Here is a 52,870-nt window from a genome sequence, read left to right as displayed (position 1 = left end):
GCGTATCAATCTTCAAATTTTTTGGCTCCGAGCAAGCTCGTCAGCCAAATAAAAAACAGCTAGACCAATTATGATCTAACTGCTTATGTAAACTGCCATCAACTTAATTTGACGAACAGCCAATTTTCTTTGCTATTCCGGACTAAATAATGGTTTTATTTTTTATATAAGAAGCAAATAGCCTCTCTTTAGATATAGTCGATAAACTATTATCTAAAGAGAGGCTATTTTTATCTGAAATCATTTTAAATAAATAATAAATGACGTTATCCAGTCGGGAGTGGCAGCTTTGTGGATGCTCAGTACTGAAATTTCATTTAGCGATTTATCGCTTAATGAAAGACCAATCTTTAAGACAATTCCCGGTTCTGGAATTGGCTTAAAGTTGCGTCCAGTACGTTCCAGCATCCACAAAGCAGAACGGACGACGACATCCAGCACTAACCCCACTCTCTTAATATATAAGTTGAATTATAAACATTAATATCAATTTTTCGTTAAGATAGATAGTACTAATTATCAAAAGGAGTTCAAAAAATGGAATTTGAAGATACTGTTAATCAAAGACACTCAATTCGTAATTACAGTGACAAGAAAGTCGATCCTGACATCATTCGTAAAATTGTCGAGATTGCTCAAAAGTCACCTTCTTGGGTCGATTCTCAACCTACTAAAGTTTATGTTGCAAAAGGCAAGGCTTTAGACAACATCAGAACAGCTTATCAAAAAAATGATCAAGCAAAGATCAAATCACAGCCTGACCTTCCAGTTATGCACCGTGAAGATTGGAATGAACGCACTCAAGAAAATATGCAGCAATGGAGACACGAAATCGTCCATCACTTTGATGACTTCGATCAAGCACACACTCAAATGACTGGTGCAAGCGTCAATCTTTATCATGCACCCGTTATTCTTTTCATCACCATCCCCAAAAATTCATCGCAATGGTCGATTTTTGACGCCGGATTATTCAGCCAAACTTTGATGTTAGCTGCTAAAAATGAAGGCCTTGATACGATTCCTAATTACACCAGCGTGCGTTTCCCTGATGTAGTCAGAAAAGAAATTTCCATTCCAGATGATGAAACGCTCGTCGTCGGTGTTGCCTTAGGATATGCGAGTGACCAAACTATCAATAGCTTTGAATCATCCCGTAAACCAGTCGCTGACATTTTGAAATCAGATAATTAATCTTAATTTATTTTAGCAAGTTGTGTTGTTCTAGATATTGATGAGCAATCACGCTTGCTTTTTTGTGTTTAACTGTAACTTGATAATTCATCTTTTGCATATCTTCAGTCGAAATCTTATTCGACAACTTGTTCAAACTCTTAACGATTTCAGGATGCTTCTTGGCAAAGGATTCCTTCATCAAAGGTGCACCTTGATAAGGTGGGAAGAAATGCTGGTCATCTTTTAAGACTACCAAATGATATTGTTGAACTTGTGGATCAGTCGTATAACCATCGACCAAGTTGACCCGTCCGTCAGCAATTGCCTTGTAGCGCAAAGTTGGCTCCATTGTCGAAATCTTAGCAAAGTCCAAGTTATACTTCTTCTTCAAACCTAAATAACCATCTTGTTGATTAGAGAAATCAGGGTCAAAAGCAGCATGAACTTTATCATTGACGCTCTCCAAATCACTTAATTTAGTAACGTGATATTTCTTAGAGAATGCTTTTGTAACAGCCAAATCATAACCATTTTCATACTTCATTGGCGTTAAGTATTTCAAACCATGTTGCTTTGAAATTTGATTTTCAGCGACATGGTAAAGTTTCGTGGCATTCTTTGGCGTCTTCTTATCATATTTAACCAACGACTCCAAAATCGTTCCGGTAAATTCTGGATAAATATCAATTTGGTCCCGTTGCAAAGCTTTAAATAGGAAACTCGTCCCACCAAAATTAGGTTTGAGCTTAATTTCAGCGTTAGGATTATCTTCTTTGATTAAATCCTTATACATATTCATTAAAATCTCTGGTTCACTACCCAATTTACCAGCAATCGTTAGTGAAACTGTTTCTGGTTGAGCAGCTTGATAGACCTTGGCACCACCAAAGCCTAACAACAATAGTAAAACGACAAGACCACTATAATAAATCCGCTTAGTCTTGGCACCGATGAACTTCAGTAAAGCACTGAAGACAAAGGCCAAGATAGCTGATAAGACACCACCAATAACTAAGTAAGAATTATTGTTCTGTTGAATACCTAACATGATGTAATTACCTAGACCACCAGCACCGATAAAGGCAGCTAATGTGGCTGTACCAATAATCATAACTAACGAAATTCTGATACCAGAAATAATCATCGGTAAAGCTAGTGGAAATTCTAGTCGCTGCAATCTCTTCCACTTTGACAAACCAAAAGCGACCGCTGCTTCTTCAAGATTAGGATCAATATTAGTCAAACCGGAATAAGTATTTTGATACAGTGGCATAATTCCGTAAAGAGTCAAAGTGATGACTGCAGGCACTGTTCCGATACCAACTAAGGGAATCAAAAGTCCTAATAGAGCCAAACTAGGAATCGTTTGAATAATTCCCGTTACTTGTAGCATCACTTCACCAGTTCGGCGGTGATTTCTCAAAACGATTGCTAACGGAATCGCAATTACCATCGCAATCAATAACGAAATAAACGAAATACCGATATGTTGATAGAGAGATTTCAAAATTTCTGAGTGTTGACTGGCAATCGTTTGCATTAACATCCCCATAATTTACTCCCCCTCAATCTCGAAATATTTTAATAATTGCTGATTAGAAATTTCATAACCCTTTTGTTGATATTGGAAAGCAAATTTAGGTGTCGTTTGCAGCTTTTGAATCAACTCACTGAATTCGGAAATTTCTGGCAGACTGTCTTGATAATCGATTTTTGATAGTAGTCCTGAATCTATCAAGAAGTTGAGATTCCACCAGTGTGGAGTTCCCGCACCAAAGAAACTCTTAACGAACTTGTTAGCTGGATGTTGCATAATCTCGTTAGGAGTTCCAACTTGTTGTACTAAGCCATGATTCAAAACGGCGATACGCTGTCCCATCTTCAAAGCCTCTTGCATATCGTGAGTCACAAAAACGATTGTAGTATGGAATTGTTGATGCAATTTCAAAACCAGTTCTTGAGATTTATTACGCAAAACTGGATCAAGAGCACTGAATGATTCATCCATTAAAACTGTTTTAGGTCTTGTGGCTAAAGCTCGTACGATGGATACACGTTGCTGCTGTCCACCGGATAATTCATTAGGCATTCTTTTAGCGTATTCTTTAGGATCCAGTTCAACCGATTCAAGCAGTTCAGCTGCTCTTTGATGGCGTTCTTTTTTGCTAACGCCTTTTTGCTCTAATTGAATGGCAATATTATCTTCAACGTTTAAATTAGGAAACAAACTGCTGTCTTGCAAAACATAGCCCATGCTCAAGCGTAATTTTTGGACATCATGATCTTTGATTCGTTTGTCATCCAAATAAACATTGCCACTTGTTGGCACGGTCAATTGGTTCAACATTCTCAGCAAAGTCGTTTTTCCACTACCACTGGGACCGACTAAGACGAAGAGTTCATTGTCATGAATCTCTAAATTAATTTTGTCCAAGACGACATTGTCCCCGTACTTCATGCCAACGTCTTTATAAGTAATCAATTTCTTCCACCCTCTCTTTTAAGCGACTAAGTAAGGTTAAACCATAGTTGCTTTTTGCTCCAGACAAAAAATTAAGTATTTACTGGGTAATACTTTAATTACTGAAGTTTTTATAATTAGCTTCTCATTAAAAATAAAAACGATTACCACATATCCGCAGCTGCAAACACGCAATGATCGTTTTTAACTAACTATTTAAATTTTAATTTTAACCTTGTCCATCTTTAAAGGCAGGATACAAGGTCATCCCGCCATCGATGAATAAAGTGATACCTGTAACATAACTAGATTCAGAAGATGCTAGCCAAGCAGCACCGGCCGCAACTTCTTCTGGTTTACCGATTCGATTCATTGGCACCATTGAAACTGTCTGATCATATTGTTCTTTGTCCGCAAACTTTTTAGCATTGATTGGCGTATTGATGGCTCCTGGTCCAATTCCATTAACTCTAATACCATCTTTGGCATATTCCATGGCAATGGTCTTAGTAAACATTTTCACGCCACCTTTAGCAGTTGTATAACTGGCAAAGGTAGGCCAAGGAATTTGTTCATGAACTGATGACATATTGATGATATTGCCTTGTTTATTGTGTTTTTCAAAGTAAGCTATCGCTGTCTTGCAACCTAAGAAGACACCTGTCTGATCGACTGAAATAACTTTTTGCCAATCATCAAGCGACAATTCATGAGTTGGCGACTTGATCTCCATGCCAGCATTATTGACCCAGACATCGAGGTCGCCGAAATTGTCGACAGCCGCATCGATCAAAGCTTGATTGCCTTCTTCAGTTGAAACGTTAGCTTGGATAGTAACTGCCTTGCCACCGTTTTTTTCAACGATTTCAGCAGCTTTCTTAGCTCCATCTTCATCGCTATGATAATTAACAACGACCGACATATGTTCCTTGCCGAAACGCTCGGATATAGCAGTTCCGATACCTTTAGAACCGCCAGTGACAACTGCCACCTTGTTCTCTAAATCTTTGTACATAAATTAAGCCCTCCAATGTGAAAACTCATAAATCAAGATTCAGGTATAGAAATATAAATATACCGCTTACTCAAGTTTATATTTATCTTGGAAAAACTCAAAGAATATGCCCTTAACTCAACATGAAATCGCTCGCAATCTTCAAAGCTTCTTGACGGGAATTGCCCAAAGTAAACCCGTGATCAGCATCATCCAATAAGTGCAAATCACTTTGAGGAAGGCTCTTCTTGTAACGTTTTGATGCAATATTGTTCACCACTGTATCCTTCAAGCCGTGAATCAAACAAACTGGACCGCTGTATTGACTAGCGACTTCATAAATTGGCAAAGTTTGCGCTGTCCGCAAGTAAAAGCCTCCTAAAGTTAATCCCTTCTTGATTGGCAAAGTATCAGGAATATTGTTGGGGTCATAAGTGTAACCTTGAGTATCACCCTTTAAGGCATCATCTTTTAAAGTAGCAGCTGGAGCCAACAAGGCTAATTTATCGACCTTATCGTGATAATAACCGGCAATCATGCTAGCGACCACGCCACCTTGAGAATGTCCCAAAAGATAGAGCTTTTTAACGCCCTTGATACTTCTGGCATAATCTAAAATTGCCTTGCCATCAGCGATTTCATTGAGTACCGTCATATTTTCGAATTTGCCATCGCTTTGTCCGTGGCCATTGAAATCAAATCTCAATGTTGCCAAACCTTTATCCTCAAAAGTTTTTGCCAGTTGGTACAACAGCTGATCTGGTGTCACGCCTCGATTAGAAGTGAAACCATGCATCAAAACTACCAAATTAAACTCATCTTTTGCTGGTTTTTCTAACGTCCCTCTTAAAGTCAATCCATCACGTTTAATTTCAACATCCATTTTTTAACCTCTTTATTTCAATTTTTTGATTATGATTATTCTAATACTAATCTGTCGTCGGGAAAAAGAAGAAGTTTGTTGACAAATTCCATTTATTTAGTTAGTGTACTAACTAAATAGGAGGCATCAATTTTGAACACCGGCTATCTTTTAATGCAGGTTGCAAAAGACTTGCGCTACGAACTCAATCAAGCACTAATAAAATCAGATTTAACGATTCAACAGTGGGCTGTCTTGGAACAAATATCTTTGTTAACTAAAACTACGCAAAACACCGCTAATTTAATTTCTAAAAATTTGGATATGGATAAACCTACCATCTCAGGTATCAGTAAACGCTTGGTGGTTAAGGAATTGATTCAAAAAGTTCCCAATCCCGCTGATAAACGTTCGCAATTACTGACCTTGACTGAAAATGGGCAAACTGCTTTAAAGCTAGGACAAAAAATTAGTGATCAAGTCCTACAAAAGCACCTCGAAACGTTAACTGCCACTGAACAGCAACAATTACAATCGACTCTCAAAAAAATAAATGGAGATTTTTAAAATGGAAAAATTCTTAATCATCGGTGCCACGGGAAATATTGGCTTTCCTTTAGTTCAATATCTCAATCAAAATTCAGACGTTAACTTAGTCGTTGGGGCTCATAATGTAACTAAAACTCAAGCGACTTTTAATAATTACCGCAATCTTGAAGTAAAGCACTTTGATTTTTTAGACCCAAATACCTTTAATGATAGTTTTTCGGGCGTGTCCAAAGTTTTTTTCGTTCGTCCACCGCAGTTAGCCAATCCAAAAGTTGATATGTTGCCTTTTTTGAAATTTGCTAAGAACCAAAGGATTCAACAAATCATCTTCGTTTCTTTGATTGGCGTGGAGAAAAATCCGATGACGCCACACCATAAAATCGAAAAGATGATTGAAGAATTGAACTTGCCTCACACTTTTATTCGACCCAGCTTTTTTATGCAAAATTTGAATACGACCCATCAATTCGACATTCAAAAACATCATGACCTCTTTATTCCGGCTGGAAATGCCAAAACGAGTTTTATCGACACCCGCGATATTGGTGAAGTAGCTGCTATTTCTTTACTTGATTCAAAATATCTTGGTCAAAAGCTCAATATCACGGGTCCCATGGCTTTAACTTATTCTGAGATTGCTCAGATCATGTCCGAAATTTTGCCCTTTAAAGTCACCTACAGCAAACCTAGTTTATTGAAATTCCGGAAAACGATGCTTCATCGTGGTCTAAAAAAGGATTATGTCAACGTAATGGTGATGCTTTATTTGATTACGCAATTAGGAAATGCCAAAACTGTTACCAAGACTGCCGAAAAAGTTTTGGGCCGCAAACCGCACAGTATTCAAACTTATATCAAGGATTATCAAAATGATTTTGAGTAATCAAAAACGTTGTCATGCCATATAAAATGTTTTAAATTTAATATATAAGATAGTAATTGGAGGGATGTTTTGATGTCTGAAAAGTTTGATTTTGATGTCTTATATATTGGAGCTGGTCACGCAACGTTTGACGGTGCTGCGCCTTTAGCTGAAACTGGCGTTTCTGTTGGCGTTATTGAAAGCGGTTTAGTAGGTGGCACCTGCCCTAACCGTGGCTGCAACGCTAAAATTGCCCTAGACGAACCAGTCAAAATGACTCGTGAAGCACAACGGATGCAAGGAATCGTCAAAGGAAATATCTCAATTGACTGGCCTAAAAATATCGACCACAAACAAGAAATCATCGATGTTTTGCCAGATGGCTTAACAGCTCGACTGGAAAATGCTGGTGCCAAAATTATTAAAGGTCACGCTCAATTCAAAGATAATCACACGGTTGTCGTTGACGATAAGAAAGAAGTTACAGCTGAAAAAATCGTTATCGCTACTGGTTTAAGACCTCACCGTTTGGATATCGAGGGCACAGAACTCGGTCATGATAGCGAAGACTTCTTAAATCTCAGAGATTTGCCAGAAAAATTGACGATTATCGGTTCTGGTTATATTGGAATGGAATTTGCCACAATGGCTAACGAGGCCGGTGCTGATGTCACTATCATGTTGCATAGCAACAAAGTGTTAAGAAAATTTTATCAGCCTTACGTTCAAAAAGTCGTTGACGACCTCAAAAGCCGTGGCGTGACATTTATTGAAAATGCTGACGTACAAAAATTTGCCAAGAATGGCGATAATTTCACCATTACTTACCAAGACGGCAAAACTTTGGAAACTGGCTGGATTCTTGATGCAACTGGCCGGATTCCTAACTTAGAAAATCTTGGACTCGAAAATGTTGGCGTTAAATACGACAAGACTGGTGTTTTCGTCAATGATTATTTGCAAACTAATATCGACAATATTTACGCTGCTGGTGATGTTGTTTCAAACGACTTGCCAAAGGTCACTCCAGCTGCCTACTTCGAATCTAAATATTTGATGTCATTATTCTCTGGACAAACTAAAGATCCTATCAAATACCCTGTCATCCCTTCAGTCGTCTTCACATCCCCAAGAATCGCTCAAGCTGGTATGTCAGTTGATGAAGGAAAAGAAAAGAACTACGATATCAGCACTAATGATTTAGCCAACTATTGGTACTACATCGTCGACAAAGAACCTATTGCCGAGAGTAAACAGATTCACGATAAAGATGGCCACTTAGTTGGTGTTACCGAAATCAGCGACCAAGCAGAAGATGCTGTCAATGCTTTGTTGCCTGCTATTGAATTCAAATTCAATCGTGAACAAGTCGGCCGTTTAATTGGAATCTTCCCAACTATCGGTTACGCTGCTTGGCACAGAGCTTAAATTTTAATTAGATACAAAAATAGCGTTGACCTCATTTGAGATCAGCGCTTTTTTATTCCATTAAATTAAACTTCTTCTTCAACAGCTTCTGATTCTTCATTCTTAGCAGAAACACGTTGCATCTTTCCCAATACTCCACGAGCGATTGGTCCAACAATCAATAGTTGCAAAGGTAATGCAACAATCAAATTAAAGATCCAAGTGTGACCGTAAGTAGCCAGAATGTGACCGTTCGATAATTCGCCTTCAACAGCGATTCCGAAAAATGACATCAAAGTAACCATACCAAGAACCATCAAAACTGAAATAGTGATACCGATTAAAACGGTCTTTTTCTTCATATATTCATTGATAATGTATTTGAAAGCTAATCCCTTAGCAATTGGTCCAACGATCAATAGATCTAAGATAATAGCAACTATAAGGCCTAATGGATAACCCTTTAAAATTGCTACAACTAATGCACCAAAGCCCCCAGCGAGTCCTTGTGACATGGCAACATTATATCCGGTCATTACAAGCACCATCAATCCGGCCATAATGGCAGTGAATACAACTTCTTCTTTTAAATTACGTGGCATATTTATCCTCCTATGTTTAGTGACAGAGTTTAAATATATCACGTTAAAATTATTTTCATAAGTTACAGTTTGATTACATTTTTAAAAAAGCGCTTGCATTTTAAATAATCTAGTGACAATTCGTTTCTATAAAAAATATTTATTGAATTATCTTTGACAAACAACTGTCACGCACCCAAAATAATAGAGACATCAAAATAATAGAAAACGTAGGTAAATTTATGGATAAGCAAACAAAGTTTGTTAAATTATCAAATATTGGTTTGGACGGTTTAGAACTATACAAAAAAGCAGAAACAGGATATTTGGATAATATTTGTTATTTATATACTAGTAAAAATAGCAGCAGTACATTTGTAGCCATGAACTCCACTCAAAAAGTTTTAGACTTTTACAAATTCCACACTTCAATGGACAAAGACGACATCATGAAGAAAATCATCGAACTCTTTAAAGACGACGAAGCCACTGACTTCAAGAAAGTCTTCGAAAGCGTCAAAGAATTCACGTTAACTGACAATGTCGTTGTTGAATTGCCTTTTGACAATGGTATTTTCAAAATCTAAATTAATCCGAATTGGTGATAGCATTCTTTCGTTGTTCAATCTTTAAGAATTGTTTTTGAGCAACATCAAATAAAGTTTGTTCATCATCAGTAGCTTTTAAAGTACCTAACGTGTAAAGTGCGTCTAAATTAGCAACTTCAAAAAAGCTACGTAGATTTTTCAATCTTCTGGCTTGATCGTCGGTGTTTTCAACCCATCCCCGTTCAGCCATCTCTTTATATGGAAACTTTTGTGCTAGTTTAGCTTCACTTTCATCACTTAATTCACGTCGCACTTGGGCTAAACGTTCTTGATAACGTAACTCAAGTTCACTCCAAATCCTAGCAGGTACACCCAAAACACTCTCAAGTCTTTGGGCAACATCAAAAGTTAGTTCCACTTTGCCTGTAATTAAGTGACTGATATGTTTTTCACTCATGTCCATTCTAACGGCAAATTCTTTTTGAGACATCTGACGATTATTCAATTGTTCTTTGATTGTGAACCCTGGTGGGACCGCGATTGTTTGATTGCTATGTGGAATCATCAATTTTACCTCCAACTTGCTAATGATAATCAGTTATTTCAATAATTTGAACTACTTGTAATCCCAGTTTTGATTTAACAAAAATAAGGCGATATGGCTGAATTAAATCCATTGCATACTGACCCTTTCTACTTCCATGCAGTGGATGGCATCTGCCAATAGATAATTGAACTAATTGTTCTACCGTTTCAAAGGACCAAATCTCAGATATTCTTTGTTCAATTTTTATTGCCATGTCTAATCCAAATTTCCGGATTGCAATATCATTATGTAAACATTCACGTTCAATTTTATTATTTTTAAATGTAATTCTCATATCGTCCTCTGGAAATTTACCTTTGAGGTAAATTTATTTTATCATTTTTAACAAACTTAGACTATATTTTTGATCTTCGCTATAAAAAAATACGCAAAAAAGCTGGTGATAATTTAATTTTATTATCACCAGCTTTTTCAATCATTAAAAAATAAAAAGTCTAATATTATTATGGAAACTAAAATTTTCTAATTCTTATTAATCCTAACATTAACGTTATTTCCCATATTCTTAATCACATTTCGATAATTGCTGGAATCAAATTTTCCAATAATATGAATTCCTTCATAGTAATCTTCTGTGCCCCAGTAAAAGACGATTCTTTGTTGTGGCGACCAATAACCAATTGTACCCTTGGTTCCTTCATGTCCACTTGGCATTCCTTTAGTAGGCAAAGAATGATTCAAGTCAGCAACTTTTTCAGGCATATCGGCGTAATCTCTAAAGCTCAAAGTTTTGGGCAACTCTTTGGCAAAGGCTTTTGCAGCACTAGAATTATTCAAATGTGCCTTTAATCTAGTTCCATTAATAGATATTGTTATTTTAGTCTGATTGTCTTTTTGAGCTGTTGTAACTTTACTCGTCCGTTTATTAGTGCTTTGAACCGTATTATAATTATCCGTTTCATTTTGCGAACAGCCAGCTAATAACGTAATAGCCATGATAGTTAATAATAATCTTTGGAATACTTTCATATTTCACCCTCTAGTTTTGTTTGGTTACATACTAGTGACAAAATCAATCCATGTCTAATACTTATATACTATCGAAAAGTATAATCATAAATTATACAAAAATACTGATGATAATCAAAAATAGATTACCATCAGTATTTTAAAAACTTATTTATTAATCATTAGCGTGAACGTCAAAAGCACCTAATAATTGATCTTTAACACCAGGAGCATCAGGATCGTGCATTCCCTTACCATTACGGTCAAGAGCACGAATAGCGTCCATTTCGTCAGATGTTAACTCGAAGTCAAAGATTTCCTTATTTGACTTGATACGAGCTTCATGAACTGACTTAGGGAAGACGATTACACCTTCTTGATGTTCGAAGCGCAAGATGATTTGGCCGACATCCTTGCCGTATTTCTTAGCCATATCATTAAGGATTGGTTCATTAAACAATTCCTTATCGCCTTGGCCAAGTGGACCCCAAGCTTCAAGTGTTACATGAGCTTTAGCCATAGTCTTACGCAAATCTTTTTGTTGGAAATATGGATTGAATTGAACTTGGTTGACACTAGGCATTGTCGCAAACTTTGGAACAAATTCATTCCAGATTTTAACTGTCATATTGGAAACACCGATTGAGCGAATCTTGCCGGCCTTTTTAGCTTCTTCCATAGCTTTCCATGCTTCATCAACTTTGCCATATGGTTGGTGAATCAAGTAAAGGTCAATATAATCTAAACCTAGTTTATTAAGTGAAGTATCGATGGCCTTCTTAGCATCTTCATAGGCGAAGTCCTGTAACCACATCTTAGAAGTTACCCAAATTTGGTCACGAGGAATACCGCTATCTTTGATAGCCTTACCAACTTCTTGCTCGTTGAAGTAAGCAACTGCTGTATCAATGTGACGGTAGCCTAACTTCAAAGCATCAGCAACTGCTTTATAAGTTGAACCGTCGGCTGGAATCTTGAAAACTCCAAAACCGAATGATGGAATTTCAGTACCATCGTTTAATTTAAATGTTGGAATATTTGTCTCTGCCATATTTCTCTCCTTTTCACTTTTTGTACATCTTAATAATATAACTAAATTAGATATATAAAAATTACTAAATGAGTATGGTAGTATTCGTCATTCGTATACTACAATGAAGCTAAAAGATTTCGTCAAGTGGAGGTTAAAATGTCACAAGATTATTTAACAGCTCCAAACAAAACAATTACCAGCACATCTGGAATCACCTTTACCTATCGAGAATTGGGAAATGATAAAGATATTCCATTAGTTTTTTTCAACTTCATGGCTGGAACTTTGGACACTTGGGATTCCCGTTTGATCAACCGTCTTGCTACAAAAAGACACCTGATAATTTTTGACAACACTGGCGTTGGTAATTCCAGTGGCAAAGTTCCGACTTCAATCAGACAAATGGCACTCGATGCTTTAACGTTTATTCGAGCTTTGAATTTAAAACAAATCGACGTCCTCGGCTTTTCCATGGGCGGTATGGTAGTTCAAGAATTATTGGAACTCGACTCGACTATCGTCAGAAAAATCATTTTAGCTGGCACTGGTCCTCGTGGCGGAGTTGGTGTTTCCATTGCTGAAAAAATTAATAACCCTAAATTTTTAAAATCGTTATCACACATAAACAATATCAGGTCATATTTATTTTTCACTAAGATACCTAATGAAAAAATGATGACCAAAACTTACTTGAAACAAATTAAAACTAGAAAATTCAATCGTGATAAAAATGCCACCCCAGCGGTTTATTTGAGACAGTTAAAAGCTATCAATGCTTGGGCTAAAGCCAAACCCAATGATTTATCAATAATTACAAAACCAACGTTAATTGTCGACGGCGCCAATGACATTATGGTTCCGACCATAAATTCATATGAATTAAATCGAAGAATTCCTAATAGTACTCTAATAATCTATTCCGATGCTGGACATGGCAGTCTTTTCCAACATTTCAAACGATTCTCCACTTCAGTAATCCAATTTCTCGAGGAATAAAAGAAGCACCCATTATTATGAGTGCTTCTTTTTTCTAGCTTCGTCTAATGAAATAACATTATTATCTTTTTTTCTTAATTCAAATTCTTTTTCAGCTTCTGCTAGCATCTTAGGTTCACCGGCAATCAAAAATCGTTTATAACTTTCGGCCTTCTTTTCTTTGAGCCAACCTTTTTGAGCAACGAAATCGAATAATCCTGAAAGTGCCGGAACTATTTTTTTATAATCATCTTCCGCTAAATCTAAATTCTCAACAAATTCCATCTGCATAATTTCAGTCACGGCTTTTCTAGTCCAAGACTTAGGAGTTTTGCGATAAATATTGTAGCCAAATTCTGTTAAAGCTGACATAATCAAATCCAAAAAATCGGCTGTCACACCTTCTGGACGTTTTTTCCACTCTGGACTTTGAACATAAGTTTCGACCCATTTATCAGCGTAACTAGCAATGTTATCAGCAATATGTTGACTCCATCTAGGAAGATTCGGATTATTATGATCTGGTTTAGCCATTTGTGCTTCTGGGAATTTGCCGTTAAGACCAATTTTTACTTCCAAGACATTTAAAAGTTGTTTTAATTTTTTAGATGAGACAGAAATTTTTTTATTCGCTGCTAAATAATTCAAAACAGCTTTAATAATATCGTAAATCGTTGTGACCATTCTAAAAGACTTAACATCGCCTTCATCCAATTCATCGACCATCGACATAATCAAACTGACGATAAACTCTTCATCCCATTTAGTGTAATCGCCAAAATCAGAATTATCTGTCACTGCACTGATCATCTTGATGCCTCTAACAATCATTTCTCGAGAATAGTCATGAAGTTGTTTACACTCAGAACTTTCCAGAAATTCTGGAATTATATCTTCTAATTTTCTAGTATCAGCCATTTTTCTCCTAAAAACTTTTCTTTCCCAAATTATACAATAATGATTTTAAACGACAAAAAAACAGCAATGATAATGTTACTTTCATTGCTGTGATTTCTATTCTCTTACTAAAACTATTTAATTTTTCCACCAAAGACAGGATAAGCACTGGCATCGCCATAGTCCATCTTATCTTGTTTAGCCAAAGTTGCCATATCTTCATCAGAAATTTCAAAGTCGATATCGGCATTTGACTTCATGTGGTCGGGGTTAGCTGTCTTAGGCAAGACAACGACATTCAATTGCCAATCGAAGCGAATGCACAATTGAGGAACGCTGACATTATACTTAGCAGCCATCTTCTTGATAACATCATTGTTCATAGCAGCACCGTGAGCAATTGGTGAGAAGGCTTCGACCACGATATCGTTATCTTGTGAATACTTGATAAGATCTAGTGGCGTATCGCCAATGTGGATTTGGATTTGGTTAACAGCAGGCTTAGTATCGCTGTTCTTAATCAAATTGTCCAAGTCTTCTTTTTGGAAACTTGAAACTCCGATAGTCTTTAATTTACCAGCTTTAACAGCATCTTCCATGGCACGCCAAGCTTCCAAATTACCTTCAAAGTGACGGTCGTTACCTTGGTTAACTTCGTTCCATGGTTGGGGATTGTGAATAATCATCATATCCAAGTAATCTAAGTCCATCTTTTTCAAAGTTTCATCGATGGATTTCTTAGCGTCATCGTAATTTTTGAGTTCAGCGGCAACTTTTGAATTAACAAAAATCTCATCACGTGAAACATTGGTATTTTTAATACCTTCACCAACACCACGTTCATTACCATATGCTTGGGCTGTATCAATGTGACGATAGCCAATGGCCACAGCATTTTCAACTGCATCTGCGACCTTGTCATCAGGTATTTCCCAAACTCCTAAAGCTAATCTAGGAATCTTGATTCCATTGTTCATTGTGTAAGTTTCATCAAATACTGACATAAATTGCCCTCCATTATTTGTAATCATATTCATTATAAATTTTATTAAACTTCTTGTCCCGTAGGACGAATTACCATTTCATTAACAGCCATATTCTTGGGCGTATCGATAACATTCTACACTTCATCAGCTTTTGTCACATCAGCTGCACTGTTGCGGCTCCGATACCACTGGAAGCTCCCATAATTACCACTACTTTGTCGTTTACACTCATTTAGTTTTTCTCCTTGATCGTTTTGATAACACTAGCTGGAACTCCACCGACAATGGTGTTAGCAGGGACATTGCGTGTTACCACAGCACCGGCTGCGACAACAGCATTTTCACCAATGACCGTCCCCGGTGTAATCGTAACGTTAGCGCCTAGCCAAGCATTGTCGTGAATATAAACTGGTTTCAGTTCCAAATGCCGACGTTTGCTAGGTTGAACTTGGTGATTGACGGAAGCAATCGTGGCATTAGGTCCAATCAAAACTTTATCGCCAATGTAAATTCCACCTAGATCAACGAACATTGAACAACTGCTGATATAAACTTTTTTACCAATATGTAAATTTCGACCAAAATCGGTCCGAAATGGCAAACGAATTTCCGTTGTTGAATCAATTTTTTCATTCGTTATCTTTTCAACGGCCTGACGAATCTCGTTTGGTTCGTGAGCACCGGTATTTAATTCTTGAACTAGCTTTTGATTGATCTGGTTGATTTTTTCAACTTGATCATAAGCTTCTGTTCCTAAATTCATTTTTTTAGTCATCAGTTCACCTCGTTTCCTAACTGATTGACTCAAGTATACAAACTGACTAATATAATGTTAAATACTTATTAATAATCAATTACTATAACTTTTAATTATCAATCGAGGCAAACCTATGGATATCAGAGTTCTTCGTTATTTCGTTACTATCGCACGTGAACAAAACATGTCAAAAGCTGCACGGATGTTGCACGTTTCACAACCGGCACTTTCCAAACAAATCTCAGAACTCGAGGCCGAATTAGGAATCAAGCTGTTTGAACGTAAGCATCGCCACATTCAACTGACTCAAGAGGGATATTATTTGTTAGAACGAGCTGAAGAAATCATTGGTTTAGTCAACAAAACGACCTACAACTTGCAAAAACAAGACGTAGTTAGTGGAACCTTAGATATTGGTGCGGGCGAAAGTATCGCCATCAAGTATGTTATGGAAGCTGTTAAAAATATTTTACACAAGTATCCCGAGGTTCATATCAATCTCCACAGTGGTGACGGCGAGGAAATCCTCTCTGAACTAGACAGTGGCGTCTTGGAATTTGGCGTTATCATGGGACATCGCGATTTAAGCAATTACAATACTTTAGTCTTACCTGCTAAAAACCGTTGGGGTGTAATCATGCGTGAAGATGAACAGCTGGCTCATCAAAAAAGCATTCAACCTAGCGACTTATTGGGGAGAACTTTGATAACGTCACGCCAAGCTAAAGAACACCAATTGCTCAATCAATGGAGCAATGGATTGTATGAACAATTCAATTTTGTCGGCAGTTATAATCTGATATTTAACGCTGCCCTCTTGGTCAAAACTGGCGCTTGCATGGCTTTGACTTATGATGATTTGATTGATTCGCCTTCCAATACGGGCTTAGTTTTTCGACCCTTGGAACCAGAATTGACTGACCCTAACACGCTTATTTGGAGTAAAGACCGTCATTTGCCTAATGTTGGAAAATTATTTTTAGATGATTTACAGACTACTATTAAAAAGAACACTCCATAAATTTCGCGTGAATTCATAAAGTGTTCTTTTTCTATCTTATTTTCTAAAATTTACTTATCACTGACAATAATCAATGATTTGATAGCTGTCCGCTTATCCATAGCTTCATAAGCATCTTGAATTTGATCAAGCGTAAATCTCTTAGTGAAGACTTTTCCAGGGTTAATTTTGCCACTCAAAACAACATCTAACAAAATATTCTTATCATCGGTTGTAACTGAAGCAATTCCACCACGAAGTCCAATATTCTTCCAGAACAAATTATTAGTATTCATTTCTGGTTTTTGAGGAACGCCGACACGACCAACGATGGCACCAGGACGGCCGACTTTAACAGACGTATCGACTGATTGTTCAGTCCAGACACATTCAAGAACCGCATCAGCACCATTGCCATCTGTTAACTTCATAACTTTTTCAACTGCCTCATCGCCACGTTCAGGGATAATGTCAGTTGCTCCAAATTCTTTAGCCAATTTTTGTCTATCTTCATGACGACTCATCGCAATGATACGTTTTGCACCACGTAATTTAGCAGAAATAACGCCAGATAGTCCAACAGCACCATCACCCATGACAACAACTGTATCGCCATCTTTAACTTCAGCACTAGCTGCAGCATGGTAACCAGTAGCCATAACATCAGCCAAAGCTAAGAAATTGTTGAGCATCTCATCTGAATAATCTTCTGGTTGACCAGGAATCTTAACTAGAGCCCAGTTGGCATTGATGAATCTCAAGTATTCACCTTGATAACCACCGTTGCCACCAGCTTCTTTATTCATACAATCTCCGTCAAAACCAGCTAGACAAGCAGCACAGTGACCGCAACCATGAGTAAATGGAGCAATTACAAAGTCGCCAACTTTAACGTCTTTAACATCTGTTCCAACTTCTTGAACGATTCCGATAGCTTCGTGACCAACAGTTGAGCCTTTTTCACGTTTAGAAATTCCACGGTACCACCACAAGTCTGATCCACAGACACAGGCACGAACAATCTTAATGATTGCATCAGTTGGTTGTTGAATCTTAGGCATATCATAATCTCTGACTTCTACTTTTCCTGGTTCTACAAATGTTGCTGCTTTCAAAGTCTGAACTCTCCTAATTGATTATTTTAAATTTGCTAAGCTTGAACCAAAGATTTGTTCGATTGTTGTTGGATCACGGTGATCAAAAAATTGACTTTCGTGTTTATCTAATGAGGACATAACTTTCATGTCGTCATCTGACAATTCAAAATCAAAAACATTGATGTTTTCTTCCATACGGTTCTTGTGAACTGACTTAGGAATAACTACGATGCCGCGTTGTAACAACCATCTTAAGATAACTTGACCATTTGACTTATCATATTTTTTGGCAATTTTAGCAATCGTTTCATTAGTAAAGATGTCATGTTTACCTTCAGCGAATGGTGCCCATGCTTCAACTTGAATATCTTCGCCTTGATTGAACTTAACTTCATTATTTTGTTGATACCAAGGACTGACCTCAATTTGATTGAGAACTGGTTTAACTTCATTTGATAATTCAAGGTTCTTAACTTGGTCAGCGTAAAAGTTAGAAACTCCAATAGCGCGAATTTTACCAGCTTTATAAGCTTCACTCATTGCACGCCAAGCTCCAGCAACATCCCCATAAGGTTGGTGCATCAAGTACAAATCAAGATAATCGGTATCTAATTTTTCAAGAGAAGTATCAATGGCTTTTTTAGCACGTTCATAATTAGCATCTGAGACCCAAAGTTTTGATGTTAAAAAAATATCTTTTCTATCAATGCCGCTTTTTTTGATAGCACGACCAACAGCCTCTTCATTTTGATAGGCTGCCGCAGTATCGATCAATCTGTAGCCTGAATCGATAGCATCAACTACTGCTTGTTCACATTGTTTCAAATCGGTAACTTGGAAAACACCAAATCCTAATTGTGGCATTTCGATGCCATTATTTAATTTAACTGTTTGCATATTTTTGCCTCCGTTTTTCTCTTTAACAATGTTTATACTATCCTGATTGTCTTTGCTTGAAAATTACTAAATAGGAATGGTAGTATGCGTTTATCGAATACTAAGAGGTGATTTCTTTGATCGATAACTATTTGCTTGAAGAACTAGTCGCATTTAAAAAGTATGGCACACTGGCGGCGACTGCTGAACACCTGATGGTAACTCAACCGACTGTTACACGTGGAATGCAAAAGCTGGAGGATGAATTAGGCGTACAAATATTCAATCGTCAGCCCAATCGAATATCCTTAACTAAAACAGGTGAACTAGCTGCCACTGAAGCTCAAGGGGTATTAAAAGCCAACCAACAATTCTACGACAATATAAGGAATTTTGATTTGGGACATCGAGTTATTAAAGTTGCCTCTGCCGTCCCTGGACCTTTAATTTTATTCGATACGATGAAAGATTTAGCCAAAAATGTTAAAGTCGACAAAACCCTTTTTTCAACTGACAATGTGACACAAAGCTTGATTGAAAATAACTATTCCATAATTATCACCAACCAAGAGTTCCAAACACCCGCTGTAGAATCACTTTATATTGGAACTGAAAAATTATCAGTTAATTTGGATAAATTCATGGCGTTAGCTAGTTTGAATTCAGTTACCTTCAAACAATTAAAAGGACTTAGCTTTATCGTTTTAACTGACATCGGAGTTTGGAAAGATATTATCCAACAAGAGATTCCTGATGCTAAATTTCTTTATCAAGCTCAAAGGGCTGCCTTTTCAGAAATCACCCAATATTCAAATTTCCCTTATTTCACTACCAATATATCTAAAGTCGACCGTTCGTTAATTGAAAATGACGATCGGATCAAAGTTCCTATCAGTGATAAGGATGCTTCAATGGATTTATATGTCACCTACCTTAAAGAAAAGAAATCACAACTGAATCCCTTGATCAAAGAAATTCATAACACTTGGAATAAATTACAATAAAAAAGGAAATCATGACGATTTAAAACGTCTGATTTCCTTTTTGAATTAATATACCGGTCTATCTTTACCTTGCGTATTGGGATCAGCGATTCCGACTGAATCGTTCGCCAAATATTTTGAATCGGAGATAATTTTAACGATAACATCAGCCATACTTTGACGTGAACCAGATACTCCAACATATTCTTCATCTTTATGAGTAATCGAATACTTAACCTCATCACGATCATTTAGCCAGGGGAAGCGAAGTGTCGTATAAGTTAAACCTGATTCTGACAGAATCTTATCCGCATTAATGGCCGCTGGCAAGCCACTTTTGACCATACTATAATTCCAACGACCGAATTCACCAGGTACTTCATTGTAGATACCAAGTAAATTGGTTGCTACAATCCGTGAAACCTTATTTGCCCGTATCGCCTTAACGACATTATTAGTAATAATATTGTCAGAAGTGTGATCGACCATTGAAATATAAACTAAATCTTGGCCTTTCATAGCGGAATTGACGTCATTAAAATTAGTGACATCCCCATCGACAATCGTGACGTTCTCATTATTTTTCAGTGAATCCAAACGACTGCTGTTGCGCAAAAACAAGGTTAATTTCACATCTGCCTGCTCTTGCAAAATCCTGCTCTCCACGATTCTGGCGACTTGACCATTAGCGCCTAAAACTAAAACTCTCTTCATATTATTTCCTTCTAACTGACTTGATGAATCCAGTATAATCTCACCTCTCAGTTTAAAAAATTACTTGTTAGTTATGCTAGCATACGTGTCACACATACTTATTCCAAAAAAATCCACCGATTCAATTACTTGAACCAGTGGATTTTCTTATTTAAATTTTAGTCTTATTCAAAGCTAACTCCCTGAACAACTTTGATCCACTCATTATTGCCAACGTGATAATAAATATTACCAGCGTCGTCTTGAGCACGATAATCTGCCTTCCATGAAGTATTCTTGGCTAATGAATAATCTGAAATTAATTGACCATTTTGATTGTAGAGACTGTAATACGAACTGCTTGCATCCAAGTTAACGATTCCGTCAACCTTTGTCAGATTCGATAAAGCATCGATTGAACCAGTCTGCTTGAAGTAAACATCGTTAACGTTGACCCATTCTCCGGTGGCAACACGATATTGTTCAACGCCTTCGTGATTTGTCCGGTACCAATCGGTTATCCAAGCCGTGTTCTTAGCTAGACCGCGATTAGTGATTTGGTCATTTTCGTGATTGTTTAATGCATAATTGTCTTGAGTTGTCTTGGTTGTAACAACTCCGTTGATTCTTGTGTACGTCCAATCACCTGAAGAAGCATCTTTAAAGATAACATCGTTGGCATTGACCCATTCACCGGTGGCAACACGATATTGTTCGACGCCTTCGTGATTTGTCCGATACCAATCGGTTACCCAGGCGGTGTCTTCAGCTAAACCACGATTACCAATTTGGTCGTTTTCATGATTGTCCAATGCATAATTATCTTGGGTTGTCTTGGTTGTAACAACACCAGCTACTGGAGTATAAGTCCAATCATCGTCACCAGTGTTTGGTTCACCAAGGATAACATCTTCAGCGTCAATCCATTCTCCTGTTGCGACACGATATTGTGTGACACCTTCTTTGTTAGTCCGATACATATCAACTTTCCAAGAAGTGTTCTCAGCCAATTTCCGATTTGAAATTGAATCATTATCATCATTATTTAAAGTGTAATATGGTTGATTGCTCTTAGTTGTAATTACTCCAGACATATCTAAATAAGTCCAATCATCATTAACATTAGAACCAGATCCGCCAGTAGACTCTGATTCTACAACAATAGGTTGTGCAAGGGTGACCATCACACCATAGTTAATCAAATAGTCAGTACCTTCGTCACCATCAAATTCGTAATAACTTGATGGATCATTCTTGAGTACTGGATTAATCTTTAGAAAAAAAGTAATACTTCTATAATAGGTGCCCGGCGTACCTTTAATAGTTGAACCTAATGATTTTTCACTATTATTATTGATAGCATCTGAAGCATTAGCAAAATACTCGTCACCAACTGTGGTCTGTTCACCATAAATAATTGAATTGTTGCCGTCAGTAATACTACTATCAATCGTTAAATCATTGTCACCCATATCAATTGAGCTAACAGAATCGCCCTTCTTGCCATAAACAGTGGTAATTTGTTCATTTACTGGTGCTACGACACTAATTTTTTGGAGATACATTGGAGTATTATCATTAAGGAGTTTAACAAATTTATCATCATTATCAAAATTATAATCTGGTTGATTATGTGCTAATTCAAATCCAATTATACGATAATATATCTCACCAAATTTTGTATTATTATAGCCTACCGGTAAACTTATATCAGGATTACCTTCTGCATCTGCTGGAAAATACAATATATCACTACCGCTTGAACCCAAATCACTCGAATTAATAAGTCGTGCTGAACCATCTAAAGGTTCTTGGTTCGATTGTGAAATTAATTTAAAGCCACTGATATCTTTACTTATATCTGAAAACTTTGTTCCAGGATAAACTTTCAAATCAGGCACTGTTGCTTTAACACTATCTTCAACTGTAATCTCTTGAACAAAAGTAATCGTATTATTTTCTTCATCTTTAATATAATTGGATATAGTACTTACACTTGGTTCAAACACATAATTATTAACATCATCATTTTTATCCACTTTAAAAGTTATAGTTCGATAATAAAGAACACCGGATTTAAAAGTATCACTTGATAAATGTGGATTTTCACCCGTTAAGGCATCTTGTAGATTATTATAAATATTTACTCCAATAGTACTGCTGATTGTATAATATGGCTTATTATTCTCGTCAGTTAATTGAGCTACTCCATTTAAAAGGATCCAATCAGTACTATCAGCAACCATGGTGTATCCCTTCTGAGCTACTACTGGAGCAATATTAACTCTAATCTTAATGGGAGAGATATTAACTTTTTGAATATAAGTTACAGTATTATTTTTTCTATCCAATTTATAAGATGAACTATCGTTCCCAAATGTATGAGTATCAATTGCACCATCCGTTAAATAAAATTCAATTGTCCGTAAGTAATTACCTGCTTTTATAAAGTTACCGTTTTCATCTAGTACATTCTGTGTAGCTTGTTCAGAATCATTATCCCAAACTTTAGAATTCAAATCAGAAACATATTCTGAATCATTATTATACTTTTCAGAATCATATTCATAATAATTCGTGCCAAAACTTATGCCAAAATAATCACCCTTGCTATTATCTACCAAGGAAGACCCATTAGCGTCTTTCAAAGTATTATCATTTTCTGTTCCATTATCACCAGTAGCTTCATTTGAATTTGATGAAGAATTAAGAGACAGCGTAGGGGTTTCGATATTCTTGTCAACTGAACCCTTTACATCAACTTCTTGCATAAAGGTGACGGTATTTTCAGTTTCATCGATTGGTTCTTGTGAAAAATCTAAGTCAGATACATTAGGCAAGGTAAAAGTTACTTTTCGATAATAAATACCAGACTTATTAAATTTCGAATCATTTTCAACATCTGTATCTTCTATTTTTCCAGATGAATCAGTGTAATATTTATGACCATAGGTAGTTTGAATTATACCTAAATCATTACCAGAACTTTCAATTAAAGAAGCTCCATTACTTGCACCATCAGAAGAATCGCCAACATTTACAGATTGCTTTTCCATTTCAGGACTAACATAATATGGAACGCTTACTTGACGAACTACTGTCAGCCAACCATTATTGACTACGAAATCAGTTCCTTCAACAGCTTTCTTACTATTTACACCATCTGTTATTTTTGTATCGTATGTGGGAACACTTCTCTTAGTATTAGTATCTTCTCCTCCAGAAATCATAGCTGAGAGAGCTGTATCACTGCCCTCAGCAATTTTTTTTAAATTATATGACACTGTTTGATAATAGGTTCCTGATTTAGCAATCTTGCCGTCTGAATCAATCGCTTTAGTATCACCTTGATTTGAAGCAGTGGGACTAATTCCCTCCTGTTTTACATAATTAATTGCATCATCCTTACTATCAAACAAGCTCTTACCATAAGCTGGCAATACGCCTTTATTACCATCCTTATTAGCGTCATCGGTAATTGAAAGAGAGTCACCATTGCGAGAACTACTATCAACTGGATTTCCAACATGGTTTGAACTATTTTTTTGCGTAATATCAAATTTATTTTGGCTAATAGTAAAAGTAATATCGGTCAAGTCTGAATCTAATCGTGTTAGCGTTGATGGATTATAGCGTGACTCTTTAGGGTCGGTAGATAACTGGACAGTAAGATGTAGAGGAAACGGTATCGTACCATTAGTAAAGCTAGTAATTGCATTATCATAATCAGTTACATCTCTTAATTGAACTTGATCTCCATTAGCATCCGTAATTTTAATATCAGCAAGGACATCATGGAAATAATAATTCGTATCATTATATTCAGTAACAAATTCCTTTTCAAAAGGATTTATACTTTGCTCACTTTTTAAAAGTTTAACAAAACTATCGTCTTGAAAATCTTTAAATTCTGCAGGATTTTGAGGGTCAAAATAAGAATAGTGATTATATTTCTCGTATTCGTCTTTATTTCCTCCTAAAATATCCAACATGGTTTGGCTAGAAATATACTGATTAACAAATTGGTTTTTAAAAGCAGTAAAATACGCTTGCGTAAAATTATCATCAGAGTTAATAACGACACCGTCATTAATTTCACCATAAAGCTTATTAGGATCATAGGTCGTTGCTGTGGCCTGTATTTGTGTAGGATTATTTATCATAGGGACAATTACAGGCGCACCAGCGACCAAAAGAGCCACTGCAACTGCACTCCCTATATATTTTGTTTTCTTATTCATAAATTGTCCCCTCCCCCATTATTAATCATTTTAAGTTTAACACCTTTATAAATATATTTTTATTCAATTTATCAATAATACTAATAAAATGTTGAAGTATTTTTTACAAAAAAAGATAGTTTAATATCCATTTTCAGGAAATTAAACTATCTTAATTTTTTAATTCAATTTATCTTTAAAATCTCTCACAAGATAACTTATTTTACATATTCCAAATAAACAATTTCATTAACTTTCTTGACTGAATTTAAACTCAATTCTTTAAACTTTACTGCATCAGAAAATAGTGGAATACCTTTACCCAAAACAACGGGTACCACTCCAATATGATAAATATCAATTAAATCAGCGTTGACTAATGGAGCAATGACATTACTGCCACCAATTATCCAGATATCACGCTTTGAGGATTCTTCTTTGAGGTTTTGAATAACTTCAGCCACTTTCCCATTAATAAAATGGATATTATCGGCATCGTCTAAGGGATGAGTTGTCATGACATAGTTTTCATAATCGGCATAGGGATAATTATTTGGGGACATATCATTAACGATTTGATTATAGGTGTGACGTCCCATCACAACTGTATCAACGCGTTTGGCAAATTTTTCATATTCTTTGTCAGCAGAATCGCCATTGGTGAAATCTGAATTCCACAAGAAGTCGATATTACCGCCGGCGTCTGCAATATAACCGTCTAATGTTTGAGTAACGAATAAGATAACTTTACGTGTCATTTGTCTATCCCCCATTTCGTTTCGCCTAATTATATAACCATTAATATTGAAACAGCTACTATAAATCTTCCAACATCCCTATTAATGTACAGAAAGTATTTTATTAATAGTTATTAATTATTAGTGAAGTGAATCGTTGGTGAAATACCCAGATCATCTGCTTGGTATTGAATGTACTTCTTAACCTTTGCTTGATTATCCTGATTATCTTCTTTGAGTCTGATTAAGACAATTGTTTTATCGCTGCCATTTTTTTCAACTAATTGTCCAATATAAATTTTATCTATTATATCAGGATATTTTTTATTCAATCGTTGCTTGAGTTTTAATAAAGTCTTATCGCTGGTATCCGAGGCATCGCTTGAAATACTGCTGGAACTTTCCTGACTGACATACTTCTTAAAGGCACTGACACTTAAATAATTACCCTTTGATATTTGTTGTAATTGTAATTTGTAATCGCCTAATTTATATTCAGGTAGTTTTTTATCCAAAGCTTTTATTTCTGAATTTTTAATATCGCTACCGATTACTGTCAATTTGATTTTTTTACCTGAAATTTCTTTATTAACGACGTAAACTTCCGGTAATTCATTATCTACAAAACTAGTAACTTGTGCCTCATTATATGTTTCTTTAACCAAGTTTGAAGCAGACACCAAACTAGGAATGGCAATAATAACGACAGCAGCAATGATAAACAGCTGATTTTTCCAAGGAATTGCCACTTTTTTCTTTCTAAAATTAAAGATAAGTGTTCCTAACATTGTTGCTAGAGCAATAAAGAAGGTATTGATCAAGAACAAGTAGCCGGCGCTCAGCACAATAGTCCACTTAAACTGGCTCATCCCATATCCGACAGTTGCTAGTGGTGGTATCAAAGCGGTTGCAATCGCTACTCCGGGCAAAATGTTTCCAGGATCTTTTTTGGCTGAACCGATAATTCCGGCAACACCACCAAAGAAGGCCACTAGAACATCCCAAATTGCCGGTTGCGTCCGCGCTATGATTTGACTGCTGGCGTCTTTAATTGGCGACAACGAAAAGTAAATTGCGGAGGCTATCAAAGCCACGACGACTTCTATTAAATAAACAGTAAAGGCCTTTTCAATCAACTTTGAATCACGAATGCCGAAACCATAGCCCATACCAATGATTGGATCAATAATGGGTGAAATCAACATAGCTCCAATAATAACAGCAACCGAATCCATGTTTAACCCAACGCTGGCAATGATCGTAGCACAAAATAGGACCGCAAAGTTGAGCCAAGTAAGATTTAAACCCTGCCGGACGTTTCGGTCAATAATATCAGATTTTAATAATTCCTCACTATCATTATCCATCGTATAACTCTCCTAAATACTAGTTAGTTATATTTTACAACTTAACTAGATTATTTATTAGTTAAGAGCCTTTAATGTGGGCAACAAAAAAGCTCTGCAAGTATTTAAAATTGCAGAGTTAGTATCATTCTTTAGTTTCATCGTTTATATTGCTATTTTGGTCAAAACGTGGTTAGCAATCTTGGCATTCATATTATCTAGCTGGATAGTGAACTCCATTTCTTTGTTCAACCCATTCATTGGTTGCTACACGATAATATGTATTGCCCTCATAATCTTTAGCTGTTTTATCGACTTTCCAATCAGTATTTTCAGCTAAAGCACGATTATTAATTCTACGACCATTCTCATTAAAGAGCGTGTAATTTTGGTTTGTATCATCTAAGTGAAGAATTCCCCTGTTCATTTGAATATCATGCAAAAACAGTGGAATTGGATAATGAACTCCGTCAACTTGCTTGACCCATTCATTAGTCCCTACACGATAATACGTATTGCCCTTATTATCATTCGCTATTTCATCTACTGCCCAATAAGTGTTCCTATCTAATGCACGATTATTAATTTCATTACCATTATTATCATAAAGTCTATAATCAGAGCTAGTTTTGTCAACGTACAAAACACCATCATCATTTTTAACATCAGTGATGGAAGACTCTAAAGTAACGTAATTTGCATTGATCCATTCACCATCAGCAATATGATATTGCTTATTACCATACTGATCAACACGTACCTTATCAACCTTTAAACTAGTATTTGCGTCAATCATAGGATTATTAATGACCTGGTCATCATCATTGTTCAATGTATATTTTGGCTGGTCATTTTTGGTTCTTACAACATCATTAACGTCAGATGTCTTCCAATTAGATGCAGTACTTGAATTGGAGCTAGAATCTGGCAATACTGTTACCTTTTGATAATAAGTAACAGTATTAGCATCATAATCTACTTTTGCATTTTGACCAAAGTCATAATTATAAACCGAATATCCATCATTTAATGTATATTTCAACTCTCGATAATAACTTCCGGGATTATCCAAGGCGTCAGTAACTTTTTTAGCATCCGCATTACTAAGCGGATTACTGTCATAATAATCACTTTGCGTTGGAGCAGCAGCTATTTCATCATTAACATTTTTCAATACATCTTTAGAAACGTCTAATTTTTTATTTTTGTCACTACTATCAACATTTATTGAAACTGGGGTGATTGGATCCGATGGCGTATCAGAACCAGTAACCACGATTTTACGAACAGTCGTAAGTGTCTCAGCATTCTTATTAAATACATAATCTGTTCCCTCAGTCGCAGGTGAACCATTAATCGTCGTATCATATAACAATATTTGTGTATCGGTCAGTGGATCGTGGCCATTCTTGGAAAACATATATCCAATAGCCTGATCCCCATTGAGTTGATAAGAATTGGTATCATTGCCATTTTCATCTTTAACTTTATCGCCAGTATTAGAATAACCATCCGACAATTTATAAGATACCACTTGGTAATAAGTACCAGGCTTTTCAATAGTGGCGTCTGTTCCATCACTATTTATTTTCAATTCATTACTATTGATATTACCCTTACTCAAATTGGTAGGGTCAAAATTATTACTTTTAGCATAACTGATAGCATCTTTCTGTGTTGTAAATATGCCTCCATAATGAGGTGTTTCCATCTTATCCAAGTAATTATTCACAATATCACTGTCATTTGAATAATTATCCGTAACAGCTAATTTATCATTTTTAGTAATGGTGGAAAGTTTGTCTCCAACATGAATTGAATTTGGATTCTTATCTTCAGTTATATCCATCGTACTAGGATTAATTGTGAATGATTTTGTTAAATATTTTGCATCAACATTCTTCAAATCTGGAGCATTTTCACTTCCATCTGATGCAACCACATGCATTGTAACTCTCAATGGAAATGAAATACTACCACTTTGCAGTCCACTAACATCAATATTATTCTTATTTTCTCCATCCAATTGATAAATAAATTTCTCAATATCATTTTCACTATCTAATGTAGCAGGCGTCCACTTACCATTTTTTTGATATTCAATAGACATATACGCAAAAACATCATTGTTATAATATTGCTTTTGGTTACTAGAATCCTTAAAATAGGTTCTACCTGTGCCATTTTTTTCTACAATATTACTGTCTTTTAAAGCAGATACTCCGACATCATTCTGCATATCATAAATATGTTGTGGTTTAGTTTTACTAAAGTATGGATATCCAGCTCCAGTTGTGCCACCAAATGCATGATCTGTATTATTTGCTATATCTTGAAGTACAGTGGTTAAACTTTTAGTACTAGCTACATAACGATTATCAAATTGATCCATGAATTTAGAAATCATATATTCAGATGAACCTGGAACGTTAGGATCTGAATCCATGTTTGATTTATCATCAGCATCCAATCTTTGTTGCGTTTGACTATCAGCCGCTTGAACACTAATAGCACCAGTATCAGAAGTAACAATGGGAACTGCAACTGGTGCAATTGCTAAAAGCGTTAAAGCTATTGCACTACTAAAATATTTAAAATTTCTTTTCATGACTGGTTCCCCCTTCAGTCATCTTCAGCATAACACTTAATAATTTTTTACATCACATTTTATACTTTACACATTCAAAAGATATAAATTAATTAATAACATCAATTTCATAATCTGCGTATAAAAATAAGGCCTAGAGAATTTCTAGGTCTTATTTTCCATTTATAATTCTATTCTTTAGTTACATCATTAACGCTAACGAACATATTAGTAGCAACACGATAGTACAAAGCATTGTTAGAACCGAGATAAGCAAGCCGATCGACTTTCCAAGCTGTGTTCTTAGCAAAGGCCCGGTTAGTAATCTGTTTATCTTCACTGTTTCTAATAGAAGTTAATTTATTTTTAGTATCAACAGTAAGTTTCTCTGGTTCATATACATAAACTGTACCAGCTTTGACCCATTCGTTATTGCCAACACGATAATATCTTTCGCCATTATTTTCAAGATATGCATTGCTCTTCCAGTCAGTAGCTGGACTCAAAGCATGGTTAGTAATCTTGGAAAATGTAGAACCATCTAATTTATAAAGCGTGACGTCACCCTTGTCAACATAGGTTGATACTAATTGTGACTTATCAGTAACTTTTGACTTTGAAGTAGTCGCATTATTTGAGCCTGATGAGGCGACATTTTTAGTATAGGTAATAGGATTATCCTTACTATTATCTTCGACTGTCATTGTTCCATCGCTAGCAACATCAACCGTCAGATTCTTTTTATCAGGTGTATAGCCGGCAACTTCAGGGACCGTAATTGAGACTGTATTAACTTTTCCTGATTCCATACTCATGTTACCTTGAACTTCTACTGACTTTTCACCTAAATTTGTCTGTAACGTTACCATCTTTGTAACTTCTACATTATCCCAATTGAGGTCTTTATTATCACTTGTATAATTCATTGTAACTTCAAGAGGTGATTTAGAAAATTTTGCTGCATCTTGAATAGCAATGTAAGTATCCTCTTTTTTCAAAGCAAAGAACTCAAAACTAATAATATCTGAGAGACTAGGATTTTTTTCACTAGTGTCGATTCCAGTACCACTTATACTGAATGCACTAGTGACAGTTCCCAGCTTAGTCTTTATTTCATCATCCAGTTTAATTTTATCACCGAATTCGCTTTCAGGTGATTTAGGATTTTTCAAGGTTACTTCGCCATCCATTAAATCAACCATTGGTTCCTTAAACTCTGCAGTGGAATATAGCTTCCCATCAACAGTATAATTTTCAGTAATATCAACGTATTCTCTTGGGACCGAAACTTGCAAATTATTAAAATCAATTTTATCTAAAGATTCTGGACCCGTAACAGCAAAACCATCGCTTTCTAAACCACTGAAATCATAACCAACAAATTCATCCACAGAATCAACATCAAGTCCCGTTAATATTTGATTCACGGGTGTGTTTGCGACAAGCCCTTTAATATGATAAGTCTCTGTATATATTAATTTTTTTGATGTGGCATAAAAAAAATTGATATGTGTAAAATATCCCAAAGTTACTTCAACATATGCATTATCGTCTGTCGTCACCAAATCTCCGGATTTATCTTTTTTTAATGTAATGGCATCTTCATTGGAAGAAACATTATCATTAGAACTTTTATCTGTTTCCGGTTTAACAATTGTAAGATAAAACGTATTACCGTCACTATCATTCAAGGTTTGTTGGCTTTTAAAATCCACAACAATTTCATCACCAGTTTTTAAGTTATCTAATTGACTCAACTGGTTTTGAGAAAGAGTATCCGAGTCAAAAGATGTGACAATTTTACCACCATAAACTCCAGGTAATTCCAATTTATTAGTAGTTTTATCAAAAGTGATTTTTGTAGACAAATTATCATCTGAATCACTTTCGGTAGCTGCTTGAACATTAAGACGACTGAATCCTAAGACAAGAATAAAACTAATCATTGCCATCAAAAAAATCACAAATATTCGTTTAAAATTAAATAAAAGTTTATTTCCCCTCATATCATTCACTCCTATCTTCTTATAAAAATAGAAATATCTGCTTCAGCATTCTATTGTATATCCATTTTGTATAAACATGTATAGAAAAAAGTCTTATAAATAACCATTTTATATAATTTTATTTTGTGCAGGATGATTTTTTATATTCAGTCATGATTCATTTTTGAATTAATTTTATAAATATCAATTTTTGGCACCAAAAAAATAGCTCCTGGTAATCAAAGTACAATTACCAGGAGCTATTTACCTTAATATTAGAAAGCTGACCATGTTATGTCCAGTTCCCTACTTTTTATTTATAATTCTATTCTTTAGTTACATCGTTAACGCTAACGAACATATTAGTAGCTACACGATAATAAGGTGTGTCATTTGAACCAAGATAAGCAATCCGATCAACCTTCCAAGCTGTGTTCTTAGCTAAGGCCCGGTTAGTAATTTGTTTATCTTCACTATTTCTAATAGAAGTTTCTTGGTTCTTCGTATCAACAGTTATGCTGTCTGGTTCATAAACATAAACTGTATCAGCTTTAACCCATTCGTTATTGGCAACACGATAATATGTCTCGCCATCAATTTCAACGTATGCATTGCTCTTCCAATCAGATGCTGGACTCAAAGCACGGTTAGTAACTTTGGAAAAAGCATTATCCTCTAATTTATAAAGTGTGACGTCACCCTTGTCAACATTGATTGATACCAATTGTGACTTATCAACAATATTTGAATCTGAGGAACCTGATTGTGTAACTGAATTGCCTGATGTATCGGTACCAGTTGAACTTGATGAAGTATCATCCTTGGTATAAGTAATAGGATTATCATCGCTATTATCTTCAACTGTCATACTTCCGTCATTAGCAATATCAACTTTAACAGTACTTTTATCTGGTGTATATCCAGAAACTTCTGGAACATCAACACTTACTGTTGAATTTGTATCTCCTCTAACTGTAACGGTTTTATCGCCTTTGTTAGTCTTTAAGGTTACTTCGCTAACGGCTTCTGGAGTCCATGTGGCATCGTCATTGCTTGTAAGATAGTAAAGATAGACATCTACTTGACCAGTTCCATTAGCAAAACCTTCCATTCCTATTGAATCTGATTTCATCTTATCAAGAATATAACTGCTAAATATATGAGAAAGACTATAATTCGTATCGGAATCAGGTATTTCTAATCTACCATTAATTCCATGACTATTAGTAGTTTCAACAGAAAGAACTTCATGAAAAGTTAAATCGGTTAAATTAGTATCATTCTCTGGATTTTTAACGTCATCCACATCAGAAGATAATTTAGATTCATCTTCCAAGGTCGACACTGAAACATCATGTCTAGCTATTGAATACATTTTTTCATTAACATAAACATACTCTACAAGGGTTATCGGTGACAAACTATCTGAATCTGTATCATCAGTCGTAGCAGCTTGAACATTGAGCCAACTAAATCCTAAAACAAAAGTCAAGCCCATTACGGCCATCAAAATTATTAATAATATCTGTCTAAAATTTAATAAAAGCCTATTTCTCCTCAATTTCATCACTCCTATCCTTCTGTAATAAAAATAGAGATACGCTTTTAACGACTTCATTATATAAACGTTTTAATTATTTTTATAAGTAAAAGGGCTTGAAAAAGTCATTTTTTAATAGTTTATTTTATAAAGGATGATTATAATTTTTGAAAAGAAAATGTTTGTTTTATGATTTATTTGAATGTTATTGATAAAAATCTTAATCTAAAATTCAATCCTTAATTAATGTATTGAATTCAGGATAATGTTATAAAAGCTACAATATCAATGTTAAAGTAACCTTAAGATGCTACTAAATAATCTAAAAAAATATATAAATTTAACATAAAAAAAGGCAAAACCCAATTAAGGATTTTGCCTTTTATTCGAAAATATTTTAATAATTGATCATCTTAGTTCCAGCGTTGTCTCCATAGACAATCTCTTGAACATTCTTGGCAATTTCAGCGATTCTTGGAAAACCACTCAAATTGCTTTGGTTATGACCATTAGTCATGATTACCAGAATATATCTTTGTCCATTTGGCAAGGTCACGATTCCGGCATCATTATTAGTATCATCTAAGAATCCGACTTTATCTTGAACGGTCGTTCCAGATTTTGCCTCTTGGGCTCCAGTTGGAATACCTGTCCGATAGATTTGTTTACCCATTAAATTCAAGATTTTACTACGGTCGCTACTATTTTGGAAAGCACCGGTTCCTTCTTCCAGATCTTCTAACAGTAGTTGCAGACTGTAACTTGTCGTTTGTGCAGCCTGGCCTTCTGTAAAGACCGATGGATACCAACCCTGACTCTTAACGAATTTACTGATGGTATCAGCTCCATACTTATTAATCTGCTCTTCAGAAAAATCATTCTCACTGTTTACTATCATTCTGTTAAAACTGTCGGTATTTTGCGTGTTCCAACTAAATTTCCCTTTCAATTTTTGATTCATTAGAAAGGCGGTCAAATATAATTTATAAGTGCTGGCAGCTGTTCTGACTGTATGTGCGTCAGATTCCACTTGCAAATCACCCTTTTGATAAAGTTGATCGGTTTTGGAATTGCTGCTATTCTCAGCACCTAAATTGTAAAAACTAACACTGGCTGTGCCATCTTCAGTCACACTGTTCAAATAGCTAGTCAGATTATGCTTGATGATCTTTTGTTTTTTCTTAATAGCTTGCTCTGTTTTGCTCTGCTTTTTCGAATTACTGTCACTATCCGCTAAAGCATATGAATTGTTAAAGTAATAACCCAATCCAACCATTACTAGACAAACTAATACAAATATCCTCAAATATCTTCTGGTTCTTCTTTTTTGAACTCTTATGAGATTACCTCATTCCAATAATTAATTAAGTAATCTCATTATACGAGCATTTCAATTAACAAACTTATACATTTCCATTACATATTTTCTAAAATTCGACTTTTTGTCATTTCTATGCAATAAACAAGTCTAAACATGTATTGGTAGGTTCTTAAATCAACTATTCTTAATAACCAAACCGCCCATAACATCGGCACAATCTTCACAAGCATCTAAAACTCTCTCAAATCCGCCATAGATTTTTTGCCATCTAATGACAGTAAGTGGATCATTTTCTTCCTCGCAAAAAAGTGTCCGCAAGTGTTTGGTATATAATTCGTCACCTAATGATTCAATTCTGTTGGTATTATCGATATTTTTGACCAACATTTTGGAATTTTTAAAATGTGAAAACTCGGCAACTGATTGTTGAACCGCTTCAACTGCTTCATTAATCAAATTCATAAATTTATCAGTATCTGGACGCAGCTCTTGAATATTTAAATAGTAGAATTCGTAAGTTAATCCATTGATTCCATCGATAATATTATCAAGTTTATCAACTAATTGGACGATATCTTCACGATCAATTGGCGTGATAAAAGCCACATAGAGTTCATTCATAGTCTTTTTAACATCTTCATCGCCATCTGACTCGATTTTATTGATCATTTCGCAATCCTGAGAAAACTTAGCCGGATCATAATTATTGATAATCTCAGTCAAAATTCCGCTAGCCTTTAGAGCATCATCAGCCAAATGTTGCATCGCTTTAAAAAAATCATACTTCTTTTTTCGAATCATCTTAATTCCCCCTAGAAAATGACTATGAATAATTTTGCCATTAGATAAGCTATTAGTCCGCAACCGGGAAACGTTAAAACCCAAGCCAATACCATATCACGCACGATGCTCCAGTCGACTGACGAAACTCGTTTTGCTGCACCGGCTCCCATTATTGCCGTTGTTTTGGTATGAGTTGTGGAAACAGGAATCCCAAATAAGGAGCAAAAGAATAATGTGATGGCCGCACCTAAATCAGCTGAGAAGCCTTGATATTTTTCCAACTTAGCCATATCCATCCCGACTGACTTGATGATTTTTCTACCACCAATCGAGGTTCCAATTCCCATTGTGACTGAACACAAAACCATGACCCAGATGGGAATGTCGAAGCCATTGCCAGTTTTATCAACTAAATTATTGTAATAAAGCGTCAACATGAAAACTCCCATAAATTTTTGGCCATCTTGAGCTCCATGTAAAAAGGCCATCGCCATAGCGCTAAAGGCTTGACCAACGGTGAATAATTTATTGGCAAAAATTCGATTGATTCCTTGAAAGATAAAAATTATCAACTTAGTAATTAAATAACCAGCACCTAATCCGAAAACTGTGGAAACCAGTAATCCAATCAAGACTTTCCACCACTCGGAAGCATTGACGGCATCTAAACCACCCAAAGCCATGGCCGCACCGGTCAACCCAGCAATTAAAGCATGCGATTCACTAGTAGGAATCCCGAACCACCAAGCCAAAACAGCCCAACTGACAATTGCAAATAATGAAGCTGCTAGAGCAATTTGACTAGAATTCCCTGCACCGTCAAAACTGACGATATTACTAATAGTCTCCGCAACTTGCGCATTAAAAAACGTCATGACTAAAGCACCAAAAAAGTTCATTACTACAGCCATCCCAATAGCAACATTTGGTCTTAATACTCGAGTAGAAACTGCCGTAGCAATGGCATTAGGCGCATCAGTCCAACCGTTTACGAAGATAACTCCCATAACAAGCACGATGGTTACAATTAAGGCAATATTCAAAATATTACACACCTTTGACTAAGATTTTTGATAAATTATTCACTATCTAATTTAATGATAGCGCATTCATCGATTGCTGTCTTTAGAAAATTTGCTTGTAATCTCAAAAAATATTATCTGATAGCAAAAAAATAAGTTCCATTGCCATCTTGATAAACACCGACACCAACTGTTGTTACATCACTCGACATAACATTAGTGTAGTGACTTGGAGTAAAGTTTTCAGCTCTGAACGAATCCATAATTTTTGAAGCAATTTCTGAGGCTGTACCAGTATAACCTTCAGCAATGTTCTCTTCTTCTGTGCCACCACCACTTGGGAAGGCTGTAAAGCACGTCTGGCCATTAGGTCTCACGTGATCGAACTTAGTTGAAAGTTCCTTAGCACGAATTTCAGCAGTATTTGTCAAAGCTGAATTCTGTGTCAAAGCAGCGATTCCTTTAGTAGCACGTTCATCGTTGATAGATTGGAAAATTGCAGCTTCAACGGCACTTACATCAGGGGTTTGACTTTGATTTTGATCAGTTTGATCAGCGTTCTTATTGTTTGTAATACCAATGAATTTGTTTTCAATATTTTGTGGTTCGATAGATTTATTAACACTCATATTATTAGAACTGATCCATTGATTTGGTGCAACTTCATAATAAGTTGTCCCAGTGTTATCTCTAATAGCACGAGTTACTTGCCACTGTGATCCATTTGCTAGATTTCTAGCTGCTGGCATTTCACCTTTAGTAGTTGTGTAATAAATTGGTGCGTCACCATTAACAATAGTACCAACTGCATTACCATTAGTATTTGTTGCACCATTATTCAAAGTAGAGTCAGATGCTTTTAAATATTCATTAGTAGCAACTTGATAATACTTTGCTCCATTAATGGTAATAATCTCTCCAACAGCCCAAGGACTATTAGGAGAAAGTGCTCTATTAGTAATCAACTTCCCTTGATTAGTATAAAGTCTAGCAGTTGTTCCTGAATTAACAGTTGCAACCGTGGCAGCATCCGCCTTTGTTTGATTCAAACTCAAAGCCCCTGTTGCGGCCATTGCCAAAGCAGCAATAACTACTGCCGATCTTCTTGCAGAAAATTTCATGATATGCTCTCCTTAAATATATATATTTGATTAAAAAAATTAATCACGTCTATTAAATAATTGAAGCTACTTAAAATAATCAGCCATAAATGATTATGTAAACTGTTACAACATAATCTTCATTTAAAGTAAATCCCCTATTTTTATCTGGTTGAAATAAAAATTGTTTCTAAAATAATTCCGATAATCACTACAACGCCAGTCTATAACAAGTGAATCCTTAATTCAATAATATTATTAGTTATTTTATTAAGTGATTTACTGATTTTCAATAGCTGGCATCTTGCCTACAACATCTTGAATCATTTGTTTTTGGTCATTTGTTGAATAGTACTGTGATTCCAAATCAGACAAACTGACAGTATGTTCAATTTCTTCAGCATCTGCTGTAGAGTCAGCATTAGCCATATCTTTAGTAAAGTAATGAACTGTATCTCCATCAATCGTAAAACCAACATTAGATGTTGATGTTCCCGTACCAATCCAATATTTACCATTGGCAGTATAAACGCCTAAGTCTACTTCCTTAGTTAAATCAACACCGTTTCTAGCTTTTTCATAAACTAAAGCTCCAATAATCTTAGGATCACTGATTGTAGCCTGCTTTTGATTGTTGGAATTTTCTGAACTGGAATTTTCTGAACTAGGCTTGTAGTTTCCAGCTACGATAGAATCAAAGCTATCCTTGACTTTCGTATTCTTAGTTTCCAACAAATTAGGCGTACCATCACGACTTTGATCTACCAAAACAACTGGCTGGTTATTGTGAAAAGTAAAGAAGTAAGTAATGTGATTAGGTAGTGGTGGAACCGTTCCATTGTAATTATAAATAGCGACGACATTATAAGAATTGTCGCCTTTGCCATCCTTACTCCAAGCAATCGAAGCTTTTGAACCCTCAACATTGACCCTTGGCAAATCATCAGGATATACCATGCCTGGTGAAGTCTTTAAAGAATTTTTACCATCATATTTTACATATGACTGATTCATAGTTGGTGCCCATTGATCGATAAATTCATTCAATTGTTTATCTTTTCGAGAATTCCAAACTAACGTTGTTGATTGTTTATTTGATGTAGATGTAGTTTTCTTCTTAGTACTCTTAGGCTTTGACTTCTTATGTTTAACAGAGCTAGTCGTCTTGGAACTAGAACCAGAATTAGAACTACTATTCACAATTCTTTGATTTCCACATCCTGTTAGAAATAAAAATCCAACTAAAGTTAAAGTTGCCAGTCTCAAACTCCATTTCATATTAGTCACCCTCGTTTTGTTCATCATTTTGATAATTTAGTTGTAATCTCTTAACTTCATTTAAACCAGCATGAATCATAACAAATACGGTTACCCAGGTAATAATTGCTAAAACAATATATCTTACATTGGTAAAGCTATCAAACAAACTCCAATCCCAAAGCATGTGAATTATCATTACCAATCCAAAGAAACGTAAAAATCTCATATCCCAGAATGAGTTGCTAGTAAGCTTTCCAGTCCCTTTTGCAATAACTAATGCCGCTGTCGCAATTGCACACCATTCAGTGTGATCAGAAATTGATAATAATGTTCTTTGAAGAGCAGTTTCCATGGATACTAATTGATATCCATCCACCATATATTGAATATTTTCAAAAGCGGAAAAGCCTGTTCCAACAGCCGCTCCAATTAATAATCCATTTAAAATTCTATTAACATTTAATTTTCTAACAAAGTAAGCCGCCACTAATACTTTGGCAGTCTCTTCAATAAATCCAATTAATAATACACTAAAAAAACTTAAAGAATTATCGTTAGGAAGAACGTGATATCCAATTATTGAAACAATCAATGACAATATTCCGCCAATTAACATGATTTTCCCAACACGATAAAAACTAATATTTTTATAAACATTAGTTTCAAAAAATAATACTAAAGCTGACATAGGGACGGCAATAGCAATAACTACCAACATTGCAATTTGATCACCCATTCTATTTCCAGTATTTAAAGTCGTGAGCACCGACAATAAAATTCCCGCCAATAAAATCGTTACCAAAATTCTCGAGAACAACCAAGGTTGAACTTTATCATTAGAAATCTCTTGTAGTGATGGCGTTGTTTTCTCAGTTCCAGCACTAAAAATTTCTTCAGCTTCTTTTTCAGTATGTGGTTTAAAAACTTGACCAAAGAATTCTTTCCAACTGACCTTGACTGAGCCTTGTCCGCCAGTCCAACTGTTTAAATGCGAAGTCGCTGAATCAATGATTGATTGATGTGGAATTTCTTGTGCTGCTTGACTATCGTCAGTTTCAATCCCCTCATCAGTAATTGTTACTAAAGGTTGACCGCATTTCGTACAAAATTTTGAATCAGCCTTATTTTTTGTCCCACAATTAGTGCAAAATATAAAATCTTCTTTATCTTCCAAGTTTGAGTCCCCTCTTTTTAAAACAATCCAAATCCAAGAATACCACCAGCAATAGCAGCCGAATCGTTATTATTCTGAGTATCTTGTGCCCGTTGTTGTGCTTCACTTTCCAAAATCTTTTGATGAATCTGTCGACATTCTTTGGTATTTTGATAACGTTTTGTCTCTTCCTTACCAGTAAATTGCCATAATATCGTGTCATTTTCTTTATATTGATGTTGTTTCCATTGAATCTTCCAGTTACCGATGACTCGACCAGACAAACTATTGGCTAAATGAGACAACTGTTCTTCAACCGCAATTTTACTGGTATCAAATTCATCATCATTTAAAGCTCCTTGAATATCGCCGACTCGACTAGTCCCCGCATTGATTTCAATCGTCCTCTTCAGTGCATTAGTTTTAACCTTATAATCATTTTTAGAAGTGAACTCCGAATTTGCCAGAACAGAACGGACTGTCATTGGCGCATAAATTCCAAAATAACCAATTAAAACTACCGCGATAGCAATCAGACTCATAATCAATTTCTTATTATGTCGTGGTGCTTTTTTCGAAATACTGCTTTTTCCTTTTGAGGATTTAGCTTTAATAACCGGTTGCTTATTTTTAGCTGTTAAATCTTGGCCGCATTTAGGGCAAAATTTTGCATCCTTAGCTACCTTAGTACCGCATTTTGGACAAAACATTTTTACCCCTCCTACCATCTATCCAGAGCTGAGCCAATCAAACCACCGACTACTGCTCCTTGAATTGCTGAATTTAACTCGCCATCACTTTCTTCTTTTTTAGCTTTGGCATCTAAGTAAGCTCTTTTGGCGCTTTTGAATTCATTTGAATTTTGATAACGCACAGTTTCTTCACCCTTAGAATATTCCCAAAGTAAATGTGGCGAATTAGAGTAACTGTTTTGAACGATTTGAACAGTCCAATTGCCGGGCAATTCTTTTTCCAATTTAGCTAAACGTTCTTCAGCACCAATCTGATGAGTAGAATAATCATTTTGAGTCGTCACAAAAACCAAACTTGAAACTTCTGCCTTGGTTGGCGTGATAATAACTTTTTTAGAGAAGACATTGGCATCGACACGATATTGACTAACGAATCCATTTTTTATGACTTCTGCTTTGACGACTTTAGGATAATAAACCATTCGATAAGCAAAAAAGGCTGCTCCAATTACCACGACAGCTAAGCACAATAGCGCAATCAACTTACCCTTTTTCTTTTTCGGACGTGTTGTCTTAACGGCCTTATTGTTAGCTACTGTCTGCTTTTGAGGAGCCGACTTTTGAGCAGTTGGTGCAACTCCTACTTTATGACCGCATTTTGGACAAAATTTGGACCCCTTAGGAATCTTAGTTCCACAATTGCTACAAAACATATATATCCCCCCTAATTCTTTTGAACAATCCAATTAGATTTAGAAGTATCCATTGAATAATCCGACTCGCCTTCGCTTACAACGGAAATTAGTTGCCACTTATTATCGACCAGTTGATAGTCCATTTGGTATTCCTCGATTTCAGTCTTGGAACTGCCATATTTTGGACTGTCATCGTCAATTCTTAACGCATGTTGGTCTGTATCAGTTTTTTTAACTTTAGCAAAAGTTTGAACAAATAATTGGGTCGCATTCTTCAAATCCATAATCTGGTCATCGCCAATTTCAAGATATGTTGCATCGTCAGCTTCTAGATCAGCTTCATTTTCTGTTTGAGCAGATTTCTTATTGAAGTATTGTTCCATAACTTGATAACTAGCTGAAGCATCCCCACGATTATTATTTCCATCTAGTGTTTGCAAGAGCTGTTTTGATTGATTAGGTAATTTTGAAGAATCATTCGTACTTAAAGCATCCAGATATTTAGGCAAATCAGTAAAAGCTAGATTACTGATAGCTTGATAATCATTTCCCTTAAGGTTGCATAATATAAAATGCAAACCATTGCCACTATCATTGATAGTGGATAAATTCAATTCCCTATCATATTTATCTTCATCATCAATCTTGGATTGCCCGCCAGCAACTGGAATCGTTCTAGTTTTGACAGTTCCAACATCTGGTAATTCACCACCCAATTGGATCTTTGAATGTTCATGTAATTTCACTGTGTCAGTCGTATCAGGATCAAGATGTCCATCGGTCTTTTTCCCATTTTCATAGACATACAGCCATGATGGACCCTTTATTAAACCATATTTATATTCTTTGCCTAAACTTTCTTGCCATTGCTTCTTTTGTTGCTTCTTTCGTTGCTTTAAATCCTTTTTCTCCTGTTGTTCATTCTTCTTTTTTTCAGCCTTTGTTACTTTATGAAGCTTAGGATCATTACTGATATTGACATTTCCCGCATTCGAACAGCCGCTGCCAAAAAGACCTACCCCTATTAATAAAGTAGTAAGTGCAACCAATTTTTTCTTCATATCGTTTTCCCCTAACAAAAAGATAATCCCTATTTAGTTACAAATATTTTTATACGATAATTATACAACTTTCATTGCTCAACAAAAATTTGCCTACTGTGATAATTTTTTTGAACATAAATAAAATATATTAAAATTATATTTTCTATTATTTGAAAAATCCTTACAGACTTATATCATCTTGATTATACATCGATACATTCGTAATTGTGAGAGCTTTATCAATTTACCTTTTCCTTCCTATAAGATTGCATAATAAAAGCCCTGCCAATTGAGGCAAGGCTTTTTAAAATTCTAAAATATTTTATTTTTCGGTTGAATGACGATCACCTAATAAGTAGTCTTCTTTATGTTCGAACATATGCTTAACAGTTATTGGTTGATGTCCTGTTAATTTACTGAAGTCACTGACTGGAACATCTAAATATCCCTGTGTCACGGTTGTTCCAAAAGTAACCATCCCTTCTGATGTTGCTTGAATTGGACTCTTAGAAAAATCTCCATTTGTATCTCGAGGAACGCCGATACTATCAAAGTAATCGTAAAGCTCTTGATCAGTTTTCTTAACATATTTAATTTGGTTGCCAGTTACTTCGTTACCAACGTCTAAAAACTTTTGATAAGTGAATGGTTCACTGCCATTGATATTCAAGACAGCTCGATGCAATAAATCATTATTCAACGCACAAGCTGCACTCAAAGCGGCATCACGTCTTGAAATAAAGTAAACTTTACCGTCACCCATGTTCTTTTCGATGCTATCTTCCTTATTATTAACCGCTCTCATATAATCTGAGATAAATGCTTCGGCAAACAATGAGTTACGCAAGAAAATATAATCCAAATCTGTATTTTGAATAATCGATTCCGTATAACCATGATCAGCGTTTTCTACACTTGGATTGAAAGGATTACCAGCTGACAACACGGAAGTGTAGATAACTTGACCGACATGTGCTTTGACGCAAGCCTCGACAAAATTATTATGTGCTTGACGACGTTTCTTGCCGACAAAAGGCATGGAAATCAACAATACTTTGTCAGCATTGCTATAAGCTGAAACTAAACTTTCTGGTTTATTGAAATCAGCGACAGCTGTCTTAATACCTTGTTTCGAATATTCTTCCAATTTATCGGCTCTAGGAGCAGTGAAAACTAAATTCTCTTTGGGAATTAGTTTTTGAACATATCCCGCTACTAATTTACCAAAATTACCATCAACACCATTTACAACAATTTTTTTCATACAAATTCCTCCATTTTTGAACACGATTTCATAATAATGGAGTTTATTTTTAAATGTCAAGATAGCGTTAATCTCACATTTTAAAATAATTGCCCTTAATATCATGTAAAAAATCACATATGGTATACTAACTAAGAATTTCGGTAAGCGCTTTATAGCTTCTGTACTAATGAAAATATGAATGGAGAGACGATAATGAATAATAATCCTTATAACATTAAATTAGTTGCTGTCGACATCGATGGCACCTTTATGCGTAGCAATTATACGTATGATGTTCACAGATTTAAGCAGGCCTTAGCCCGAATGAAAGAAGCTGGCTGTGGATTTGTCGTAGCTAGTGGGAATCAATATTACCAATTGATTTCTCATTTTCCTGACTATTATAATGAACTGAATTTTGTTGCCGAAAATGGAGCTCTCGTAAAAGATAAAGAAGATGTAGTCTTCACTGCAAATATTTCCAGAGAAGCTATTTTAAAAACTCTTAGTCTATGTAAAAAACATCCCGAAATTAACAATGTAATGTGTGGCTTGCACAGTGCTTATTGTGAAAGAGGAACAGTGAGTGATGATTTCTATGAATTGACCAATAAATATTACCCTAGACTGCAATGGGTCGATGACTTTGCCCAAGTTGACGATACGATTTTGAAATTTGCCCCTACCGTTCCCGTAGAAAAAACTGACTATTATACTGAACTATTTAATGAAGAATTAAAAGGGCTACTCGTGCCAACTGGCAGTGGTCATGGATCAATTGACTTGATAGTTCCAGGTTGTCATAAAGCATCAGGCTTGAAGAGATTGGTCAAACGTTGGAATATAACTTCTGAACAATGTGCTGCTTTTGGCGACGGAAATAATGATATCGAAATGTTGAAATATTGTGGAAGAGGTTACGCCATGGATAACGCTTCACAAGAAGTAAAGGATATTGCAAATTATGTCTGCCCATCAAATGATGACGATGGCGTATTAGTAACACTAGATAAATTATTTCCCATTCAATAACTTTTAAATTAATCTTGGAGAAAGTGATGTCTATGAATAATATAAAAATCATCTTTTTTGATATCGATGGAACCCTGATTGACATGAATAAAAAACAGATTTCGGAAAAAACTTTAGAAACACTCAAACGGTTAAAAAAACAGAATATTATTATCTGCATTGCAACTGGTCGAAGTCCAATTGCCTTACCTCATTTTGAGAATTTGACTTTCGATACTTTTCTAACTTTCAATGGATCATATTGCTTTAACCAAACTGAGAGTATCTATAAAAATCCCATCCCTACAAAAGACGTCGAACAAATAGTTAATAATGGTAAAGAATTAGGTCGTCCTGTCGCAATTGCCACAAGTGACAGCATTATTACAAATGGAACAGACGATGATTTAGTCGAATACTTCTCATTTGCTAACCAAGAAGTTGTTGTGTCAAAAGATTTTAACCAGACAATTGAAAATACGGATATTTTCCAATTAATGATGGGTGCTAGAAAAAAAGATTATGAAAAAATAATACAGAATACTACAGCTTCTAAAATCACTGCTTGGTGGGACCGAGCCATCGATATTATTCCTACAAGTAGCGGTAAAGGAACCGGAATTGCTGAAATCCTAAAATATTATGGACTGGATAAATCACAAGCCATGGCCTTTGGTGATGGTAATAATGACATTGAAATGTTGAATGCCGTTGGTCACGGTTTAGCTATGGGCAATGCTTCAGCTGAAGTGAAAGAAATAGCTGATGAAGTTATTGGTGATGTGACTGAAGATGGTATTTATCACTATTGCTTGGATAATGATTTAATTTAAATGACTAAATTGCAAAAAAGTATATCTAATATAGATATACTTTTTTCGTAGTATTCACTTTTAAAAAAGGCTCAATCTTCATCATCCATTTTTATAAAATAACTCTCTCTAAGTCCATTTAAACTTTGATATCCAATATACTTATCATATTGAAGTCTTCCAACAATTATACTAGGTGAAATCTTCAGTTGTTCAGCAAATTTCTTTACAGAATCATAACTAAAATCATTTCCTTGAACAAAATCATCATACTGATTTTGCGGTATGAAAAAATCTAACGCGAATTTATCTGCTTTTTGTTCCTTATTTTCGTATTCTTTACCTTTTTCGGAATCCGAATAAAAATCACCATAATAAATATGACCTAGTTCATGAACCAGAGAGAACCAAAAAATATCTGACCACTTATTTTTATCAGTAATCAATAATAAGACACTACCATTTCTAAACTTTTTCGTAGCACCATTTAAATTTGAATTAGGTAGTTTAGCCAATGGAATTAAAACAATTCCACAATCCAACAATATTTTCTTCAAATTTTTATAAAATGATTCAGGACGTTCTAACGACATTTCCCTTATATCTGGTAAGTATTTTTTTAGTTTTACTTTATCATATTTATTATCTGTAACATTTCTTGCTTTATTTATTGCTAATTCCAGCATCACATTAGAATTAATAATTGATTTAGTAGCAAAATCTTTCGAATTTCTATAACTTACAACTGAATTAAATTTTTCTAAAATAGTCAAATTCGACAATTTAAGTAATTTTCTAAGAGACTCAATTTTTTCTTTAACAGAATATCTCTGATTATCAACTAAATTATTTCTCTTAAAATAACCAAAATCAATTTGATTAACAACTTCTATTTCTTTATCTTCATTTTGCTGATTTTTTATTTTAATTACTTCTAAATCATATTTCTCTTGTAAATTAAACCACGTCTTAACCGAGATTCCAGTCATCTTCGCCAATTTATTAGCAATATCTTTACTTATACTCTCTTTACCGCTAATAATCTTACTAATTGTTTTTGCAGAGACGCCCAGTCTTTTAGAAAATTCTTCTTGCGTCATATTCAATTCATTAATAATATCTTCTACATATGATCCAGGATGAAAAGCAATTAAATCTTTATAAGCAACTTCCTTACTCATAATGTTTACTTACCTCCTCAATCTGTATTCTTTCAATTAATATAGATCCATGAAAAACTTGGTCTGGTTCATAACCATCAAATTTTACAATTAGACGATATGGCTTAGACCTGCCATCAATATCCATTGAATAAAGTCCTTTTAGGTCACCCTTTAATTTATGAAAATGATAAACCGGATTATTTATAACTGATTCTAAATTATCTGCTAATTCAACGAAATTTATTAACTTTAATAATTTTATTGCAATTTTTTCAGGAAAATCTTTTTTTGCCTTAACCAGTGATCTACACTGCTTTTCAACACGTTTATTTTTAAAATCAATCTGCATAATTACTCCAGTTCATCACACACATATTACCTTTTAGGTAATTTAAGTATATGATTTTCCTTTATTTACTGTCAATATTTAACACTCAAATTAATTCTAGGTAGAGCTTTAAAAGTTAGTAAAGTACAAAAATTGGTTGCTATTAGGAATAAACTACGTAAATAATATATTGAAAAACATCGATACCCTTCGTAATTTATTTTAATAAATTATGGAGGTTATTTTTATGTCTCAAAAGCAACGTACTAAGTTAGCTGAATTAGGAAATGAACAACGATTCACTTTCAACGGGCGATTCAAAAAATATGGTTTCAAATACAAAGATTATCGTAAAAATCATGCTGTCCCAACACTTTTATTAACTAACATTGAATTACTTACTGATAACAAAAAATTAAATGTAGCTGATCATTTATGGTTCAACCTAACCAAGGGTTTCAAATCTCTGGGAATTCTAAAGATTGGTGATGTTGTCCAGTTCAACGGCCGCATTGCTAGTTATACTAAAGGATATCAAGGCTTTCGCCCTGATATTAATAAATCAATAACATTGGATTATGGCATTACCAGACCAAGCAAGGTTTCTTTATTAATACCAGATAAACATATTCCATGGACTGGTGAAAATTGGGAAATATGTAATCAAATCTATGATATGTATCTATCAGATTATAATGCTCGAAATATTGGAAAACCTTATTTAGATCTTTATTGAGTCACCAATCTATTTCAATATAAAAAATCCACCTTCTACTCAAAACAGACCAAATATTAAGTAAAAAGTGGATTTTCTTATTTAAATTTTTCTAAAAACGATTCTATTTATTCATCTCAACCAAAACATCATCTAAAGCTTGAGCAATATCCCCCTTAATAGCTTGCCCTTTGTTCTCAAGTTCTTCAGGCAAGAATTGGAAATCACGATTAATCATGACATCATAAGCTCCATCAAGACTAGCTGTTAAAGCCCAAAATGGTTCTTGAATAAACATTGGTGATACACGACCAACGCCTAATTCAATAAATAACAATTTGTCATCATGCAAATGAGCCAAAATATCATCAGAAACCTTCTTGTATTCTTGTTGGTATCTCTTACCCTCTAAAAAGTTTCCAAAACCTCTAGTCCATGGAAATGCTTCTGCACCACAGTTAGGGCATCTAGGAATCAATTCAGTTGGTATTTCAGTCCCATCACCCATGGCCTCAATCATCTTTTCAACCGGCTTTACAGCATCCCAAACTTCATCGTTACATAGATTGGAACATTGGAAAAAGCGGTGGTCACCTTGAATTTGCGATACTCGATCTTCCGGAAAAGCTTTAGCTGCTTGGGTATCTTGATTAGTTGTCAAAACATAATAATCTTTACCCTTTAAAATCTTTTGCAAATCCAAATATGGCTTTTGGATGTCGGCATGTTGAGTCGTGTAAAGAAAAGTTGCTAAATAGCCCCAATATTCTTCACGTGTTTTATAAGGATAAGACCAACCTGCGGCAGCTCCATCAAAACCATACTTCTTCGCAAATTTACCAAATAACTTTCTAAACGACTCGTTATCCTTGTAATAAAAATCTCCACCACCAGCGGCTGACAATCCAGAGGCACCACCAATAACAATGTGGTCTGCTTCTTTGATTTTTTCAGCCATGATTTTAATTTGTTCCTTGTATGGCAAAGCAGGTTTTTCCGTTAACTTGATAGGAGTTCTTCCACTTGCGTAAATACTATAGTACCGTGAAAAATTTTCCTGTGTCCTCATTACTAATTGTTCATAAAACGTTGAATTCATTTCTTAATCCTCTTTCAATAAATTGCTCAAAGTTTGCTTAATGTCACCAGCTAATGGAACCGACCGATCAGCTATTTCTGGTGCTACTCTAATTTCATTTGGTAAATTTAAAGTGATATATGACCACTTGGGATGGCTATCAACCATTTCCATCATTGGCTCTTTAATCATTTGGTTATGCGATCCAATACCAAGCTCTAATTGAACTAATTTCTTATTTTCATTATTTCTAGTAAAACTCTGACAAAATTGTTGTTGTTGATTCCATTCTTTACTTCTCATATCCATGCCATCTAAATTACCTTCAACTTCCCAAATATGCTTAGGGTCAAATCCATTCAGTTGAAAATGCGTATCTGCGTTGGAAGTAACTATGAAATAATCTTTATCTGTAACTATTTTTTTAATATCATCAAAAATTGGATTTGGTTGATAATCATCAATCAAATATTTATGGACTTTCTTCATGAAAATATCATGTTCAGTTTGCGACAACTCCGCATATACGCCTTGAACCACGCTGCTGATTCCATAAAGAGCCTTAAATTCATTAAAATAAGCTCGGAAATTCTTGTCGTCCGCAAAAATGTTGTATCCTTCTGTGATTGACAGCCCATTACTTGCAGTAATTAAGATTGCATCACTCTCAAAAAGCAATTCTTGGGCCTTTTTTATTTCTGGATTCATTTTTCCTCCTAAAAATTATCAATATACTGTATAATCTGATACACTATGTATCGAATTGTTTATAATGTAGCTAACTTTTGAAATGAAGTTAAGCACACTTTTTCTTATTTTTTATGCTTATAAACAATTTTGAAAATCTGTTGAGGAGTTTTATAAATGAATAATCGTAAAACTGACCGCCGTACAATCTATACAATCAATGTAATTAAAGAATCCTTTCTTGAGTTAATCGATAAAGAACCTTACTCACAAATAAATGTTGCTCAACTATGTCGACAGGCATCAATAAATCGGTCAACCTTTTATCTGCATTTTGATGATTTGACTGATGTGTTAAATACGGTCTTAGATGATGCGCTGCTTTTTACAAATGAATCCGACGAGTCTTCAAAAACTGATAACGAATCAACTGTAGATACTTTTAAAGAAAATGAATCACTTATCCCAGCTTGTCAACGAGTTGCCGGCTCTCCCAAATATCAAAAACTTCTAATGGATCCCAGCCTGAGTGATTATATTATTGGGCGGATAATCACGCACGAAAAACCTACAATCATCCCTGAGATTCAAAAGCGAACAGGATTTAGCAAATCAGAAGCAGAAGCTCTTTTCTCATATTCCATCCATGGATCATTTGCTATTAATAAACGGCATCACTTTATAAAAGATGAATCTTGGTATCATGAATTGAAATTACTCAATCAATTTACTAGTGCTGGATATGACAGATTCAATGGAAAATAAAAGAACATCCCTGAGTTTAATCAGAGATGTTCTTTTTTGTATAATGACATAAAAAAATATATTAATTTTTCAAATATGATTCCCCTTACCTCCAAAAAGGTCGTACAATCAAAATGAATCCTGTTTCAAAACAAAATTAATTTTATAAATAATGTCGACAAATATTAGTCAACATATAGGGAGGAAAATTAATTATGAAACTTTCAATCTCAAAATCTGCAGGTATCATTGCTGCACTAGCAATGGCTACAACGGGGACATTATTGTTTAATCAAAATGATGCAAAAGCTGCCACCGTCGCAACGGTTCACTCAGGTTCAGTTGCTCAACTTTATACTGAACAAGGCGAAAAAGTCACCAATCGGGCTCTCGCACCTAATTCACCATGGGTAGTTGGAAAAATCTTAACTATCAATAATCAAACAATGTATCAAGTTGCCACGAATGAATACTTAAGAGCAGCTGATTCATCATTGAACGGAGAAACTAGCCAAGATACTGGCATCGTCGTTCATGTCATCGACCATGATCAAGCTCTTTATAACGACGCTACTAATAGCAATTCTAACCGTGCTTTGCAACAAGGCACTGCTTGGAAAGTCGGCAAGATTATTACTAATAAAAATGGCGACACTTTCTTTCAAGTATCGACTCACGAATATATCAAAGGTTCATTCAATGTAATTTTAAACAGCGACAAGGGCTCTAAGCAATATATCGCTGACTTTGGCATTAATGACTCTGATTCGTCATCAAATAACAATTCAAACAACAGTGGAAATACATCAACTGGAACCAATGACAATAATTCAGGTAGTTCAAGTCAACAAGAAACATCTACACCTAATATATCAGCAGTAAATACGGCTGTTCTCAATTCAATCAACAAAGAAAGAACTTCAAATGGTGAAGAAGCATTGACTGAAGATTCATCGTTGATGCAAGCTGCTTCAATTCGTGCAAAAGAAGTCAGTGAACTATTTAGTCACACCCGTCCAGACGGAACAAACGCACAAACTGTTTTGAAACAAGTTGGTAATACATCAACATATTATGGTGAAAACCTCTTTGGGACACCTTGGAACCAATTATCAGTGCAAACTCCAGAACACTATGCATATGTCGTAATGGATAATTACAAGGGAGAATCTGGTACAGAAAATCATTATGTCAACCTAATGAGACCAAAATTCACTAAAGTTGGAATTGGCTCATATTATGCACAAGATGGAACTCTTTATGTCGCTGAAGAATTTACAAAGTAGACGCTAATAAATAATTTTAAATCAATACATCCCCCCCAAAAAAATGTGAATAATAATATTTTTTATATGACATAGAAAAATGATTTTAAATTTTCTGATGTTGATGAATAAATCAACACCAGTTTTTATTCTCTTTTAGATAAAAAAACAGACTAACATTTATGAGGAATCATGATTCGACGGAATCGTGATTCCTCATTTTACTTTTCGAAAGTAAAATGAGAGTGAAGTTGATAAAAGTCGAATGGCTCTTTGGCACATGATGTCGTAAAAAAAACTGGCAACTTCACAGGATTCACTTTAATTCCGTTCGAAGTCTGTTGGCCTAGATGCCGGGTATTGAAAATTGAAATAAGTGTATCCAGAGTGAATAAAACTTTAATAGGAGCGATATTTATGGAGTTCATATTTGGGATCGATGTTAGTAAAACTACGTCTAATATAGCTATTTTGGTAGATGGAAAACCTGTAAAGCAATTCAAAATAAATAATAATGCCAAGGGATTTGAGACCCTTGCCAAGGAGCTGAATCCTTTTAAAGAACCATCAATAATCTTTGAATCTACTGGAGTTTATTCCAGAAGTTTGAAAAATTATTTATTACATGAAAATTATCGATTCACAAGGATCAATCCTTTACGTGCAAAGAAGGACATGGATAGTTTTAGACATAATAAAACTGATTCTCTTGATGCTCCTGGACTCGCTAAAGCGATGTCCATGCATCATTATGACCCTACTGAACTGTCTGACCCAATTTATTCAAAACTACATCCATTAGAACGGTTTTATCAAGAACAAAATGAAGACATTGTCCGTGAAAAGGATCGTCTACATAAAATACTTTCAATTACATTCCCAGAAATAGAAAATCTCTTAAGTTCCACTAATGGAAATCTATATTGGAATCTTGTACAAAAATTTCCATCATCTGATTTTGTTAAGAAATACGATATTTATACCTTGTCCAAAGTAGTATTACAGTCAACTCCAAAAAATATGGGAGTTGGTCGTTCTCAACGTATTGCCAGCCGATTAATCGAACTGGCAAAAGAATCTTTTTTAATGACCAATGTTGATTATGAAATTAGAGAAGCAAGATATCATGCACATGAGGTTCAACGTATCAGTCATTTGAAATCTCAATTGATCAGTGAAATGGCTGAACTATCTAAAAATCTACCAGAAATAAAAATACTAATAAGCATTCCAGGGATTGGAATCAAAACGGCAGTCTGTTTGACTGCCGAATGGGGAGATATCAGAAGGTTTTATAGCTCAAATGCCATCAATGCATTCGTAGGAATAGATCTTATTCATTACGAATCTGGTAACTATACAGCTGGAGAACACATACGAAAGCGTGGCAATGCTTACGCTCGTAAAATCCTTTTTAAAGCAATATTAAATATCATATCGGCTTCAAAAATGATCCCAACAAACATCAATTTAGTTTATAAGAGAAAAAGACAATCTTCAGGTTCCAAAGGAACCAAGAAGATTGTCATATCTGCTATACATCATCTTATAAAGACGATATATCATCTAGTTTTAAACAATGAGATGTATGATACAAAAATGTTCTCGGGCGAACATTAATCATCTCTCACTTATCATTTTACCACCTCATAAAAAAATATAATATATGAGGCTTTATTTAGTGAATTCTAATTTTCAAATATCAATACCTTGAATCCTCTGACCCTTACCTATATCATAATATCAAAAAAGAGAACCCAACAATATCAGGTTCTCTATTGACTAATGGTAGAAAAGAACATCACTGTTCTCATATTAAGATTTAAGCAACCAAACCAAACAGGGGTGAACATGATATCCCAAAGCAATTTTATACTATGTACATTAGATATAAAAGACAATAATATAAAAATTATTTCGGCGAATTTTATAATCAAGTTAGCCACTTTCAATAAAATTCCAAAATAAAAACACCAAGACGAAAAAATCAGGTATCATTGGAGTTCTCCACAAACAATGAAAGAGGTTTTTCGTCTTGATGCAAG

50 protein-coding genes and 1 pseudogene are annotated in these 52,870 nt (G+C 35.1%); 14 read left to right on the top strand and 37 right to left on the bottom strand.

Annotated elements, in window-relative coordinates:
* Positions 1–240: 240 nt before the first annotated feature.
* Positions 241–441 (bottom strand): hypothetical protein, encoded by a 201-nt coding sequence (locus FHL05_RS06060; RefSeq protein ID WP_153385610.1) that lies wholly within the window; start codon positions 439–441, stop codon positions 241–243.
* A 96-nt stretch (positions 442–537) separates the two neighbouring features.
* On the opposite strand from FHL05_RS06060, the gene FHL05_RS06055 reads away from it, so the two are divergent.
* Positions 538–1,194: a nitroreductase gene (locus tag FHL05_RS06055; protein ID WP_153385609.1), complete on the top strand. Its 657-nt coding sequence runs from the start codon at positions 538–540 to the stop codon at positions 1,192–1,194.
* Positions 1,195–1,201: 7 nt separating this feature from the next.
* On the opposite strand, the gene FHL05_RS06050 is transcribed toward FHL05_RS06055, so the two are convergent.
* The 4 genes from FHL05_RS06050 to FHL05_RS06035 all read right to left on the bottom strand — a co-directional run bounded on the left by FHL05_RS06050 (position 1,202) and on the right by FHL05_RS06035 (position 5,514).
* Complete coding sequence (locus FHL05_RS06050; protein WP_153522265.1) at positions 1,202–2,728, bottom strand: ABC transporter permease/substrate-binding protein; 1,527 nt, start codon at positions 2,726–2,728, stop codon at positions 1,202–1,204.
* 3 nt (positions 2,729–2,731) lie between these two features.
* Positions 2,732–3,658 carry an ATP-binding cassette domain-containing protein gene (locus FHL05_RS06045; RefSeq protein ID WP_153522263.1) on the bottom strand — a complete coding sequence of 309 codons (927 nt, stop codon included), beginning with the start codon at positions 3,656–3,658 and terminating at the stop codon, positions 2,732–2,734.
* Positions 3,659–3,866: 208 nt separating this feature from the next.
* Positions 3,867–4,652 carry a glucose-1-dehydrogenase gene (locus tag FHL05_RS06040; protein ID WP_153385606.1) on the bottom strand — a complete coding sequence of 262 codons (786 nt, stop codon included), beginning with the start codon at positions 4,650–4,652 and terminating at the stop codon, positions 3,867–3,869.
* 112 nt (positions 4,653–4,764) lie between these two features.
* Positions 4,765–5,514, bottom strand: a complete 750-nt coding sequence (locus FHL05_RS06035) for an alpha/beta hydrolase (RefSeq protein ID WP_153385605.1) — start codon at positions 5,512–5,514, stop codon at positions 4,765–4,767.
* A gap of 132 nt (positions 5,515–5,646) precedes the next feature.
* Here FHL05_RS06035 and FHL05_RS06030 point away from each other — a divergent pair, with 132 nt between their 5' ends.
* The 3 genes from FHL05_RS06030 (at position 5,647) to FHL05_RS06020 (ending at position 8,332) form a co-directional block, all read left to right on the top strand.
* Entirely contained in the window at positions 5,647–6,060 is a 414-nt protein-coding gene (locus tag FHL05_RS06030) for a MarR family winged helix-turn-helix transcriptional regulator (RefSeq protein ID WP_238333978.1), read from the top strand.
* A 1-nt stretch (position 6,061) separates the two neighbouring features.
* Positions 6,062–6,925, top strand: a complete 864-nt coding sequence (locus FHL05_RS06025; protein ID WP_153385604.1) for an NmrA family NAD(P)-binding protein — start codon at positions 6,062–6,064, stop codon at positions 6,923–6,925.
* Between the two features lie 72 nt (positions 6,926–6,997).
* Entirely contained in the window at positions 6,998–8,332 is a 1,335-nt protein-coding gene (locus FHL05_RS06020; RefSeq protein ID WP_153385603.1) for a dihydrolipoyl dehydrogenase family protein, read from the top strand.
* Between the two features lie 65 nt (positions 8,333–8,397).
* Here FHL05_RS06020 and FHL05_RS06015 read toward each other — a convergent pair whose 3' ends face one another.
* The gene (locus FHL05_RS06015; RefSeq protein ID WP_153385602.1) at positions 8,398–8,913 is read right to left on the bottom strand and encodes a DUF2798 domain-containing protein; all 516 of its coding nucleotides are present in this window, start codon (positions 8,911–8,913) and stop codon (positions 8,398–8,400) included.
* Positions 8,914–9,134: 221 nt separating this feature from the next.
* On the opposite strand from FHL05_RS06015, the gene FHL05_RS06010 reads away from it, so the two are divergent.
* Entirely contained in the window at positions 9,135–9,479 is a 345-nt protein-coding gene (locus tag FHL05_RS06010; protein ID WP_153385601.1) for a hypothetical protein, read from the top strand.
* Position 9,480: 1 nt separating this feature from the next.
* Here the strand turns inward: FHL05_RS06010 and FHL05_RS06005 are convergent, their stop codons facing one another.
* From FHL05_RS06005 to FHL05_RS05990, 4 genes are all read right to left on the bottom strand, one after another.
* Positions 9,481–10,005 carry a helix-turn-helix transcriptional regulator gene (locus FHL05_RS06005; RefSeq protein WP_153385649.1) on the bottom strand — a complete coding sequence of 175 codons (525 nt, stop codon included), beginning with the start codon at positions 10,003–10,005 and terminating at the stop codon, positions 9,481–9,483.
* Between the two features lie 19 nt (positions 10,006–10,024).
* Positions 10,025–10,321, bottom strand: coding sequence for a type II toxin-antitoxin system RelE/ParE family toxin (locus FHL05_RS06000; RefSeq protein ID WP_153385600.1), 297 nt, complete (start codon positions 10,319–10,321; stop codon positions 10,025–10,027).
* A gap of 188 nt (positions 10,322–10,509) precedes the next feature.
* A complete protein-coding gene (locus FHL05_RS05995) occupies positions 10,510–11,016 on the bottom strand; it encodes a cyclophilin-like fold protein (protein WP_153385599.1) in 507 nt (168 codons plus the stop codon).
* Between the two features lie 154 nt (positions 11,017–11,170).
* Entirely contained in the window at positions 11,171–12,046 is an 876-nt protein-coding gene (locus FHL05_RS05990) for an aldo/keto reductase (protein WP_153385598.1), read from the bottom strand.
* Between the two features lie 138 nt (positions 12,047–12,184).
* On the opposite strand from FHL05_RS05990, the gene FHL05_RS05985 reads away from it, so the two are divergent.
* Positions 12,185–13,024, top strand: a complete 840-nt coding sequence (locus tag FHL05_RS05985) for an alpha/beta fold hydrolase (RefSeq protein WP_153385597.1) — start codon at positions 12,185–12,187, stop codon at positions 13,022–13,024.
* A 15-nt stretch (positions 13,025–13,039) separates the two neighbouring features.
* Here the strand turns inward: FHL05_RS05985 and FHL05_RS05980 are convergent, their stop codons facing one another.
* The 4 genes and pseudogenes from FHL05_RS05980 to FHL05_RS05970 all read right to left on the bottom strand — a co-directional run bounded on the left by FHL05_RS05980 (position 13,040) and on the right by FHL05_RS05970 (position 15,661).
* The gene (locus tag FHL05_RS05980) at positions 13,040–13,921 is read right to left on the bottom strand and encodes a hypothetical protein (RefSeq protein WP_153385596.1); all 882 of its coding nucleotides are present in this window, start codon (positions 13,919–13,921) and stop codon (positions 13,040–13,042) included.
* Between the two features lie 113 nt (positions 13,922–14,034).
* Positions 14,035–14,904: an aldo/keto reductase gene (locus FHL05_RS05975; protein ID WP_153522261.1), complete on the bottom strand. Its 870-nt coding sequence runs from the start codon at positions 14,902–14,904 to the stop codon at positions 14,035–14,037.
* A 139-nt stretch (positions 14,905–15,043) separates the two neighbouring features.
* Positions 15,044–15,118, bottom strand: a pseudogene (locus FHL05_RS12920) (SDR family oxidoreductase); the annotation flags it as partial.
* On the bottom strand, positions 15,119–15,661 hold the full coding sequence (locus FHL05_RS05970; protein WP_153385594.1) for a DapH/DapD/GlmU-related protein: 543 nt from the start codon (positions 15,659–15,661) through the stop codon (positions 15,119–15,121).
* Between the two features lie 115 nt (positions 15,662–15,776).
* On the opposite strand from FHL05_RS05970, the gene FHL05_RS05965 reads away from it, so the two are divergent.
* Positions 15,777–16,664: a LysR family transcriptional regulator gene (locus FHL05_RS05965; RefSeq protein WP_153385593.1), complete on the top strand. Its 888-nt coding sequence runs from the start codon at positions 15,777–15,779 to the stop codon at positions 16,662–16,664.
* A 50-nt stretch (positions 16,665–16,714) separates the two neighbouring features.
* Here the strand turns inward: FHL05_RS05965 and FHL05_RS05960 are convergent, their stop codons facing one another.
* Together FHL05_RS05960 and FHL05_RS05955 are read right to left on the bottom strand one after the other, a co-directional pair.
* Positions 16,715–17,758 (bottom strand): zinc-dependent alcohol dehydrogenase family protein, encoded by a 1,044-nt coding sequence (locus FHL05_RS05960; RefSeq protein ID WP_153385592.1) that lies wholly within the window; start codon positions 17,756–17,758, stop codon positions 16,715–16,717.
* Between the two features lie 21 nt (positions 17,759–17,779).
* Positions 17,780–18,637 (bottom strand): aldo/keto reductase, encoded by an 858-nt coding sequence (locus tag FHL05_RS05955; protein ID WP_153385591.1) that lies wholly within the window; start codon positions 18,635–18,637, stop codon positions 17,780–17,782.
* Between the two features lie 116 nt (positions 18,638–18,753).
* Between FHL05_RS05955 and FHL05_RS05950 the strand changes: the two genes are divergently transcribed.
* Positions 18,754–19,620, top strand: a complete 867-nt coding sequence (locus tag FHL05_RS05950; RefSeq protein ID WP_153385590.1) for a LysR family transcriptional regulator — start codon at positions 18,754–18,756, stop codon at positions 19,618–19,620.
* Between the two features lie 45 nt (positions 19,621–19,665).
* Here the strand turns inward: FHL05_RS05950 and FHL05_RS05945 are convergent, their stop codons facing one another.
* The 17 genes from FHL05_RS05945 to FHL05_RS05865 form a co-directional block, all read right to left on the bottom strand.
* Positions 19,666–20,313 carry an NAD(P)H-binding protein gene (locus FHL05_RS05945; protein WP_153385589.1) on the bottom strand — a complete coding sequence of 216 codons (648 nt, stop codon included), beginning with the start codon at positions 20,311–20,313 and terminating at the stop codon, positions 19,666–19,668.
* Positions 20,314–20,477: 164 nt separating this feature from the next.
* Positions 20,478–24,533: a hypothetical protein gene (locus FHL05_RS05940; RefSeq protein WP_153522259.1), complete on the bottom strand. Its 4,056-nt coding sequence runs from the start codon at positions 24,531–24,533 to the stop codon at positions 20,478–20,480.
* A 197-nt stretch (positions 24,534–24,730) separates the two neighbouring features.
* Positions 24,731–25,270 carry a dihydrofolate reductase family protein gene (locus tag FHL05_RS05935; protein WP_153385587.1) on the bottom strand — a complete coding sequence of 180 codons (540 nt, stop codon included), beginning with the start codon at positions 25,268–25,270 and terminating at the stop codon, positions 24,731–24,733.
* A gap of 113 nt (positions 25,271–25,383) precedes the next feature.
* Positions 25,384–26,616 (bottom strand): DUF389 domain-containing protein, encoded by a 1,233-nt coding sequence (locus FHL05_RS05930; RefSeq protein WP_153522257.1) that lies wholly within the window; start codon positions 26,614–26,616, stop codon positions 25,384–25,386.
* 193 nt (positions 26,617–26,809) lie between these two features.
* Positions 26,810–29,203, bottom strand: coding sequence for an SLAP domain-containing protein (locus FHL05_RS05925; protein ID WP_153384750.1), 2,394 nt, complete (start codon positions 29,201–29,203; stop codon positions 26,810–26,812).
* 170 nt (positions 29,204–29,373) lie between these two features.
* A complete protein-coding gene (locus FHL05_RS05920) occupies positions 29,374–31,188 on the bottom strand; it encodes a hypothetical protein (protein ID WP_153522255.1) in 1,815 nt (604 codons plus the stop codon).
* A 304-nt stretch (positions 31,189–31,492) separates the two neighbouring features.
* Entirely contained in the window at positions 31,493–32,728 is a 1,236-nt protein-coding gene (locus FHL05_RS05915) for an SLAP domain-containing protein (protein WP_153522253.1), read from the bottom strand.
* Between the two features lie 376 nt (positions 32,729–33,104).
* A complete protein-coding gene (locus tag FHL05_RS05910; protein ID WP_238706876.1) occupies positions 33,105–34,013 on the bottom strand; it encodes a serine hydrolase in 909 nt (302 codons plus the stop codon).
* 189 nt (positions 34,014–34,202) lie between these two features.
* On the bottom strand, positions 34,203–34,829 hold the full coding sequence (locus FHL05_RS05905; RefSeq protein ID WP_153384747.1) for a DUF47 domain-containing protein: 627 nt from the start codon (positions 34,827–34,829) through the stop codon (positions 34,203–34,205).
* An 11-nt stretch (positions 34,830–34,840) separates the two neighbouring features.
* Entirely contained in the window at positions 34,841–35,818 is a 978-nt protein-coding gene (locus FHL05_RS05900) for an inorganic phosphate transporter (protein WP_153384754.1), read from the bottom strand.
* Positions 35,819–35,967: 149 nt separating this feature from the next.
* On the bottom strand, positions 35,968–36,954 hold the full coding sequence (locus FHL05_RS05895) for a CAP domain-containing protein (RefSeq protein WP_153384746.1): 987 nt from the start codon (positions 36,952–36,954) through the stop codon (positions 35,968–35,970).
* Between the two features lie 258 nt (positions 36,955–37,212).
* On the bottom strand, positions 37,213–38,211 hold the full coding sequence (locus FHL05_RS05890; protein WP_153384745.1) for an Lreu_0056 family protein: 999 nt from the start codon (positions 38,209–38,211) through the stop codon (positions 37,213–37,215).
* Between the two features lies 1 nt (position 38,212).
* Entirely contained in the window at positions 38,213–39,367 is a 1,155-nt protein-coding gene (locus tag FHL05_RS05885) for a PrsW family glutamic-type intramembrane protease (protein ID WP_153384744.1), read from the bottom strand.
* A 17-nt stretch (positions 39,368–39,384) separates the two neighbouring features.
* A complete protein-coding gene (locus tag FHL05_RS05880; RefSeq protein WP_162000229.1) occupies positions 39,385–40,056 on the bottom strand; it encodes a zinc-ribbon domain-containing protein in 672 nt (223 codons plus the stop codon).
* Between the two features lie 11 nt (positions 40,057–40,067).
* Complete coding sequence (locus FHL05_RS05875) at positions 40,068–40,751, bottom strand: zinc-ribbon domain-containing protein (RefSeq protein ID WP_153384742.1); 684 nt, start codon at positions 40,749–40,751, stop codon at positions 40,068–40,070.
* A gap of 11 nt (positions 40,752–40,762) precedes the next feature.
* Positions 40,763–41,794, bottom strand: a complete 1,032-nt coding sequence (locus tag FHL05_RS05870) for a hypothetical protein (RefSeq protein WP_153384741.1) — start codon at positions 41,792–41,794, stop codon at positions 40,763–40,765.
* A gap of 304 nt (positions 41,795–42,098) precedes the next feature.
* Positions 42,099–43,040 (bottom strand): NAD(P)H-binding protein, encoded by a 942-nt coding sequence (locus FHL05_RS05865; RefSeq protein WP_153384740.1) that lies wholly within the window; start codon positions 43,038–43,040, stop codon positions 42,099–42,101.
* A 195-nt stretch (positions 43,041–43,235) separates the two neighbouring features.
* Here FHL05_RS05865 and FHL05_RS05860 point away from each other — a divergent pair, with 195 nt between their 5' ends.
* Both FHL05_RS05860 and FHL05_RS05855 read left to right on the top strand, forming a co-directional pair.
* Positions 43,236–44,054, top strand: coding sequence for a Cof-type HAD-IIB family hydrolase (locus FHL05_RS05860; RefSeq protein WP_153384739.1), 819 nt, complete (start codon positions 43,236–43,238; stop codon positions 44,052–44,054).
* Positions 44,055–44,086: 32 nt separating this feature from the next.
* Positions 44,087–44,866, top strand: a complete 780-nt coding sequence (locus FHL05_RS05855; protein WP_153384738.1) for a Cof-type HAD-IIB family hydrolase — start codon at positions 44,087–44,089, stop codon at positions 44,864–44,866.
* Between the two features lie 71 nt (positions 44,867–44,937).
* Here FHL05_RS05855 and FHL05_RS05850 read toward each other — a convergent pair whose 3' ends face one another.
* Positions 44,938–46,029 (bottom strand): HigA family addiction module antitoxin, encoded by a 1,092-nt coding sequence (locus FHL05_RS05850; RefSeq protein ID WP_162000230.1) that lies wholly within the window; start codon positions 46,027–46,029, stop codon positions 44,938–44,940.
* On the bottom strand, positions 46,019–46,357 hold the full coding sequence (locus FHL05_RS05845; protein WP_153384736.1) for a type II toxin-antitoxin system RelE/ParE family toxin: 339 nt from the start codon (positions 46,355–46,357) through the stop codon (positions 46,019–46,021). The genes FHL05_RS05850 and FHL05_RS05845 overlap by 11 nt, the downstream gene beginning before the upstream one ends.
* A gap of 226 nt (positions 46,358–46,583) precedes the next feature.
* Between FHL05_RS05845 and FHL05_RS12430 the strand changes: the two genes are divergently transcribed.
* The gene (locus FHL05_RS12430) at positions 46,584–47,072 is read left to right on the top strand and encodes a hypothetical protein (protein WP_153522249.1); all 489 of its coding nucleotides are present in this window, start codon (positions 46,584–46,586) and stop codon (positions 47,070–47,072) included.
* Between the two features lie 103 nt (positions 47,073–47,175).
* Here FHL05_RS12430 and FHL05_RS05835 read toward each other — a convergent pair whose 3' ends face one another.
* Positions 47,176–48,150, bottom strand: coding sequence for an SIR2 family NAD-dependent protein deacylase (locus FHL05_RS05835; RefSeq protein WP_153522247.1), 975 nt, complete (start codon positions 48,148–48,150; stop codon positions 47,176–47,178).
* Between the two features lie 3 nt (positions 48,151–48,153).
* Positions 48,154–48,837 (bottom strand): SIR2 family NAD-dependent protein deacylase, encoded by a 684-nt coding sequence (locus tag FHL05_RS05830; RefSeq protein WP_153384733.1) that lies wholly within the window; start codon positions 48,835–48,837, stop codon positions 48,154–48,156.
* A gap of 156 nt (positions 48,838–48,993) precedes the next feature.
* On the opposite strand from FHL05_RS05830, the gene FHL05_RS05825 reads away from it, so the two are divergent.
* The 3 genes from FHL05_RS05825 to FHL05_RS05815 all read left to right on the top strand — a co-directional run bounded on the left by FHL05_RS05825 (position 48,994) and on the right by FHL05_RS05815 (position 52,445).
* Entirely contained in the window at positions 48,994–49,581 is a 588-nt protein-coding gene (locus tag FHL05_RS05825; RefSeq protein ID WP_153384732.1) for a TetR/AcrR family transcriptional regulator, read from the top strand.
* A gap of 194 nt (positions 49,582–49,775) precedes the next feature.
* A complete protein-coding gene (locus FHL05_RS05820; protein WP_153384731.1) occupies positions 49,776–50,846 on the top strand; it encodes a CAP domain-containing protein in 1,071 nt (356 codons plus the stop codon).
* 396 nt (positions 50,847–51,242) lie between these two features.
* A complete protein-coding gene (locus FHL05_RS05815; RefSeq protein ID WP_153384730.1) occupies positions 51,243–52,445 on the top strand; it encodes an IS110 family RNA-guided transposase in 1,203 nt (400 codons plus the stop codon).
* Positions 52,446–52,870: the final 425 nt, after the last annotated feature.

Origin of the sequence: Companilactobacillus halodurans, assembly GCF_009600995.1 — a bacterium.
In the GTDB taxonomy this organism is placed as follows: domain Bacteria; phylum Bacillota; class Bacilli; order Lactobacillales; family Lactobacillaceae; genus Companilactobacillus; species Companilactobacillus halodurans.
The sequence above is the reverse complement of the archived record's forward strand: the minus strand, read 5'-3'. Positions and strand labels throughout refer to the sequence as shown.

Bases quoted from the DNA above. Each gene is read 5' to 3' on its own strand.
- FHL05_RS12430 (WP_153522249.1), top strand. From the start codon at position 46,584: ATGTCTCAAAAGCAACGTACTAAGTTAGCTGAATTAGGAAATGAACAA.
- FHL05_RS05945 (WP_153385589.1), bottom strand. From the start codon at position 20,313: ATGAAGAGAGTTTTAGTTTTAGGCGCTAATGGTCAAGTCGCCAGAATC.
- FHL05_RS05875 (WP_153384742.1), bottom strand. From the start codon at position 40,751: ATGTTTTGTAGCAATTGTGGAACTAAGATTCCTAAGGGGTCCAAATTT.
- FHL05_RS05835 (WP_153522247.1), bottom strand. From the start codon at position 48,150: ATGAATTCAACGTTTTATGAACAATTAGTAATGAGGACACAGGAAAAT.
- FHL05_RS05815 (WP_153384730.1), top strand. From the start codon at position 51,243: ATGGAGTTCATATTTGGGATCGATGTTAGTAAAACTACGTCTAATATA.
- FHL05_RS05925 (WP_153384750.1), bottom strand. From the start codon at position 29,203: ATGAAAAGAAATTTTAAATATTTTAGTAGTGCAATAGCTTTAACGCTT.
- FHL05_RS05825 (WP_153384732.1), top strand. From the start codon at position 48,994: ATGAATAATCGTAAAACTGACCGCCGTACAATCTATACAATCAATGTA.
- FHL05_RS05845 (WP_153384736.1), bottom strand. From the start codon at position 46,357: ATGCAGATTGATTTTAAAAATAAACGTGTTGAAAAGCAGTGTAGATCA.
- FHL05_RS06010 (WP_153385601.1), top strand. From the start codon at position 9,135: ATGGATAAGCAAACAAAGTTTGTTAAATTATCAAATATTGGTTTGGAC.
- FHL05_RS05930 (WP_153522257.1), bottom strand. From the start codon at position 26,616: ATGGATAATGATAGTGAGGAATTATTAAAATCTGATATTATTGACCGA.
- FHL05_RS05920 (WP_153522255.1), bottom strand. From the start codon at position 31,188: ATGAGGGGAAATAAACTTTTATTTAATTTTAAACGAATATTTGTGATT.
- FHL05_RS06040 (WP_153385606.1), bottom strand. From the start codon at position 4,652: ATGTACAAAGATTTAGAGAACAAGGTGGCAGTTGTCACTGGCGGTTCT.
- FHL05_RS05980 (WP_153385596.1), bottom strand. From the start codon at position 13,921: ATGGCTGATACTAGAAAATTAGAAGATATAATTCCAGAATTTCTGGAA.
- FHL05_RS05820 (WP_153384731.1), top strand. From the start codon at position 49,776: ATGAAACTTTCAATCTCAAAATCTGCAGGTATCATTGCTGCACTAGCA.
- FHL05_RS06055 (WP_153385609.1), top strand. From the start codon at position 538: ATGGAATTTGAAGATACTGTTAATCAAAGACACTCAATTCGTAATTAC.
- FHL05_RS05895 (WP_153384746.1), bottom strand. From the start codon at position 36,954: ATGAAATTTTCTGCAAGAAGATCGGCAGTAGTTATTGCTGCTTTGGCA.
- FHL05_RS05985 (WP_153385597.1), top strand. From the start codon at position 12,185: ATGTCACAAGATTATTTAACAGCTCCAAACAAAACAATTACCAGCACA.
- FHL05_RS06025 (WP_153385604.1), top strand. From the start codon at position 6,062: ATGGAAAAATTCTTAATCATCGGTGCCACGGGAAATATTGGCTTTCCT.
- FHL05_RS05830 (WP_153384733.1), bottom strand. From the start codon at position 48,837: ATGAATCCAGAAATAAAAAAGGCCCAAGAATTGCTTTTTGAGAGTGAT.
- FHL05_RS06000 (WP_153385600.1), bottom strand. From the start codon at position 10,321: ATGAGAATTACATTTAAAAATAATAAAATTGAACGTGAATGTTTACAT.
- FHL05_RS05955 (WP_153385591.1), bottom strand. From the start codon at position 18,637: ATGCAAACAGTTAAATTAAATAATGGCATCGAAATGCCACAATTAGGA.
- FHL05_RS06005 (WP_153385649.1), bottom strand. From the start codon at position 10,005: ATGATTCCACATAGCAATCAAACAATCGCGGTCCCACCAGGGTTCACA.
- FHL05_RS06015 (WP_153385602.1), bottom strand. From the start codon at position 8,913: ATGCCACGTAATTTAAAAGAAGAAGTTGTATTCACTGCCATTATGGCC.
- FHL05_RS06035 (WP_153385605.1), bottom strand. From the start codon at position 5,514: ATGGATGTTGAAATTAAACGTGATGGATTGACTTTAAGAGGGACGTTA.
- FHL05_RS05900 (WP_153384754.1), bottom strand. From the start codon at position 35,818: ATGGGAGTTATCTTCGTAAACGGTTGGACTGATGCGCCTAATGCCATT.
- FHL05_RS05890 (WP_153384745.1), bottom strand. From the start codon at position 38,211: ATGAAATGGAGTTTGAGACTGGCAACTTTAACTTTAGTTGGATTTTTA.
- FHL05_RS05995 (WP_153385599.1), bottom strand. From the start codon at position 11,016: ATGAAAGTATTCCAAAGATTATTATTAACTATCATGGCTATTACGTTA.
- FHL05_RS05970 (WP_153385594.1), bottom strand. From the start codon at position 15,661: ATGACTAAAAAAATGAATTTAGGAACAGAAGCTTATGATCAAGTTGAA.
- FHL05_RS05855 (WP_153384738.1), top strand. From the start codon at position 44,087: ATGAATAATATAAAAATCATCTTTTTTGATATCGATGGAACCCTGATT.
- FHL05_RS05870 (WP_153384741.1), bottom strand. From the start codon at position 41,794: ATGAAGAAAAAATTGGTTGCACTTACTACTTTATTAATAGGGGTAGGT.
- FHL05_RS05860 (WP_153384739.1), top strand. From the start codon at position 43,236: ATGAATAATAATCCTTATAACATTAAATTAGTTGCTGTCGACATCGAT.
- FHL05_RS06020 (WP_153385603.1), top strand. From the start codon at position 6,998: ATGTCTGAAAAGTTTGATTTTGATGTCTTATATATTGGAGCTGGTCAC.
- FHL05_RS05905 (WP_153384747.1), bottom strand. From the start codon at position 34,829: ATGATTCGAAAAAAGAAGTATGATTTTTTTAAAGCGATGCAACATTTG.
- FHL05_RS05940 (WP_153522259.1), bottom strand. From the start codon at position 24,533: ATGAATAAGAAAACAAAATATATAGGGAGTGCAGTTGCAGTGGCTCTT.
- FHL05_RS05965 (WP_153385593.1), top strand. From the start codon at position 15,777: ATGGATATCAGAGTTCTTCGTTATTTCGTTACTATCGCACGTGAACAA.
- FHL05_RS06050 (WP_153522265.1), bottom strand. From the start codon at position 2,728: ATGGGGATGTTAATGCAAACGATTGCCAGTCAACACTCAGAAATTTTG.
- FHL05_RS05990 (WP_153385598.1), bottom strand. From the start codon at position 12,046: ATGGCAGAGACAAATATTCCAACATTTAAATTAAACGATGGTACTGAA.
- FHL05_RS05935 (WP_153385587.1), bottom strand. From the start codon at position 25,270: ATGACACGTAAAGTTATCTTATTCGTTACTCAAACATTAGACGGTTAT.
- FHL05_RS05880 (WP_162000229.1), bottom strand. From the start codon at position 40,056: ATGTTTTGTCCAAAATGCGGTACTAAGGTAGCTAAGGATGCAAAATTT.
- FHL05_RS05865 (WP_153384740.1), bottom strand. From the start codon at position 43,040: ATGAAAAAAATTGTTGTAAATGGTGTTGATGGTAATTTTGGTAAATTA.
- FHL05_RS05975 (WP_153522261.1), bottom strand. From the start codon at position 14,904: ATGTCAGTATTTGATGAAACTTACACAATGAACAATGGAATCAAGATT.